This is a genomic window from Nocardioides segetis (assembly GCF_051390595.1).
Lineage (GTDB): Bacteria > Actinomycetota > Actinomycetes > Propionibacteriales > Nocardioidaceae > Nocardioides.
The window spans coordinates 1-56,948 of record NZ_JBNINR010000007.1; the positions used below are offsets into that span (position 1 = coordinate 1).

47 protein-coding genes and 1 pseudogene are annotated in these 56,948 nt (G+C 71.5%); 30 read left to right on the forward strand and 18 right to left on the reverse strand.

Features of this window, described 5'->3' with window-relative positions; all coding sequences use genetic code 11:
- A pseudogene (locus ACPZVR_RS14445) lies at positions 1 to 128 on the forward strand (IS3 family transposase); the annotation flags it as partial.
- Positions 129 to 384: 256 nt separating this feature from the next.
- Here the strand turns inward: ACPZVR_RS14445 and ACPZVR_RS14450 are convergent.
- From ACPZVR_RS14450 to ACPZVR_RS14460, 3 genes are all read right to left on the reverse strand, one after another.
- On the reverse strand, positions 385 to 2,514 hold the full coding sequence (locus tag ACPZVR_RS14450) for a DEAD/DEAH box helicase (RefSeq protein WP_436700297.1): 2,130 nt from the start codon (positions 2,512 to 2,514) through the stop codon (positions 385 to 387).
- A gap of 8 nt (positions 2,515 to 2,522) precedes the next feature.
- On the reverse strand, positions 2,523 to 3,476 hold the full coding sequence (locus ACPZVR_RS14455) for a HamA C-terminal domain-containing protein (protein ID WP_436700298.1): 954 nt from the start codon (positions 3,474 to 3,476) through the stop codon (positions 2,523 to 2,525).
- A gap of 625 nt (positions 3,477 to 4,101) precedes the next feature.
- Positions 4,102 to 5,334, reverse strand: a complete 1,233-nt coding sequence (locus ACPZVR_RS14460; RefSeq protein ID WP_436700299.1) for a Fic family protein — start codon at positions 5,332 to 5,334, stop codon at positions 4,102 to 4,104.
- A 102-nt stretch (positions 5,335 to 5,436) separates the two neighbouring features.
- Between ACPZVR_RS14460 and ACPZVR_RS14465 the strand changes: the two genes are divergently transcribed.
- Positions 5,437 to 5,628, forward strand: coding sequence for a hypothetical protein (locus tag ACPZVR_RS14465; protein ID WP_436700300.1), 192 nt, complete (start codon positions 5,437 to 5,439; stop codon positions 5,626 to 5,628).
- A 64-nt stretch (positions 5,629 to 5,692) separates the two neighbouring features.
- A complete protein-coding gene (locus ACPZVR_RS14470) occupies positions 5,693 to 7,345 on the forward strand; it encodes a DEAD/DEAH box helicase (protein ID WP_436700301.1) in 1,653 nt (550 codons plus the stop codon).
- A gap of 37 nt (positions 7,346 to 7,382) precedes the next feature.
- Here the strand turns inward: ACPZVR_RS14470 and ACPZVR_RS14475 are convergent, their stop codons facing one another.
- The 4 genes from ACPZVR_RS14475 to ACPZVR_RS14490 form a co-directional block, all read right to left on the reverse strand.
- Positions 7,383 to 7,736 carry a cupin domain-containing protein gene (locus tag ACPZVR_RS14475; RefSeq protein WP_436700302.1) on the reverse strand — a complete coding sequence of 118 codons (354 nt, stop codon included), beginning with the start codon at positions 7,734 to 7,736 and terminating at the stop codon, positions 7,383 to 7,385.
- A gap of 30 nt (positions 7,737 to 7,766) precedes the next feature.
- Positions 7,767 to 9,107, reverse strand: a complete 1,341-nt coding sequence (locus ACPZVR_RS14480; protein WP_436700303.1) for an FAD-binding oxidoreductase — start codon at positions 9,105 to 9,107, stop codon at positions 7,767 to 7,769.
- A 96-nt stretch (positions 9,108 to 9,203) separates the two neighbouring features.
- Positions 9,204 to 10,307 carry a lipase family protein gene (locus ACPZVR_RS14485; RefSeq protein WP_436700304.1) on the reverse strand — a complete coding sequence of 368 codons (1,104 nt, stop codon included), beginning with the start codon at positions 10,305 to 10,307 and terminating at the stop codon, positions 9,204 to 9,206.
- Complete coding sequence (locus ACPZVR_RS14490; protein WP_436700305.1) at positions 10,304 to 11,755, reverse strand: M28 family peptidase; 1,452 nt, start codon at positions 11,753 to 11,755, stop codon at positions 10,304 to 10,306. Before ACPZVR_RS14490 ends, ACPZVR_RS14485 begins: the two co-directional genes overlap by 4 nt.
- A gap of 87 nt (positions 11,756 to 11,842) precedes the next feature.
- Here ACPZVR_RS14490 and ACPZVR_RS14495 point away from each other — a divergent pair, with 87 nt between their 5' ends.
- The gene (locus ACPZVR_RS14495; protein WP_436700306.1) at positions 11,843 to 12,880 is read left to right on the forward strand and encodes an Lrp/AsnC family transcriptional regulator; all 1,038 of its coding nucleotides are present in this window, start codon (positions 11,843 to 11,845) and stop codon (positions 12,878 to 12,880) included.
- On the opposite strand, the gene ACPZVR_RS14500 is transcribed toward ACPZVR_RS14495, so the two are convergent.
- A complete protein-coding gene (locus ACPZVR_RS14500; RefSeq protein WP_436700307.1) occupies positions 12,795 to 14,117 on the reverse strand; it encodes an MFS transporter in 1,323 nt (440 codons plus the stop codon). The genes ACPZVR_RS14495 and ACPZVR_RS14500 overlap by 86 nt on opposite strands.
- A gap of 163 nt (positions 14,118 to 14,280) precedes the next feature.
- Here ACPZVR_RS14500 and ACPZVR_RS14505 point away from each other — a divergent pair, with 163 nt between their 5' ends.
- On the forward strand, positions 14,281 to 15,678 hold the full coding sequence (locus ACPZVR_RS14505; RefSeq protein WP_436700308.1) for a hypothetical protein: 1,398 nt from the start codon (positions 14,281 to 14,283) through the stop codon (positions 15,676 to 15,678).
- 7 nt (positions 15,679 to 15,685) lie between these two features.
- Here ACPZVR_RS14505 and ACPZVR_RS14510 read toward each other — a convergent pair whose 3' ends face one another.
- A complete protein-coding gene (locus tag ACPZVR_RS14510) occupies positions 15,686 to 16,156 on the reverse strand; it encodes a GNAT family N-acetyltransferase (RefSeq protein ID WP_436700309.1) in 471 nt (156 codons plus the stop codon).
- A gap of 49 nt (positions 16,157 to 16,205) precedes the next feature.
- Between ACPZVR_RS14510 and ACPZVR_RS14515 the strand changes: the two genes are divergently transcribed.
- Positions 16,206 to 16,874 (forward strand): lysophospholipid acyltransferase family protein, encoded by a 669-nt coding sequence (locus ACPZVR_RS14515; protein ID WP_436700310.1) that lies wholly within the window; start codon positions 16,206 to 16,208, stop codon positions 16,872 to 16,874.
- Between the two features lie 67 nt (positions 16,875 to 16,941).
- On the opposite strand, the gene ACPZVR_RS14520 is transcribed toward ACPZVR_RS14515, so the two are convergent.
- Positions 16,942 to 18,744: a DUF429 domain-containing protein gene (locus tag ACPZVR_RS14520; RefSeq protein WP_436700311.1), complete on the reverse strand. Its 1,803-nt coding sequence runs from the start codon at positions 18,742 to 18,744 to the stop codon at positions 16,942 to 16,944.
- 72 nt (positions 18,745 to 18,816) lie between these two features.
- Between ACPZVR_RS14520 and ACPZVR_RS14525 the strand changes: the two genes are divergently transcribed.
- Positions 18,817 to 19,368: a hypothetical protein gene (locus ACPZVR_RS14525; RefSeq protein ID WP_436700312.1), complete on the forward strand. Its 552-nt coding sequence runs from the start codon at positions 18,817 to 18,819 to the stop codon at positions 19,366 to 19,368.
- A gap of 13 nt (positions 19,369 to 19,381) precedes the next feature.
- Here the strand turns inward: ACPZVR_RS14525 and ACPZVR_RS14530 are convergent, their stop codons facing one another.
- Positions 19,382 to 20,347, reverse strand: a complete 966-nt coding sequence (locus tag ACPZVR_RS14530) for an AraC family transcriptional regulator (RefSeq protein ID WP_436700313.1) — start codon at positions 20,345 to 20,347, stop codon at positions 19,382 to 19,384.
- Positions 20,348 to 20,443: 96 nt separating this feature from the next.
- Positions 20,444 to 20,875, reverse strand: coding sequence for a RidA family protein (locus ACPZVR_RS14535; protein WP_436700314.1), 432 nt, complete (start codon positions 20,873 to 20,875; stop codon positions 20,444 to 20,446).
- A 141-nt stretch (positions 20,876 to 21,016) separates the two neighbouring features.
- Here ACPZVR_RS14535 and ACPZVR_RS14540 point away from each other — a divergent pair, with 141 nt between their 5' ends.
- From ACPZVR_RS14540 to ACPZVR_RS14600, 13 genes are all read left to right on the forward strand, one after another.
- Complete coding sequence (locus tag ACPZVR_RS14540; RefSeq protein WP_436700315.1) at positions 21,017 to 21,901, forward strand: fumarylacetoacetate hydrolase family protein; 885 nt, start codon at positions 21,017 to 21,019, stop codon at positions 21,899 to 21,901.
- Between the two features lie 8 nt (positions 21,902 to 21,909).
- Positions 21,910 to 22,395, forward strand: a complete 486-nt coding sequence (locus ACPZVR_RS14545; protein WP_436700316.1) for a cupin domain-containing protein — start codon at positions 21,910 to 21,912, stop codon at positions 22,393 to 22,395.
- The gene (locus tag ACPZVR_RS14550) at positions 22,392 to 23,303 is read left to right on the forward strand and encodes an acyl-CoA thioesterase (protein ID WP_436700317.1); all 912 of its coding nucleotides are present in this window, start codon (positions 22,392 to 22,394) and stop codon (positions 23,301 to 23,303) included. The genes ACPZVR_RS14545 and ACPZVR_RS14550 overlap by 4 nt, the downstream gene beginning before the upstream one ends.
- Positions 23,300 to 24,943, forward strand: a complete 1,644-nt coding sequence (locus ACPZVR_RS14555) for an AMP-binding protein (protein WP_436700318.1) — start codon at positions 23,300 to 23,302, stop codon at positions 24,941 to 24,943. The genes ACPZVR_RS14550 and ACPZVR_RS14555 overlap by 4 nt, the downstream gene beginning before the upstream one ends.
- A gap of 1 nt (position 24,944) precedes the next feature.
- Positions 24,945 to 27,320 (forward strand): bifunctional salicylyl-CoA 5-hydroxylase/oxidoreductase, encoded by a 2,376-nt coding sequence (locus ACPZVR_RS14560; RefSeq protein WP_436700319.1) that lies wholly within the window; start codon positions 24,945 to 24,947, stop codon positions 27,318 to 27,320.
- A complete protein-coding gene (locus tag ACPZVR_RS14565) occupies positions 27,317 to 27,724 on the forward strand; it encodes an acyl-CoA thioesterase (RefSeq protein ID WP_436700320.1) in 408 nt (135 codons plus the stop codon). The genes ACPZVR_RS14560 and ACPZVR_RS14565 overlap by 4 nt, the downstream gene beginning before the upstream one ends.
- A gap of 27 nt (positions 27,725 to 27,751) precedes the next feature.
- The gene (locus tag ACPZVR_RS14570) at positions 27,752 to 28,600 is read left to right on the forward strand and encodes a PaaX family transcriptional regulator (protein ID WP_436700321.1); all 849 of its coding nucleotides are present in this window, start codon (positions 27,752 to 27,754) and stop codon (positions 28,598 to 28,600) included.
- Positions 28,601 to 28,722: 122 nt separating this feature from the next.
- The gene (locus tag ACPZVR_RS14575; protein WP_436700322.1) at positions 28,723 to 29,508 is read left to right on the forward strand and encodes an SDR family oxidoreductase; all 786 of its coding nucleotides are present in this window, start codon (positions 28,723 to 28,725) and stop codon (positions 29,506 to 29,508) included.
- Positions 29,509 to 29,519: 11 nt separating this feature from the next.
- Complete coding sequence (locus tag ACPZVR_RS14580; protein ID WP_436700323.1) at positions 29,520 to 30,992, forward strand: flavin-containing monooxygenase; 1,473 nt, start codon at positions 29,520 to 29,522, stop codon at positions 30,990 to 30,992.
- A complete protein-coding gene (locus tag ACPZVR_RS14585) occupies positions 30,989 to 32,593 on the forward strand; it encodes a phytoene desaturase family protein (RefSeq protein ID WP_436700324.1) in 1,605 nt (534 codons plus the stop codon). The genes ACPZVR_RS14580 and ACPZVR_RS14585 overlap by 4 nt, the downstream gene beginning before the upstream one ends.
- Positions 32,590 to 33,381: a cyclase family protein gene (locus ACPZVR_RS14590; RefSeq protein ID WP_436700325.1), complete on the forward strand. Its 792-nt coding sequence runs from the start codon at positions 32,590 to 32,592 to the stop codon at positions 33,379 to 33,381. Before ACPZVR_RS14585 ends, ACPZVR_RS14590 begins: the two co-directional genes overlap by 4 nt.
- The gene (locus tag ACPZVR_RS14595) at positions 33,381 to 35,561 is read left to right on the forward strand and encodes a thiamine pyrophosphate-dependent enzyme (protein WP_436700326.1); all 2,181 of its coding nucleotides are present in this window, start codon (positions 33,381 to 33,383) and stop codon (positions 35,559 to 35,561) included. The genes ACPZVR_RS14590 and ACPZVR_RS14595 overlap by 1 nt, the downstream gene beginning before the upstream one ends.
- The gene (locus ACPZVR_RS14600; RefSeq protein ID WP_436700327.1) at positions 35,558 to 37,294 is read left to right on the forward strand and encodes an indolepyruvate oxidoreductase subunit beta family protein; all 1,737 of its coding nucleotides are present in this window, start codon (positions 35,558 to 35,560) and stop codon (positions 37,292 to 37,294) included. The genes ACPZVR_RS14595 and ACPZVR_RS14600 overlap by 4 nt, the downstream gene beginning before the upstream one ends.
- On the opposite strand, the gene ACPZVR_RS14605 is transcribed toward ACPZVR_RS14600, so the two are convergent.
- Positions 37,254 to 37,718, reverse strand: coding sequence for an Lrp/AsnC family transcriptional regulator (locus ACPZVR_RS14605; protein WP_436700328.1), 465 nt, complete (start codon positions 37,716 to 37,718; stop codon positions 37,254 to 37,256). The two genes, ACPZVR_RS14600 and ACPZVR_RS14605, sit on opposite strands and share 41 nt — an antisense overlap.
- Before the next feature lie 122 nt (positions 37,719 to 37,840).
- Between ACPZVR_RS14605 and ACPZVR_RS14610 the strand changes: the two genes are divergently transcribed.
- The 4 genes from ACPZVR_RS14610 to ACPZVR_RS14625 are packed head-to-tail and all read left to right on the forward strand — an operon-like array spanning position 37,841 to position 41,787.
- Positions 37,841 to 39,007 (forward strand): polyamine ABC transporter substrate-binding protein, encoded by a 1,167-nt coding sequence (locus ACPZVR_RS14610; RefSeq protein ID WP_436700329.1) that lies wholly within the window; start codon positions 37,841 to 37,843, stop codon positions 39,005 to 39,007.
- Positions 38,991 to 40,127, forward strand: coding sequence for an ABC transporter ATP-binding protein (locus tag ACPZVR_RS14615; RefSeq protein WP_436700330.1), 1,137 nt, complete (start codon positions 38,991 to 38,993; stop codon positions 40,125 to 40,127). Before ACPZVR_RS14610 ends, ACPZVR_RS14615 begins: the two co-directional genes overlap by 17 nt.
- Positions 40,127 to 40,975, forward strand: coding sequence for an ABC transporter permease (locus ACPZVR_RS14620; protein WP_436700331.1), 849 nt, complete (start codon positions 40,127 to 40,129; stop codon positions 40,973 to 40,975). Before ACPZVR_RS14615 ends, ACPZVR_RS14620 begins: the two co-directional genes overlap by 1 nt.
- The gene (locus ACPZVR_RS14625; protein ID WP_436700332.1) at positions 40,972 to 41,787 is read left to right on the forward strand and encodes an ABC transporter permease; all 816 of its coding nucleotides are present in this window, start codon (positions 40,972 to 40,974) and stop codon (positions 41,785 to 41,787) included. Before ACPZVR_RS14620 ends, ACPZVR_RS14625 begins: the two co-directional genes overlap by 4 nt.
- Before the next feature lie 91 nt (positions 41,788 to 41,878).
- Here ACPZVR_RS14625 and ACPZVR_RS14630 read toward each other — a convergent pair whose 3' ends face one another.
- Positions 41,879 to 43,273 (reverse strand): aspartate aminotransferase family protein, encoded by a 1,395-nt coding sequence (locus ACPZVR_RS14630; RefSeq protein WP_436700333.1) that lies wholly within the window; start codon positions 43,271 to 43,273, stop codon positions 41,879 to 41,881.
- A gap of 124 nt (positions 43,274 to 43,397) precedes the next feature.
- On the opposite strand from ACPZVR_RS14630, the gene ACPZVR_RS14635 reads away from it, so the two are divergent.
- The 3 genes from ACPZVR_RS14635 to ACPZVR_RS14645 are packed head-to-tail and all read left to right on the forward strand — an operon-like array spanning position 43,398 to position 46,757.
- Positions 43,398 to 44,837 carry a gamma-aminobutyraldehyde dehydrogenase gene (locus tag ACPZVR_RS14635; protein WP_436700334.1) on the forward strand — a complete coding sequence of 480 codons (1,440 nt, stop codon included), beginning with the start codon at positions 43,398 to 43,400 and terminating at the stop codon, positions 44,835 to 44,837.
- A gap of 16 nt (positions 44,838 to 44,853) precedes the next feature.
- Entirely contained in the window at positions 44,854 to 46,065 is a 1,212-nt protein-coding gene (locus tag ACPZVR_RS14640; protein WP_436700335.1) for a saccharopine dehydrogenase family protein, read from the forward strand.
- 47 nt (positions 46,066 to 46,112) lie between these two features.
- Positions 46,113 to 46,757, forward strand: coding sequence for a hypothetical protein (locus tag ACPZVR_RS14645; RefSeq protein WP_436700336.1), 645 nt, complete (start codon positions 46,113 to 46,115; stop codon positions 46,755 to 46,757).
- A gap of 24 nt (positions 46,758 to 46,781) precedes the next feature.
- Here ACPZVR_RS14645 and ACPZVR_RS14650 read toward each other — a convergent pair whose 3' ends face one another.
- The 3 genes from ACPZVR_RS14650 to ACPZVR_RS14660 are packed head-to-tail and all read right to left on the reverse strand — an operon-like array spanning position 46,782 to position 52,464.
- On the reverse strand, positions 46,782 to 50,261 hold the full coding sequence (locus ACPZVR_RS14650; protein WP_436700337.1) for an ATP-binding protein: 3,480 nt from the start codon (positions 50,259 to 50,261) through the stop codon (positions 46,782 to 46,784).
- Positions 50,258 to 50,977 (reverse strand): DUF4194 domain-containing protein, encoded by a 720-nt coding sequence (locus tag ACPZVR_RS14655; RefSeq protein WP_436700338.1) that lies wholly within the window; start codon positions 50,975 to 50,977, stop codon positions 50,258 to 50,260. The genes ACPZVR_RS14650 and ACPZVR_RS14655 overlap by 4 nt, the downstream gene beginning before the upstream one ends.
- The gene (locus ACPZVR_RS14660; RefSeq protein WP_436700339.1) at positions 50,974 to 52,464 is read right to left on the reverse strand and encodes a DUF3375 domain-containing protein; all 1,491 of its coding nucleotides are present in this window, start codon (positions 52,462 to 52,464) and stop codon (positions 50,974 to 50,976) included. Before ACPZVR_RS14660 ends, ACPZVR_RS14655 begins: the two co-directional genes overlap by 4 nt.
- Positions 52,465 to 52,633: 169 nt before the next feature.
- On the opposite strand from ACPZVR_RS14660, the gene ACPZVR_RS14665 reads away from it, so the two are divergent.
- The 3 genes from ACPZVR_RS14665 (at position 52,634) to ACPZVR_RS14675 (ending at position 56,444) form a co-directional block, all read left to right on the forward strand.
- Positions 52,634 to 54,121: a hypothetical protein gene (locus ACPZVR_RS14665; protein ID WP_436700340.1), complete on the forward strand. Its 1,488-nt coding sequence runs from the start codon at positions 52,634 to 52,636 to the stop codon at positions 54,119 to 54,121.
- A gap of 79 nt (positions 54,122 to 54,200) precedes the next feature.
- Positions 54,201 to 54,680: a DUF6924 domain-containing protein gene (locus ACPZVR_RS14670; RefSeq protein WP_436700341.1), complete on the forward strand. Its 480-nt coding sequence runs from the start codon at positions 54,201 to 54,203 to the stop codon at positions 54,678 to 54,680.
- A 579-nt stretch (positions 54,681 to 55,259) separates the two neighbouring features.
- Positions 55,260 to 56,444: a Cmx/CmrA family chloramphenicol efflux MFS transporter gene (locus ACPZVR_RS14675; protein WP_436700342.1), complete on the forward strand. Its 1,185-nt coding sequence runs from the start codon at positions 55,260 to 55,262 to the stop codon at positions 56,442 to 56,444.
- 120 nt (positions 56,445 to 56,564) lie between these two features.
- Here the strand turns inward: ACPZVR_RS14675 and ACPZVR_RS14680 are convergent, their stop codons facing one another.
- On the reverse strand, positions 56,565 to 56,903 hold the full coding sequence (locus tag ACPZVR_RS14680) for a hypothetical protein (protein WP_436700343.1): 339 nt from the start codon (positions 56,901 to 56,903) through the stop codon (positions 56,565 to 56,567).
- Positions 56,904 to 56,948: the final 45 nt, after the last annotated feature.

The window sequence follows — 56,948 nt, forward strand, 5'->3', positions numbered from 1 at the left end:
ACGAGTTGCGGATCGCGATCGTGACTTGGATCGAGAGGACCTACCACCGCCGCCGCAGGCAGGCCGGACTCGGACGACTGACCCCCATCGAGTTCGAGACCATCATGACTGCGCCAGCCACTCAGGCTGCGTGCCCCAACCTGTCACCCGTTCGTGCAGCAGTCCCCTCCAGCTCCTGCGCCACCCAGGCCCTCAGACCGTCTTCGCCTCCCCGCCCATTCTCGAGGAAGAAGCGTGGGGGTCGCTGCGGCAGCGGGCATGCACGACCCGCGGTTCGCTGTCGAGGAAGCGAGCGATCTCCTCGGGGTCATGGATGGCCACCCCAGAGGTCTATCTCAGGCATCCGACAGGACGTCGCGGTCCGTGAAGAGCCGCGACCGCGCCTTATGTCCGTGGTGCCACCGACACTCCGAGGCCAGCCAACACGTCGTCCACAATCCATAGCTCCACGGCGGAGAGGCGTGACCTTACGTCGGACCGCTGCGCCAGTGCGATGAAGGACTCAAGCACCTCGGCAGCCTCTGCCCCTTGTGCCAGGCCCATCTCTGAGAAGCGCAATGCGAGCGGCAACGGCAGGCCGTATTCATCGAGGTCAAGGAGGCTCGGCGCCAGAAAGAGGTTCTCGACCTGAGAGAGGTAGAACTCGTAGTTCCCACGAGCTTCATTCAAGGCTGTTGCGACCTCGTTGTAGATGCGCTGTGTCGCTCGCAGGAGCGACGGGATCGTGAAGCCCATCCAGTTGCGTTGGAAGGCAAGCACAGACGCCACCACGTCACTCAGGTCCTCGTTTGCAAAGCGGTAGGCGTTCTGTCGAGCTACCAGCTCAGGAAGGTCGCCGCCGGTGTCTCGTACCGCGGAAAGGACTCCCCAAAGGCGGTTGATGTTCATGCCGCGTCGCTGACGTGGTGCGAGAAGCTGGAGCAAGCCGAACTCAAGCACCGCTCGTGCCTGCGCATTGGTCGGGTAGCCGTTCCATGCGAAGTTGGATCGAAGGTTCCTACTCGTCCGGAGCAGGCGGGCTGCCTCGACCTGCAACTCTGGGTCGAAGCCTCGGTTCTCCTTGATCGTCTCCAGGGACAACACCGACTGAGTCAACACGTCATTGAGGCGGCCGCGGGACGTTCTCGTGAGCTCTGCTTCCGGAAGTTGGATGAGGGACGAGAGCGGCGCGTCCTCTGATTGGGAATCGATTGGGAAGTCGACCTCCATGGCCTCCTCGGCAGGCGGCGCCACATAGGTGACGACCCGCCCGACGAAGTGGCGTGACATCCGGCCAGCCCTTCCCCTGACGTTGCTGAAGGTGAAGTAGTCGATGGGCTTCCGGTCGATCTTCTTGTCATAGACGATCACGTTCTTAGCGGTGGTGTTCACGCCCTCGATGAGCGTGGTGGTGCAAACAAGCGAGCTGATCTCACCGTCACCGAAGAGGCGGATCATGATGCGCTGCAGGCTCCGGGGCATGGGACCGGTGTGCGTTCCAACGCCTTTTTTGAGCCCGTCAACGACCCGCCATGACGGATGGAAGTTCTCAGCAAGCCAGGTTGCAACCTCTCGTGCGAACGCGCCGGCTGGCGGCATCGCTTCGAACTCCGAGAGGCTCACCGCCATGCGCTCTGCGCGGGCAGGGGCCGACACGAACACGAGGGTTGAGCCCTCAAGGTCATGCCAGTAGCTCTGCATGTCATCGAGGCGGTCCTCATCGGGGACCTCTGAGCGATCCTCAACGTTGACCGCAACGGTCTTGTAGTCCGAGACGAACAAGCTGTCGCGCAGCTCGTCGTCCAGCGTTTCGGCGAGACTGTCTACGTTGGGACCGGTCAGGTAGTACTGAGCACCCGTGGAACGCAGACGGTTCCAAGCGATGTTGAGCATGCTCATGCGTTGGTCGTCAGGGTTGTGTGGCCCCAACTTGTAGAACTCGTCGATCATGAACAAGTCTACGTTGGGCATCTCGGGCAGCTCTAGGAATCGCTCCTGAGTGAGCACGTAGATGTTTCTCTCCGTCGGCTCCTGGCTCGGGTGGGTCACCAGGGTGTAGCGATCCGCGAAGCGAACCAGCCTCCGCCGAACCTCATCTATGAGGGCCACGGTCGGGACGATCACCACGATGTCGTGCCACTTTCCGGAGGCAACGAGAGCATCGAGAACAACCGACTTTCCGAAGGAGGTCGGAGCGGAGAGGATGATGCTCTCGCCATCCATCAGCCTGTAGTAGATGGTCGACTGCTCGGAGTGGAACAGGAAGTCCTCATCGCCCAGGTCTACTTCTGGGCGGTGGAACTCCACGGCCAAGGCCTCAGCAGTCGAAAGGCGGTCTCGGTTGCGACCCATGTAGGGGTAGAGCCCAAAGTGGATGCAGAGTGAGTCCACAACCGACTCCGCATGGGTGGCGGGATAGGCATCGAGAAAGCGGATAAGGCGCTCTCTGCCCTCCTCATGCAGGTCTGGTTCTCTCGTGTACCGGGCGAGCACCCGGAGCTCAGCGAGGTCAGGGCCAATCGTCTGCTCAGTCATGTCTCGTCCTACAGCGTCTGGTAGGTCATGAGGGCCTCGTGAGCGAGCTGCCGCACAGTCTTGGTGTCTTCAAGTGGCAGCACGATGAAGTAGATCGTCACTGGGAATCCCGCGGGAAGCTGTCCCTTGAAGGTGTCCCACGCCTCCCGAGCTTCAGTAATGAGCTCATCTATATACTCGTCGCAGACCTTGTCGTGCTTCTTCACCGTCTTCGACTGATAAGTCAGCAGGACGGGCATGACCAGGCGGTCGACGATCACGTCGAGTGAGGTGTTGTCGTCGAGCAAGTCCTTCAGCTTCTCGCTGTGCTGCCATCCGTCATCGAACTTGTTGGAGACGGCGAGGAACTCCTTGCGAAGGAAGTCGTTCCCGACGTGCTCGTTGAGGCTCTCCACCACCGCGGTGATGGCACTGCCCATGCTTTCGTAGAGCTTGGCCTCTCCGAGCCATAGGTCTAAGTCGTCGTCGTCATTGACGACCACGTGGACGGCGTCAAAGCCCTTGGCAGTGTCGTTCGGGGTGTCGAGGAAGTAGATCTTGCTTACTGCGGGCTCGGCGCCGTAGAAGTCACGCAGGATGCCGTGCAGGAAGAGCTCGCCGAACTCCCCACGACGCTTGTAGTTGTCTGTCGCGTAGACCATCTTCGCCGAGCGTGCGAGAGCAGCCGCTGCGCTATCCCCGTCAACCTTCTTCCACTCGGAGTAGCTGAGCGCGAAGGAGTTGAGGTGCCTCCGGAAGAAGTCGCGAACCAACTCCTTGGCACGCCAACGGCTCTGCTCGTACCCAACGCAGAACAAGCTGAATTTGGGCTCGCTTGAGTCGTCGTCATCGCGACATACGAGTAGCGGCTTACTCACGTGCTCCCTCTGCCTCTCCGGTCGCTCTAATCTAATGGAGGGAAACGCGCGAAGTGGGTTGATTGGGCCGGACCGGAGGGGTGGCACCGCCACCGTTGCCGTCATGAACAGGTGCCTCCTCCTGGTCGCATGTGACTTGCGGTCGACGGTAGGCCCCGGGTCCGACAGAAGGCGGCATCGCGCTTGCTCAGGGTGGTGCATGCCCTCAGGCCGTGATGGCTTGGAGTTCGACCATCTCCTCGACGGTGCTGGTGGCGACTGCTTGGGAGCGGGCCGGACGTCGAGCCCGAGAAGCCGGAGGCTCTCGACCCGTTCGTCGTGCTTCGCCGTGAACGAGATTTCTCCCTTCGGCGTCGATGGTTCAGCGACCGCGGTGCACTACCGGCGCACACCCGACGAATCTCGTCGGCGAGGCATCGGATGTCATGTCCGATCACGATGACAACAGAAGCGACAATCCGCCGCGTGGGGCCGGCCGCTGCCCGCAGACGGGATGAAGATCCGAGGGCCGAGTCCAGGCGTCAGCGTGGTCGTCGCGGGTCAGGGCTCGCGCTGGTCGGCGTGGTCCCGAGAGCGAGCGGACCAGCTTCTCGGCGGACACGGGCCGAGCCGGCGAACAGCGCTGCATATGAATGCCGACGACCACGCGAGGTGGAGCGTCGTTCTCGAGGTCGCCTTCACCGGCCTCTGTGAACGCGCCCCAGTTGGGTCACGCTTGTCTAGTCGCCTGTCAACCTCGACGCCCGACGCGCTCGGCGAAGGCGTCGAGCGCGTCGATGACCTCCTGGGCCAGCCAGACGCGGTTGCGCCTGCCGGTGCCGACCGGATCGATGATCCCGGCAGCGGCCAGCTGCTCGATCGCCCGCTGGGCGGCGGACAGGGCGACGCCGGTTGCGGCCTGGGCGTGGGCGACGTTGACGGCCGGCTGGTTGAGCAGGTGTGGGAGCAGCCGTCGCGCCGCGGAGCCGCGGCGCGACGCCAGGCGGTCGGTCCAGCCGTCGTACACCTGCTCCAGTTCGGAGACGAGCTGGCGACCGTTGCCCACCGCGCGGAAGGACGCGCTGACGAACTGCTGGACGATGGGCTCGACGTCACCGTCGCGGTAGGCGGTCAAGGCGTCGAAGTACGCCGCGGTGTCGGTCAGCAGTCCCGCGGACACGGGCACGGTCAGGCGACGGGTCACGTCGGAGCGGCGCAGCATCGCGTGCACCAGGGTCCGACCGACGCGACCGTTGCCGTCGTTGAAGGGGTGGATGGTCTCGAACTGGGCGTGCGCGATCGCGCAGTGGACCAGGACGGGCAGGTCGACGCGCGCCACGAAGGCGATCAGGTCCCGCATCGCGTCCTCCACCCGCGCATGGTGCGGCGGCACGAACGAGGCCGTGTGCGGACTGATCGCGTTGCTGCCGATCCACACCTGGGTCGTGCGGAGCCGGCCGGGGGCGGCGTACTCGTGCCCGGCCAGGAGCGCGTCGTGGGCGGCCTGGATCGACTCGACGCTGATCTGGTCGGCGAGCTCCACCGCGCGCCGCATCGCCACCACGTTGGCGGTGACGAGCTGGGCGTTGGGCCCGGCCTTCGCCTCGATCGCGGCGAGCGCCAGCGCTCGAGCTCCCGCGGTGACGCCCTCGATCTCCGAGGACGAGGCGGACTCGGTCCTCAGCAGCACGGCCGCCAGCGGCGCCAGCTCGGTGGCGGCGTCCTCACCCTCGACCTCGGCCCGACGCGCCGCCAGGGCGCCGACCTCGGCGTCGAAGCGGGTGATCTCCCGAACCGCGTCCTCCGCCTCGGCCTGGACCTCGGCGCTCACCCGGACCGGAAGGTCGGCGATGCGCGCGGGAACCGCGGCCTGGTAGGGCCCGCGCGCGGTCAGCCGCTGGCGGCGCGAGGCGGACTGGTCGGGGTCGCTGCGCCAGGGGCGGCTCTCGAAGCCGATGGCAAAGCCTCCCTGCGGCGCGGTCATACGCCGATGTTACACTACTTTAGGTCGTTAAAGTGGTGTAAGGACGGATGCTGTCCCTCGGACCGATGAGGAACGTCCGACCGTCCGGTCTGAGCAGGGTCGGTGGAGCGAGGAACAGGGGACACGATCAGGGGCCGGATGCACGTGCGGATGCTCGTCTCCACCGGCGAGGAGTCCGCGCCCGAGCCCGACATGGAGGAGCTCACCGCCCTGATCGAGCGAGCGGTCGGCGGTCCGGAGCTGCCCGACTACGACGGCGTGCCGGACACCGGGCGGGGCGACCGGTCCCGGTAGCGTCGCGCGGGTGGCCCGTCCTCGCCGATCCCGTCCCCGTCGACGGAGTGCGTCCCCGCGACCGTTGCCGGTCGCCGGGCCGGGCGAGCGGCTGTGGGTGCTCGACGTGCCGTACGGCACGCAGGTCGAGGGCGCGACCTGGCACCCCGCCGTCAAGACCCACCTGTACGTCGGCCGCCGGCTCCCGGCGCACCTGCAGCCCTACTCCCCCGGCCCGCACACGCTCGGTCGGTTCGTCGAGAACACCCTCAACCCCGAGGATCCGACGCCCGCGCCCGAGCCCACCGACGCGCTCGAGCCGCGGAGGATCCAGTTCGAGGCCGCCGACGCGATCGCGGCACGCGCCGCGGCGGGCGGACGCATGTTCCTGCTCGCCGACGAGCCGGGCGTGGGCAAGACGATCTCCGCCGTCCTCGGGGCGACGGCGGTCGGCGACCTGCGCGGCGCGCGGCGGGTGCTCGTCGTGGCCGACCGGCCCGCGGCGATCACGATCGGCCACTGGTGCCGCACGATCACGGCCCTGGGCGACGGTGGTCTCGAGTGGGTCGTGATCACGTGGGACCGGCTCGAGAAGGTCAAGGACCACGCCTGGGACGTGATCATCGCCGACGAGGCCCACGCGCTGCGCCGGACGACGACGAAGCGGTGGAAGCACTGGACCCGCATCTCCGGGCACGCCCTTCCCCACGACCGGGCGCCGTTCGTCATCGCCACCACCGCCACGCCCGGGCACACGCCGTTGGAGCTGCCCTACCTCGCTCCCGCCTACGCGCAGGTACTCGGGGAGCCGATGCGGGACTGGACGACGGCCACCCAGCCCGGCCCCACGTTCGCGGCGGCGCTCGAGCGGCACGGCATCGGCATGGAGCAGGGACGCCACGGCGCCGCCTGGACCACGGATCCGGCGCGGCGCGCCGCCGATCTCAAGCTGGTGCGCGGCTGGCTCGCCGACGACCGACCGCCGGCCATGCTGCACCGCGCCGCGCCCTGGGGTCCGGTGCCGATCTCCGGCATGCCGGTCGCGCTCTCCCCCGCCGAGCGGACGGCGTACGAGGCCGAGTGGGGTGAGTTCTGCCGTGAGATGGACATCGCCCGGCGCGGCCGCAACGTCGCGAAGGGGCGGGCGGCCCTGCTGCGCTTCCGGCAGAAGGCCGGGCTGATCCGGGTCGACTCCACGGTCGACTGGATCGCCCAGCAGGTCCAGGCCGAGCGGCAGGTGGCCTGCTCGGTCGAGTTCGTCGCGACTGCCGCCGACCCGATCGCCGACCGGCTGCGCGACGCGGGCATCGCGGTCGCCACGATCTACGGCCGCGACCGCTTCGACAGCGAGGCCGAGCGGTTCCGGTTCCAGACCGGCGCGGCCAAGGTCTGCGTCTTCACCACCGTCGCCTCGATCAGCCTGCACGCCGGCGAGACCCTCGCCGACGGACGACAGGCGAGCACCGATCCCCGGGTCGGCGTCTTCCACCAGGCCCGCTTCTCGGGCATCGCCGGGCGACAGGTCACCGGTCGCACCCACCGTGACCACCAGGTCTCGCCGTGGCACATCGCGTACGCCGAGGGCACCGTCGAGGAGCAGGTCGGCAAGGTGATGGTCGAGAGGATCGCCGCCGCCTCCGACACGGTGGGCAGCGACACCACCGGACTCGCCGACCTCGCCCAGCTCCTCGGCGCCGACTGGCTGCCGGCGACGACGTTGACCGAGGACGGCGCCTGACCCGCGCGCCTCGCGGCCCCTCGCGGCCCTCGCGGCCTCAGCTCGGCTTCGCGTACGCCGCCACGCCGGTGTCGAGGATGACGCAGGCCTCGTCCCCGACGGTCCACGCGTCGTGGCCGGGGTCGAGGTCGATGACGTCGCCGGGGCCGATGTCCATCTCGTCGCCGTCGTCGGGCTTGACGGTCATCCGGCCGGAGAGACAGATGCCGGTGTGGTGGACCTGGCAGGAGTCGGTGCCGGCGATCGGCTTCACGTCGTTCGACCAGCGCCAGCCCGGCTCGAAGGTGGCCCGGCCGAGAGTGAAGTCGCCGAGGGTGACGACGTCCATGTGGCCGTGGTCCTGGAACGACCGGCGCTCGTGGGGTGTGTCGATGCTCTGCTTGTCGGACATGAGGCTCTCTCCTCTGCTCAGCGGGTCGGCTCAGACGGTGGCCCGGGGACGGATGTTCTGGTTGCCGGAGAAGACGTTGCCGGGGTCGTACTCGGACTTGATGGCGACGAGGCGCTCGTACTTCTCGGCACCGAAGGCGGCCCTGATGCGGTCCTCCCCCTCGTCGCCGATGAAGTTGAGGTAGACCCCGCCGGTGGTGAACGCGGCGTTGGCGCGCCGGTACTCGCGGACCCAGGCGATGTTGGCGTCGTCGTCCGCCGCGTCCTCCCACGTCGCGAAGGGGTGGCTGACCCAGCGGGCGCCGCGCTGGCCGAGCGGGGTCGACTCGGCATCGATGCGGGCGACGGCGCCGCCCCACGGGAGGAGGAGGTGCTGGGTCAGCGGTGAGGGGCGGCGGGCGCCGGCGTCGAGGAAGACGTCGAGGGCCTCGTCGGGGAGGCCGTCGTGGTAGTCGGCGCTCCAGTACTGCCGGAGGCCGGGCGGGTCGTCGATCATCGACTGCAGGTGCGCGTACGGCATCGGACCGACCAGGTCGACCTCCGGCGCCAGGTCGCGCAGGACCTTCAGCAGATCCTCCCCCGCCGCGTGGTCGCCGTTCCAGCAGACCGCGATCGCGATCAGCGGCTGTCCCTGCAGGTGCGGCGGGATGAACTCCTCCGGCGGGCCGCTGATGACGACCAGCCCGCTGCCGAGCTCGTCGGGTGCGTCCTCGGCCCAGTCACGGTAGGCCCGGGCCACGTCGGTGGCGCGGGCGAACGGCCAGGCCATCAGCCCGCCGAGGATCGTCGGACCGACCGGGTGCAGCCGGAACTCCAGCGCGGTCACGACGCCGAAGTTGCCGCCCCCGCCCTTGCTGGCCCACAGCAGGTCCTGATGCTGGGTCTCGTCGGCGCGGATCTCCCGGCCGTCGGCGGTGACCAGCTCGACCGCCAGCAGGTTGTCGCAGCTCAGGCCGTGCTGACGCTCGAGCCAGCCCGAGCCGCCGCCGAGGGTCAGGCCCGCGACGCCGGTGGTCGACACCCGGCCACCGGTCGTGGCCAGGCCGTACTGCTGCGCGACGGCGTCGAACTCACCCCACGTGCACCCGCTGCCCACGCGGGCCCGGCGGCCGACCGCGTCGATCTCGACGCCCTTCATCGGGCGTACGTCGACCACCAGCCCGTCGTCGTTCGTCGACTGCCCCGCCACCGAGTGCCCGCCCGAGCGGACGGCCACGGCGAGCCCGTCGCGGGCGGCGCGATCGAGCGCCTCCACCACGTCTGCCGGGCCGCCGCACGCCGCGATGACCCGCGGCCGCTTGTCGATCATCGCGTTGAACAGCGCGCGCTGCTCGTCGTACCCGGCGTCATCGGGCCCGCACCACCGTGTCATGTCGACCTCCGAACTGGCCTCCCCGCCCCCTCACGCTCCTCCGGGTGCGGCCACGCGGCATCCCATGGAATGGGGAAAGGTGTCGACGGCTCCGGCTCAGCGGTCGCGGGCGCCCGCAGAGGCGAGCAGTCGCGCCACCCATTCCGCCGCGGGCCCGGGCGCCCGCCCCGGTCGGAGGACCCCGGAATGTCCGCTGCGCCACCAGTACGGCGACACGCGCAGCCCGCTCTCGCGGTAGCCGCGGATCAGGGCGCAGGTCAGCCAGAGCGGGGCGACCTCGTCGAGGGCGGCGGCGTCGACGCGCAGCGCCATCCCGGCAGGCAGGGCGAGATCCGCGACGTCGTGGGCGCGCAGGGACCCGAGCAGCCGCGACCGGACGGCGTCGCCGCCGGGGCCCAGGAGCGCCCGAGGTGCCGACCCGCCGAAGGACTCGCGGCGGGCGAGCTCGCTCAGCGTGCGCTCGCCCAGCTGCGGCCACAGGCGGCGGGCACGGTCGCTGAGTCCGTCGCCGTCGACGAGGCGGCGCAGCTCGGGATCCGTGGTGGCCGCCCCACTGATCATGAGCGCGACCAGCGCCGGGACGACGCCGAAGCCCGGCGGGGTGACCGGCCACCGGAGGGAGAGACCGATCGTGATGTCCATCCGGGTGACCGGCGCGAACACGGCACAGCCGACCAGCGCGACGCCCGCGGGTGGACCGACGGCGGCGGCGTGCAGGGCGGCGACGGCGCCCTCGGAGTGACCTGCCGACACCCAGCGGCCTCCGAGACGGAAGGACGCGGACCGCGCCGCGACGAGGAGATCGCGCACCGAGGTCGCGAGGGCGGCGCCGATCAGGTACGGATGCGGGCCGGGGCTCCCGAGACCCTCGTAGTCGGGCCGGAGGACCGCTACCCCGGCGCGCAGCAGGTGGGAGACGAAGGCGTCGCCCTGGGTCATCCGCCGCAGCTCCGGGCTGCCCTCCGCGGCGAGACTGGGCGCGGAGCGGTCGCCACCGCCCGTGGTCATGTGACCGTAGGTGACCACCGGCCAGCCCGACGCCGGCGGCGCCCCGGCCGGGACATGGACGAGTCCCGTGAGCACCGCGGGATCGCCGGTCACCGAGGTCGACGTGTACGACACCCGCCAGGACTCCCCCGCGGCGGCCAGCGCGGCCCGGCCCGTCGCCGGCGAACCGTCGACGATCTCGGACGCTCTCACCAGCGTCCCCGCGGCAGCAGTCTGCGGACCGGGCGCGGGATCAGCCCGAGCCTGCCGGGAGCCCGGACGTCGGCGGCCGCCATCAGCTCGGCGAAGGCGTTGGCGACAGGGACCAGCTGGTCGACGTCGATCTTGTCGAGGGTGTCCGCGTCGTCGTACAAGTAGAGCGGACCGGAGACCAGGCTGATGGTGGGCACGCCCGCGGTGAAGGTGAACGACGCGTCGGTGGGGATGCCGTCGAGCGTGAACTCCAGCAGTCCGGCGTTGAGCATCGATGTCGCGCCCAAGCCGTGCCGGCGGATGGCCCGCGCCAGAGCGAGCTTCATCGTCGGCGAAACGTTCTCGAAGAAGGCCCGCGGCTCGCTGTGGTCGAGGGTCTCCCACCCACCGTCGGCGGTACGCCGAGCACACCGCCCGACATGCTCGACGGTCAGGTTGAGCGCCAGCCGATAGGGACTGTCGGGGTCGATCGTGTAGCGGCGCGCGAAGGCACGATGCGCCTGGTAGCCGGTGAAGTGGCTGTCGAAGGTCACGAACATCAGCGTCTTGCGCCAGGGCCGACCGGCCCGGGCGCGAGCGACGGCGTGCTCCGCGAGGGCGATGACCTCCGCCGTGCCACTGGCGTCCTCCACCGCTCCGGGCCCGATGGAGTCGTGATGGGACTGCACCATGATCGTCTCGGCCGACGCGCCCCGAAGGACACCGACGACGGTGCGTGCGGTCACCCGGCGCCGCTCGGCCACGAGCCGCAGGCGGGCCCGGGACCCCGCGCGCAGCCGGTCGCGCAGCGCCGCGCCGGCGCTGCGCGTGATCCAGACGCCGGGCAGCGTGAGGAGGGTCCGGCGGTAGTACTCGTTGTGGTAGCTCAGCGACTCCGGATAGTCCTGCAGCACGCCGATCACGCCCACCGCCCCGGCCGCCGCGGCGTCGCGCATCGTGCGGGTGAGCGAGGTGAGATACGGGTTGCGTGAGCCGAGCGCCTCGCGGTTGAGCATCCGCCGGTCGGGGTCGTGGACGTACTCGCTGAGCGGCAGCAGTGCCCACTGGGGCAGGTCGAAGGTCAGGTCGAACAGCACGATCCGCCCGGCGACGTCGTGGCCCGCGACCTTGTCCGTGCCGATGTCGACGACCGCGGCGTCGGTGCCGCCGGGCCCGGTGCCGAGCGTTCCGGCGTACTCGTGACCGGGCAACGCGCAGTGCCGGATCGGCGCGCAGGGGACGTCGACCCCGTCGACGTCCACCGCCGTCAGGCGCGGCTCCCAGGCGAACGAGTCGGTCTCCTCGACCCAGATCTCATCGAGCCCGGCCCGGCGGAGTCGCTCCTCGACGTACGCCGCCGCCCGCGCCCCGCCCGGAGTGCCGGTGGCGCGCGGCGCCATGGCGACCAGGTCCGCGATGGTGCTCGTCAGCTCGTCGGTCGTGGCGACGTCGTCGGTGCGGAGGGCCATGGCAGCGACCCTAAGATCGCGTCACCCGTCCGGTGACTGACGCAGGGAATCGACAGCAGACGACACGGTGTGCGGAAGACTGCACACATGACGCCCTCCGATGACGAGATCCGTCAGCTCGACATCCTGCCCGAGATCGACCTGGCCCTGATCGACGCGCTCCAGGTGAACCCGCGCGCGCCGTGGACCACGATCGCGTCGGTGCTCGACATCGATGCCGTGACGGCCGCCCGACGCTGGCGACGGCTGCATGACGATCGGCTGGCGTGGTGGGTGGTCCGCCCGTCCGCGGCACGGCTCACGCCCTACCTCGATGCGACGCTCGTGCTGCTCCGGTGCGCGCCGGGCGCCGCCGCCGAGGCGGCCGATCGGGCCGCGGCCCCGGAGTGGACCCACACCGTGGACCTTCTCGCGGGCACGGCGGACCTGGGTGTCGTGGTCCTCGGCTCGGGACTCGCCGAGGCGGACCGGCGCGTCGACGAGCTGGCCGTGCGCTGCGAGGGCGAGGTCGTCGAGCGACGCGTCGTGGCCGACGTGCACGCGGAGGACGCCGGGTGGCGGCTCGGGATCTGTTCCGCGTCGCAGCGGCAGGCGCTCCTGCCGCGCAACGACCGCCCCGTGCCGGCCGCGCCCCGCGCTGACGTGGTCGACGAGCTGTTGGCTGCCCTGGGTGACGACGCCCGGCTCAGCGGGCAGGAGCTGGCGACCCGCGTGGGTGGCTCGGAGCCGACGGTACGCCGCGCGCTCGACCGCGCCCTGCGCTCGGGGGCGATCCAGCTCGGCTGCGACCTGGCGACGCCGGCAGCCGGCCTCGGGCGCGGCGTCCTGCTCGAGGTGGAGGTCGACGACCCCGTCCGCTCCGGCCGGGCGCTGGCGGCGGCCGGGCCGGTCCACCGCTGCGTGCAGACCGTCGGGGCCGGCAACCTGACGCTCGGCGTGCGGCTGAGCTCGCTCGGCCGCCTGCCCGCCGCGGAGGCGGATCTCGCTGCCGTGGCGCCGGGCTGGCAGGTGCGCGGCCGGGTGACCGTGCTGCGGCCCGTCAAGCGCCAGGGACAGCTGCTGGACGCTCAGGGGCGGCGCGCAGTGCCTCGTCGAGGCGGTACGCGCGGATCGCGAGCAGGCTGAGCAGGACGAGAGCGGCCGGGACGATCGAGGTGCCGGCGAGGACCGCGAGCCGAGCGGCGTCGTCGTAGCCGTCGAGACCGCCCTCGTAGCCGCCGAGGGCGAGCACCACGCCGAGCAGGCCCGGGCCGAGCGCGAAGCCGAGCAGCTCGCAACCGGCCCAGACCCCGGAGAAGAGGCCGATCCGGTTGCGGCCGGTGGAGCGGGCGTCGTGGGCGGCGACGTCGGGCAGCATCGCGAGCGGGAAGACCTGGATCCCGGCGTACCCGGCCCCGGTCACGGCGGCCCAGGCGAGGCACCAGGCCAGGCTTCCGCTCCCGGCACCGACCAGCGCGACCAGGCCCGACGCCAGGACCGCCGTCGCGGCGAGATAGCCACCCTTCTTGCCCAGGCGGTGGCCGAGCCACGCCCACAGCGGCGCCGAGAGCACGCCCGGGAGGACGAACGCGGCGAAGAGATGACTGCCGGCGGCAGCGTCCCCGAGCAGGACCCGGGCGGCGTAGGCCACGGCGGCGAGCAGCATGCTCGTTCCGGCCGCCTGCAGCACCAGCGCGACGACGAGCGGCCGCGCATGGACGTCGCCGAGGACGACCCGGAGCTGATCGCGCAGGCGTCCGCCGGCGGGCTCGGCACGGACCACGGGCGCGCCGCGCGTACACCACCACACCGCCAGCGAGCCGGCGACGACGACAAGCCCGGCGATCGCGCCCATCGCCCCGTAGCCGCCCGCGGTCGTCGCCAGCCACGGCGCGACCACCCCGGAGACCGCGATGGCGGAGGTCACCACGCCGACCCGCCACGCCATCATCCGGGTGCGCACCCCGTAGTCGGCGGTCACCTCCGCCGACATCGCGAGGTAGGGCACCTGGAAGAAGGCGTATGCCGTCGCGGCGGCCAGGTTCGCGACCAGCACCCAGAGCAGCGCGATCAGGAAGGGCGCGCTCGGCCCGGTGAAGACGAACGCCAGTCCCACGCCCATGAGCGGTCCCGCGACCAGCAGGAACGGGCGGCGCCGGTCGGGCCGGCGTATCCGGTCGCTGATCCGGCCGGCCAGCGGGTTGCAGACGAAGTCCCAGGCCTTCGGCGCGAAGACGACCAGCCCTGCGAGCAGCGCCCCGACGCCGAGCTCCTCGGTCAGGTACGGCATCAGCAGCAGGGACGGCACCGTGCCGTAGACCCCGGTGGCCACTCCGCCGAGCGCATAGCCCCGGCGGATCCGCGCGGGCAGCTCGTCTGACATGCGCCGAACGTAGAGGACGACCGGGTCGGCGCACGCAGATGCAGGAATCCGTCATCAGGCCCCCGCCCCGCCGAGCCATCCGGCGACCACCCGATGTGACCATTCCCGTCCAGATCAGCGGTCCCTACCGTGGTCCTGCGGCGCCCCGACCCAGGAGGACCTGATGAGCAGTGGCCAAGCACAGGAGGCACCCGGGGACGAGGCCGCCCGGGCGGCCGCCGCGGCGAGGAAGGCAGAGGCCGAGCTGCGGCTGGCGCAGGGGAACGCTGACAAGGCGGTGGCCGAGGCGGCGAAGGCCGCTGCCGAGGCCCGGGCGGCGGAGACGACCTCCGACGTCGCGCGGCGTACGGCGGACGCCTACGACACGGAGGCCGCCCGGCTGCAGCGCGCGGCGGAGTCGGCCAAGGCGATCGCGGAGGCGGACTCGGCCGCGGCCAAGGCCCGCCGGGAGTCGCTGGCCGCGCTGCTGCCGGATCTCTCGACGGTCGCGGCCAGCACCCTGGAGCGGGCGGAGGAGGGCGGGCCGATCGCGGGGACGGCGCTGATCTTCCGGGCGATCGCCAGAGCCGGCGACCGGGTCGGCACGGACGTCGCCGCGAGGACGGAGCCGGCGGAGGGGCGGCGGATCCTCGTGACCTCCCAGCTCGACCTGGTCACATCGGACGGCGTCCACCTCGACGTGGTCTCCGGCATCGACCAGCTGAATGCGCTGATCGCCGAGGTCACGGCCGCGGTCGGCCGGAAGTTCCGGGCGCTGGGCACGCCCCTCGACCTGGCCGGCGCGGTGGCGGGGGCGATCCCCGGCGTCCTGTCGCTGCTCTCAGCCCAGCGCAGCCTGTCCACGACCAAGGTCGACGGCAACGACACCGCTGCCGCCGCGGCCGTCATGAGCCGGCTGGTGGCGCTGGGCGTGCCGGTCACCCACGACGACTTCCGGACGGTGCCGACGGGAACGGTGCACACGAAGTACACCGCCCTCACGCAGAACCGGGCGGGCTTGATCGGCACCCAGCTGGCTCAGGCCGACGCGGTCCGCCGAGCCACCGCCGCCGAGGCGGATGCCACGACCGCGCTCGCCGCCGCCGATGCGGATCTTGCCGAGGCAGAGAAGACCGGCGGCGACGTACCGGCGGCGGAGGCGGCCGTGGCCGAGGCGGCGCGACAGGTGGAGGAGGCGAGCGCCGAACTCGCCCATGCGACCAAGAGCCTGGCCGTCGTCGAGACCGTCATCACGATGGCGGACGAGTTCATCGCGGCCGTCCGGACGGCGACGCCGGGCAGCCGCTCGCTGCTCACCACCGCGGCCGTCCGCGAGCAGCTGCACGAGGACGCCGCCCGGTTCAGCCACGTCCTCCTGGTCAAGGCCGAGAACGGGCAGACCGAGCACACCACCACGAACCTGCCGCTGTTCTTCAAGGACCGGTTCACCACCTCCGCCACGGCGGCGGTCACCTACCTGGCGATCACGACCGCCGACTCGAGCGTGGTCGCGTCCGGCACCGTCACGGCGGCGGCCTCAGCGCACGGGAAGATCGGCGAGCGCTACCAGCTCGACGAGTAGCCGCCACTCAGACGGCGCGGTGGAAGCGGTGCATCTCTCCGTCGACGCCCTGGTAGGCCCACCCGAGCGCGGTGAAGAAGGCGAAGGCGTGCTCGTTCTCGGGATCCACGAAGGCGATCCAGCCGGTGGTCGGTGGATGCCCTGCCCAGCCGAGGACCTCGGCGAGGGCCGTCCGCCCGACGCCGGTGCGCCGCAGGTCGGGAGCGACCGCGAGATCGGTGATCGCGTGCTCCGCGCCGTCGGGGTCCCAGACGACCCCGACCAGCGCCACGGGTGAGCCGGCCCCGTCCTCGACGACCAGCTCGACGCCGTCCTGCTCGGCCAGGACGTGCTCGAGCCACGCGGTGTCGAGCGGGCCCAGCTCGCGGTCGAGGGTCTCGTCCTCGAACCACCGCCGCACCCAGGGCCAGTCGGGGCGTGCGAACCGCCGGACCGTGCGGGCGGGATCGGCGCGGGCGACGTCGGTGAGGGCGGTCACCAGGACAGGCTAGGCGGTGGGCGAAGAGACGCGGCACTACGCTGATGCCGTGCTGTACGAGGTCCTCCACACGACGGTCCCTCCCCTGGCGCGCGCCCTGTGGCGGCCGACCATCGAGGGCATCGAGAACGTGCCGGCGACCGGGCCCGTGCTGCTCGCGAGCAACCACCTCAGCTTCGCCGACAGCGTGGTGATCCCGATCGTGGCCCCGCGCAAGGTCGTCTTCCTCGCGAAGGCGGAGTACTTCACGGGCTCCGGCCTGCGCGGACGGCTCAGCAAGGCCTGGTTCGAGGGCCTCGGCATGGTGCCGGTCGACCGCACCGACACCCGCGCCGCGCTCAACTCGCTCGACGTGGCCCTCGAGGTCCTGGGCCGCGGCGAGGCCTTCGGCATCTATCCCGAGGGCACCCGCTCGCGCGACGGACGGCTCTACCGCGGCCGGACCGGCGTCGCGCAGCTGGCCTTGACGGCCGGTGTGCCGGTCGTGCCGGTCGGGCTCCTCGGCACCGCGGACCTCCAGCCGCCGGACGCGACCTGGCCCCGGCGGGCGAAGGTGACCGTGCGGTTCGGCGCGCCGATCGACTTCACCGGGCGCTTCGAGGGCCTCGCCCCCGGTCGGGCGCGACGCGAGGCGACCGACGAGATCATGGCGGCGATCCACGCGCTCACCGGGCAGGAGCTCGCCGGCGTCTACAACGAGCTGCCCGCCGAGGTGTGAACCCCGTCCGGGCCGCCGCTCCCCCGGACCTGCTCGGCACCGACGCCCAGGGAACCGCTTCCCTGGCTCAGTCCTCGGCGCGCATCCGCGCCAGGCGCGCCCGCAGTGCCGGCACGCGGTGGGCGTTGCCGTGCAGCTCGACGTACCGCTCGCCGTGGACCCACAGCAGGGCGTCGTCGAGGCGGCGGACCGCGCCCGGCGGGTAGCGGTAGCCCATCCGCTCGCGCAGGGCGTCGTCGTCGACCGAGCGCAGGGACTCGCCGAGGGCGGCGAGAGAGGTGATGCCGAGCTCGAGGACCAGCGCGGAGATCCAGGCGTAGTGGTCGGTGCGCGACCAGCCGGCGTCGGAGTACTGGCCGGCGAGGAAGGCGGCCAGCTCGCGGGGGCTCATCCGCGGGTCGCCGTCCAGCTCGTCGTGCTCGTCGTCGTCGGCCTCCGTGGGCCCGTCGCGCAGCAGGTCGCGGATCGTGGAGAACTCCCGGTCGGCGAGCTCCAGGAGCCCCGCGGCCAGCGTGAAGCGGCGGTCGAGCTCGAGGACGTGCTCGGCCGGCACCGAGCCCTTGTAGCGCGTGTCGTGCTCGAACTCGGCCCAGGCGTGCTGCAGCACGGTGCGGATCTGGATCGCCGCCTGGTGGCCCTGGAGCGGGTCGGTGTCGCCGTCGCCGACGCGCGCGGGGTCGAGGCCGACGATGAGGTGGCGGCTGGAGTACCCGAACCGGCCCTCGCTGGCCGTCTCCTGGCCCAGGTCCCGGTCGTCGTGGACGACGACCTGGTCGCCGAGGAGGTCGACCACCGCCTGCACGTCGCTGTGGACGTAGGTGATCACGCGCACGCCGATCTGGTCGGTGATCTCGCGCAGCGGGTCGGTGTAGAGCGGACGGCCGCCGAGCGTGCGGGCAGCCTTGGCCGCGAAGGAGGACACGCTCTTGGCCCGCCCGGTGACGGTCAGGTAGTTGATGCCGGCCTCGTCGAGGATCGAGGTCACCAGCCGCACGAAGCCGTCGGTGACCTCGCGCAGCCCGGGCTGCAGCTCGGCGTACCGGCGCACGGCGGCGCCGATGTCGGGCGCGGCGGCGGGGTCGCGCGCGGGCCGGGGTGCCGGCAGCAGGCCCTCGGGCAGGGAGGGCGTGACGATATAGCCGGTCTCGAGGTCCCCGTAGGTGGTGGTGTCCTCGGGGCGTCGCTCGGCGAACATCGCGACATAGGCGCAGACCACGGCGTCGACCTGGTCCTCCACGACCCGCAGCTCGCTCTTGCGGGTCGCCGTCTCGGCCGCCGAGCGCAGCGCGATCCACGCGGGATGCCCCTCGACGTGCAGCGGCGGCTCCGCGGCGCCGAGTCCCTCGACCAGGCCGAGCAGGACGAGCAGCTCGGCCCGCAGCTGCTCCAGGTCGCGGCCGGGCTTGTTCTTGTACTTCAGGGTGCGGCCGAGCCGGAACAGCGCGACCGTCGCCGGATGCGGGTAGACCTCGATCGCCCGTCGGGGCCGGCGCGAGCGGGGGTTGATGTCGAGTCCGAGCCGCGCGGCGACCCGCGCGGCCCGGGGCTGCTCGCGGAACTCCGGCTTCCCGGTGTTGGAGGGGTGGGCGCCCGCGTCGAAGCGCGCGAAGTCCTTGTTGAGCGCCGCCTCGGCCGGCCGGTTCCCGGTCGCGTTGGCGACCACGATGGGCGCGTCGATCGCGACCACGCACGCCCCCTCGACGTACGGCGCGAGGGCGCTCACGATGTCGTCGTCGGTCTGCGCCGCGGCGACGGTCAGCAGCATCCCGTCGCCGTCGACGACGGCGATCCCGGTCGGTCGGCGCTCCCCCCAGGCGAGGTCGACCCCGATGAAGTGCGCGACGGTGGGGGCCTGCCCGTCAGCGCTCATGGACCGACCCTATCGACTCCGCCCGACCATGCCCGCTGGGTGAACGCGAGGTGAACGTGACACCATCGCCCGGTGAACTCGGCTCCCGTGGCGCTCTGGCGCCTCCTCATCGCGGCGTGCGCGGCCTCCGGGGTCGTCCTCGCCGCGCGGGAGTACGACGTGTGGTGGACCGCCCTGTCGCAGCTGGCCAACCTGGCGGTCGCGGTGTGCTTCCTCGGGCTCGCCGTCCGCGAGCCGCGCTCACCGTGGCTGCGCGGCGCCCTCACGACCCTCATGGTGCTCGTCGGCGTGGCCTACGTGCCGATGCAGAACGGCAACCTCGGCCAGGCCTGGTCGCTGCTCGAGCACGTCGTGACCCCGACCCTGGTCGTGCTGGACTTCGTGCTCGTGGGCCGCAACCACCACCAGGTCCGCTGGTGGCACCCGCTGTCGTGGCTGGTCCCGCCGACGGCGTACCTGCTCTGGTACGTCGGCGGCGATCTCGCCGTCTACGGGGCGCTGGACGCGGGCCGGCCGGCCGAGTTCGGCCAGCGGGTCACGGCCCTGCTCGGACTGCTGCTCGCGACCGGCTACGGGCTCTACCGCCTGGGACTGACCCGGCGGGTGTCCTCCGAACCTCTCTAGATCGGCGGCTCGACTAGCCGGCCAGCGTCTGCGACGGCAGCTCCTGGTACGCCGCCCGGTAGGCCTGGGAGAAGCGCCCGAGGTGGAAGAACCCCCAGCGGGCGGCGACCTCGGTGACCGAGGTCGTGCTCGGGTCGGCGTCGACGAGGTCGCGGCGCACCCGCTCCATCCGGGTGCGGCGCAGCTGCTCGAGGGGGCTGGTCCCCAGCTCGCGCTGGAAGGCCTCCTGCAGGGTCCGGGCGGAGACGCCGACGTGTCCGGCGAGCTCCGCGAGCCGCCAGGCCCGCTCGGGCTCGGACTCGATCAGCTGGACGACGGCGCGCACCACCCGGGATCCAGGCACCGGCGCGGGCGCGACAGCGCCGCTGCTGTTGGGCTGCGCCGCCAGCAGCCCGGAGATGAGCGTCTGCTCGAAGTGGGTGGCGGCCAGCGGTGAGCGGAAGAGCGCTCCCCCGGCCTCGATGTCGTCGAGGGCGAGGTGGACCAGACGGAGCCAGGCCCGCAGCGAGGGGGCCTCGAGGTCCATCATCGGGTCGAAGACCACCGGCGTCCCGCACCCGTGTCCCTCGCCGGCCAGCTCCTCCACCGCCTGGCGGCGGAGGTAGACGAGGAGCTGCTCGCAACCGTCGCTCCACAGCATGTCGACCGGCTCGGTCGGCGAGCCCAGCGACGCGTGGGTGCGGTCCGAGGCGACGACCCGGTCGCCGACCTTGACCCGGGCGGTGCCGGCGAGGGGCACCTGGACCAGGAAGAAGTCGTCGAACCGGCCCGGCGTGATCCGGACCTCGTCGCCGTAGCGCAGGTAGTTGAGCGTCACGTCGCCGCCGATGGCCGCCGCGTTGTGGACCATGTCGAGCCGGCCCGAGGCCCGGGTCAGCGTCAGCCGATGCGCGCAGAACCGCCGCGCGACCTCGTCCCGGGCCTGCTCCAGCTCGACGGTGGCGATCTGGCGGTGCCGGGAGAGAAGGGTCGTGGCCATCGGAACGCTCCTGTGGGTCGCTGCTGACCTATTGCCGCACCCGGACCGGTGATATGTCAACAGATCCACGGTCGTCGCACGGCACGAATGTCGTCGTCAGCTCTCGGGACGCACCAGCCGCTCGTCGGGGATGACCGCGACGCCCATGATCTCGATCAGCGCCTCCGGCTGCCACAGACCGGTGGTGCCGATGCCGGCCATGGCCGGGTAGACGGGGCCGGCGAGCTCGCGCCACACCCTGCCGATCTCGCGACCGTGGGCCTGGTAGTCGGGGATGTCGGTGAGGAAGATCGTGATGCTCACCAGGTCCTCGGGGATCCCGCCGGCCTCCCGCACGGTCGCGAGCACGTTGCCGAACGCCTGGCGGAACTGCTCGACGATGCCACCGGGGACGATCCGCATCTCCTTGTCGAGGGCCGTCTGGCCACCGAGGTAGAGCGTGTTGCCGCTCAGCGTGCCGTGCGAGAAGCCGCTCGGGACGGGCAGGGCGGCGGGGTTGACGGCCAGCGGCATGAGATCGGTCGGCATCGCGGTCTCCTCGGGGGTCACGGAACTTCGGGCTCACCGGAACTTCGGGTGGACGCCACCGTAGCAATCTATTGACATCACAGCAATGAACGTGTGCAGAATGAAATATCGGTTCGACCGCCTGAGCAGAAGGAGCACCGGATGCGGCTCGCCAGCGTCACGATCCCCGACGGGGGCACGACCGCCGCCGTCCAGCACCCGGACGACGCCGACGGCGCGTGGCACGCCCTGCCCGCCCCCGACCTGTCGGCACTGTTCGCCGCCGCGGACGCCGACGGCGGCTGGGACGCCGCTCGGCTCGCCGACGGCGCGGGCCCGGTCGTGGCCGGCGCGGTCCCGGTGCTCCCGGTGCCGCGACCCGGCAAGGTGATCTGCTGCGGCCTCAACTACGGCGAGCACATCCGGGAGACCGGGCGCGAGCTGCCGGCGTACCCGACGCTCTTCGCGAAGTTCGCCGACACGCTGACCGGTCCCACCGACGACCTGGTGCTCCCCGCCGGCGCGCAGTGGGACTGGGAGGCCGAGCTCGCCGTCGTCGTCGGCCGCACGCTGCGGCGGGCCGGTCGCGACGAGGCGCTGGCCGCGATCGCCGGCTACACCGTGGCCAACGACCTCTCCGCCCGCGACTGGCAGTACCGCACCCTGCAGTGGCTGCAGGGCAAGGCCTGGGACGCCTCGACGCCGGTCGGCCCGGTCCTGGTGACTCCCGACGCGCTCGATCCGACCGCGGGAGTCGACGTGGTCTGCCGGGTCAACGGCGAGGAGGTACAGCGCGAGAGCACCGCGACCCTGGTCTTCGACGCGGCCGCGCTGCTCGCCTACGTCTCGACCTTCGCCACCCTGCGCCCCGGCGACCTGGTGCTCACCGGCACCCCCGGCGGCGTCGGGGTCGCGCGCGACCCGCAGCGCTTCCTCGCCGACGGCGACATCCTGGAGACCGAGGTCTCCGGCATCGGCACCCTGCGCAACACCGTCCGCCTCACCCCCGCCCTCACCTCCCTCACCTCCCTCACCTCCCTCACCTAGGAGCCCTCATGGAGCCAGACCTCAGCAAGTACGAGCTGATCGGGGACAACTCGGTCTACGCCAACGAGAGCGGCATCGTGGTGCCGGTCGTGACCCGCGCCGGCTTCGAGCCCGACCTGACCGGCCAGAGCGAGGGCGCCACCCGGGTCTCCGGCGTGAGCATCCAGCACACGCCCGCCACGAGGATCTGGTTCGGCAAGGTGCACAACCTCGCCGGCTACCGCTCGGTCCCCCACCACCACGGGGAGGCCGAGACCGGGGGCTACGTGCTCTCCGGCCGGGCCCGGATCTACTTCGGAGAGAGGTTCGAGGACTACATCGACATGTCCGAGGGCGACTGGGTGTTCGTGCCGCCGTTCATGCCGCACGTCGAGTGCAATCTCGACCGCAACAACCCGCTCACCTGGATGACGACCCGCACCCCCGAGAACATCGTCGTCAACCTGCCGCAGGTCACCGACGGCGAGCTGCCCGACTGGACGGACCGGCCGTGAACCCCACCTCCCGGATCTTCACCGACGCCGTCACGCTCAAGGAGTGCCCGGCCGAGGTCTTCGACCACGCCTTCACCGCGACCACCCAGCCCTGCCCGTGGCCCAAGGCGTACGGCGGCGACATGGTCGCCCAGGCCCTCGTGGCCGCGTCGCGCACGGTCCCCGGGGGCCCCGGCGGCAAGAGCATGCACTCCATGCACTCCTACTTCATGCGCCCCGTCGACATCGGCGCCGAGGTCCGCTACGAGGTCGAGGTGCTCCGCGACGGGCGCGGCTACAGCACCCGCCAGGTGCGCGGCTTCCAGAACGGCAAGCCGGTCTACGTCTGCATGGCGAGCTTCGCGGCGGGCGAGCCGGGCGGGTCCTTCCAGGCGTCGATGCCCGACGACCTGCCCGGGCCGGAGACACTGCCGACCTCCGCGGCCTACCTCGCCGAGCGCAGCGGCGGCACGATGACCGAGGTGTCCAAGGACTACTGGCAGCACGGACGCAGCTTCGACATGCGGCACGTTCCGGGCCCGGTCTACCTCACCGTCGAGGGCGAGCGGAGCCCGCACCAGGCCATCTGGGTGCGGCCGTACGACGCTCTGCGCGACGTCGAGGGGCTCACCGCCGAGCAGCGCGACACCGCGGCGCTCGCCTACGTCTGCGACTACACGATCCTCGAGCCCGCGCTGCGGGTCCTCGGCCTGGCCTGGGCCGACGAGGGCCTGGTGACGGCGAGCCTCGACCACGCGATGTGGTTCCACCGGCCGGTCCGCATGGACGACTGGCTGCTCTACGCCCAGGAGGCGCTCTCGGTCGAGGACGGCCGGGGCATGGCGGTCGGCCGGTTCTTCACCACCGACGGCACCCTCGTCGCGAGCGTCGTCCAGGAGGGCATGATCCGCGCGGCGGTGTCGCCGTGAGCAGGCTGAGCCCGAGCGGGTACGCCGACACCTTCGCCCGCGACCACCTGCCGCCGGCGTCGCAGTGGCCCGTGCTGGAGTTCACCACGCCGCTGCTCCAGTACCCGCAGCGGCTCAACGCCGGCGCGGAGCTGATCGACGCGGTCGCGACGCGGGCACCCGACCGACCCGCGCTGCGGACCCCCGACGGCACCGTCTGGACGTACGGCGAGCTGCTCGCCCGAGCCAACCAGGTCGCCCACGTGCTCGTCGACGACCTCGGCCTGGTCAGCGGCAACCGGGTGCTGCTGCGCTCCCCCAACAACCCGTGGACCGTCGCGGCGTGGCTCGGCGTCCTCAAGGCCGGCGGCATCGTCGTGACCACGATGGCGGCGCTGCGGGCGACCGAGCTGACGCCCATCGTGGAGCGGACCCGGCCCACCGTCGCGCTGGTCGACCACCGCGTCGCCGAGGACGTGCGTGCCGTCCGGGACGCGGTCGCGCCCGCCCTCGCCGTGGTCACCTACGGCAGCGACGACCCCGCCGACCTCGACGACCTCGTGCGCAGGTGCGCCGGCAAGCCGACCGCGTTCGCCGCCGTCGACACCGCCGCCGACGACGTCGCGCTCTTCGCGCCCACCTCCGGCACCACCGGCGTCCCCAAGATCACCACGCACTTCCACCGCGACGTGCTGTCGATCGACAACACCTTCGGGCGTGCGGTCCTCGATCTCGGACCCGACGACCTCGTCGCCTGCTCGGCGCCGTTGGCCTTCACCTTCGGGCTCGGCATGCTCGTGGTCTTCCCGCTCCGGGCGGGCGCCTGCGCGCTGCTCACCGAGGCGGCGTCGCCGACCGACCTGGCCGACCTGGTCGCCGAGCACGGCGTGACGGTGCTCGCGACCGCGCCGACGGCGTACAAGAAGATCCTCCGCTCCGAGCGCGCCGGCCGGCTCGCCGGGCTCCGGGTCGCCGTCACCGCCGGCGAGCACATGCCCGCGGCGACCCGCGAGGAGCTGCGGGCCGCGACCGGGCTGGACGTGGTCGACGGCATCGGCGGCACCGAGATGCTGCACATCTTCATCTCCGCCGCGGGCGAGGACATCCGTCCCGGCACCGTCGGCCGGCCGGTGCCGGGCTTCCGCGCGGCGATCCTCGACCTCGACGGCAACGAGCTCGGCCCCGGCGTCGAGGGCCGGCTCGCCGTCATCGGCCCGGTCGGCTGTCGCTACCTCGACGACCCGCGCCAGGCCGACTACGTCGTCAACGGCTGGAACGTCACCGGCGACACCTTCGTCCGCGACGAGGACGGCTACTTCTCCTACCGCGCGCGCACCGACAACATGATCGTCTCCTCCGGCTACAACATCGGCGGCCCGGAGGTCGAGATCGCGCTCGAGTCGCATCCCGACGTCGTCGAGACGGCGGTCGTCGGGCGGCCCGACCCCGACCGCGGGGCGATCGTGTGCGCGTTCGTCGTCCTCCGCGACGGAGTGAGCGGCGACGCGGCGAAGGCCGTCGAGCTGCAGGACCACGTCAAGAGCCGGCTGGCTCCCTTCAAGTACCCGCGGGACGTGCGCTTCGTCGCGTCCCTCCCCCGCAACGCCAGCGGAAAGCTGCAGCACTTCAAGCTGCGCGAGATCGTCGGATCGGAGACCTGACATGAAGATCGCCATCGCCGGCGGCGGGCCCGGAGGGCTCTACTTCGCCGCACTGATGAAGCAGCTCGACCCCGCCCACGAGGTGACCGTGTGGGAGCGCAACGCCCCCGAGGACACGTTCGGCTTCGGCGTGGTCTTCTCCGACGAGACCCTCGGCAGCATCGAGGGCGCCGACCAGGTCGTGCACGACCGGATGGAGGCACGGTTCGCGCGCTGGACCGACATCGACGTGGACGTCGACGGGACGTCCTACACGATCGGCGGCCAGGGCTTCGCCGCGATGAGCCGCAAGGAGCTCCTCCAGATCATGCAGGAGCGGGTCGCCGAGCTCGGCGTCACCGTGCACTACCGCACCGAGGCGCCGGACGTGGACGTGCTGCGGGCGTCGTACGACCTCGTGCTGGCCGCCGACGGTCTCAACTCGACGATCCGGACCAAGCACGCCGACGTCTTCGGCCCCTCGCTCGACCGCCGGCACAACAAGTACATCTGGCTCGGCACCGACCTGGTCTTCGAGGCGTTCCAGTTCTTCGTGAAGAACACCGAGTGGGGCACCATGCAGATCCACGGCTACCCCTACTCCGCCACGGGGTCGACGTTCATCGTCGAGATGCACGAGGACGTGTGGCGCCGGGCCGGGTTCGACGCCACCGAGCACGAGGTGTTCGGTCCGGGCGTGTCCGACGAGCACGCCGTCGCCCGGATCAAGGAGATCTTCGCGCGCGAGCTCGCGGGGCACGAGATCCTCACCAACAACTCCAAGTGGCTCAACTTCCACACCGTGCGCAACGAGCGCTGGCACCACGAGAACGTCGTGCTGCTCGGCGATGCCGCGCACACCGCGCACTTCTCGATCGGCTCGGGCACCAAGCTCGCCATGGAGGACGCCCTCGCGCTGGCCGCCTGCCTGCACGAGCACCCGACGGTCGCGGACGCGCTGGAGGCCTACCAGAGCGAGCGCAAGCCGGTCGTCGAGTCGACCCAGCGCGCGGCCCAGGCCTCGCTGGAGTGGTTCGAGAACATCGGCAGGTACGCCGACCAGGACCCCACCACCTTCGTGTTCAACCTGCTCACCCGCTCGCGGCGGATCACGTTCGACAACCTCAAGGAACGCGACCCGGGCTTCGCCGGGGTCGTCGAGAGCGCCTTCTCCGAGCGGTACGGCGCCGGGGACGGCGCGCCCGCGATGTTCCAGCCCACCCGCATCGGCCGGCTCGAGCTGCCCAACCGCGTCGTGCTCTCGCCGATGGACATGTACTCCGCCGTGGACGGCGTGCCCGGCGACTTCCACCTCGTGCACCTCGGCAGCAAGGCGATGGGAGGCGCGGGGCTCGTCATGACCGAGATGACGTGCGTGTCGCCCGAGGGCCGGATCACCCCCGGCTGCCCGGGTCTGTGGACCGACGAGCAGCGCGACGCGTGGGCGCGGATCACCTCCTTCGTCCACGAGCGCTCGCCCGCCCGGATCGGCGTCCAGCTCGGGCACTCGGGTCGCAAGGGCTCGACGAAGCTGATGTGGGAGGGCATGGACGTGCCGCTCGACGAGGGCAACTGGGAGGTGATCAGCCCGTCGCCCCTCCCCTACGGTCCCGCCTGCCATGTGCCGCGGGAGGCAACGCGAGCCGATCTCGACCGCGTGGTCGCCGACTTCGTCGCCAGCGCCCGCCGTGCCGTCGAGGCGGGATTCGACCTGGTCGAGGTGCACGCCGCCCACGGCTACCTGCTCTCGGCGTTCCTGTCGCCGATCTCCAACCGGCGCACCGACGAGTACGGCGGCTCGCTGGAGAACCGGCTGCGCTTCCCGTTGGAGGTCTTCGACGCCGTGCGCGGCGCCGTCCCCGAGGAGATCCCGGTGACGGTCCGCATCTCCGCCCACGACTGGATCCCCGACGGCAACACCGACGAGGACGCCGTCGAGATCGCCCGCGCGTTCATCGAGCACGGCGCGGCCGCGATCGACGTCTCGTCGGGGCAGATCAGCAAGGACGAGAAGCCCGCGTTCGGCCGGTCCTACCAGACCCCGTTCGCCGACCGGATCCGGCACGAGGTCGCCGCGCCCGCCGGGGTCGCCGTCATCGCGGTCGGTGCCATCTCGTCGTACGACGACGTCAACTCGATCCTGCTCGCCGGGCGGGCCGACCTGTGCGCACTGGGTCGCACGCACCTCTACGACCCGCAGTGGACTCTCCATGCGGCGGTCGAGCAGGAGTACGAGGGACCGGCCGTCCGCTGGCCCGACCCGTGGCGGGCCGGGCGCCGCCGACCGCCGACGTCGCGCACCGACAAGATCCCGCCGCGGCTGCAGCTGCTGCGCGAGGGCGACGCCGACCTCGTGCACGTGCGCTGGACGCCGGGCCGGGCACCCGCGGCGGTGTGAGGGTGCCCGCGGGCACCCACCGCGGCCGGGTGGAGTGGATCGACACCGACGCCGCGGGCATCCACCACAACACGGCCATCGCGAGGTACGTCGAGTCCGCCGAGGCCGCGCTCATCCGCGGCCTCGGCCTCGACGGCTACTTCCCGGTGGCGCCGCGGGTGCGCTACGAGGTCGACTTCGAGGCGCCGCTGCGCTTCGGCGACGAGGTCGCCGCGACGGTCCGGGTGGAGCGCCTGGGCCGCTCGTCCCTCACCTTCGGCTTCGAGGTGTGGGGCGGTCCCGCCGGGACGCCCCCGGTGCGGGCGGCGCGCGGCCGCTACGTCACCGTCCACCTCGATCCGGCCGGCGGGACCGCGTCGCCCTGGCCGGATGCCTGGCGCGCCGTGCTGGACGTCGCGGAGTAGCGCCCGCGGTCGGGCACAATGCTCCCGATGAGCACCACGGAACCGGCCCCCACCGAGGCCCGCGGGCGCGGTTCGCGGACCGTGGTCGTGAGCTTCCTGGGCGCGGTCGTGCGCCGCATGGGCAACTGGATGCCGATCGGCGGCAGCATCGACCTGCTGGGCCCCCTCGGCCTGGACGGGCCGTCGGTGCGCACCGCCGTCTTCCGGCTCAAGAAGCGCGGCTGGCTCGACTCCGAGAGCCGCGGCGGCATCCGCGGCTACGCCCTCACCCCCGAGGCGCTGCGCTCGCTCGCCGCGGGCGACGAGGTGATCTGGCACAGCCGCCAGTCCGCCGCCCTCGAGGACGGCTGGTGCATCGTCAACTTCTCCGTCCCCGAGGCCGAGCGCAGCAAGCGCCAGCAGCTGCGCGCGCACCTGAGCTCGCTCGGCTTCGGCAACGTCGGGACGGCCATGTGGATCGCCCCGGCGCGGATGCAGGCGGCGGCGGAGCGGGCCATCTCCGAGCTCGGCCTGACCCGCTACAGCGCGGTCTTCGTCGGCGACCACGTCGCCGGTCAGGACCTCGCCTCCCTGCTCTACGAGAGCTGGGACCTGACCGGCATCGACGGGCGCTACCGCGCGTTCATCGACGAGTTCGGGCCCGTCGCCGACGAGATCGACGCCAGCGGCGTGGTCGACCCGCAGCGCGCCTTCACGACCTACCTCACCGTCGTGGACGGCTGGCGGCGACTGCCCTACCGCGACCCCGGCCTGCCCCGCGAGCTGCTCAGTCCCGACTGGAGCGGGCCCGACGCCGTCGCGCTGTTCGAGCGCCTCGTGGCCACCCTGGAGGGCCGCGCGCTGGCGCACGCCGCGCGCCACTGGCCCGTCTCCTGAGAACCTCCCGCGGTTCGCGGATGACGCCCGCGCATTCCGGATAGTGGTGGCCGCCGTCGCTGCCTAGTGTCCCGGTCCACGCGATGTGACGTGCGTCGCAGCGAGGAGCGGAGGAATCCAGCATGAGCGATCTGACCGGTCGGACCGCGATCGTCACCGGCGGCGCGACGCTGCTGGCCCACGGCGTGATCGGCGCCCTGGCCGCGGCCGGCGCCCGCGTGGTGGTCGCCGACATCGACGAGACCGGCGGCACCGCGGCCGAGAAGCTCGGCGACGAGGTCTGGTTCGTCCGGACCGACATCACCGACGACGCCGCGGTCGCGGATCTCGTGGCCGCCACCGTCGAGCGCTTCGGCGGCATCGACATCGTCGTCAACCTCGCCGCGACCTACCTCGACGACGGCTTTGCCACGAGTCGCGGCGACTGGCTCACCGCGCTCGACGTCAACCTGGTCAGCATCGTCGAGGTGGTCCGCGCGGCGCACCCCCACCTGCGGGCCAGCGAGCACGCCGCGGTCGTCAACTTCACCTCGATCTCCAGCAAGGTGGCCCAGACCGGCCGCTGGGTCTATCCCGCGTCCAAGGCGGCGATCGTCCAGCTCACCCGCTCCATGGCCACCGACCTCGCCGGCGACGGCATCCGGGTCAACTCGGTCAGCCCCGGCTGGACCTGGTCGAAGATCATGGACGACCTCTCCGGCGGCGACCGCGCCAAGACCGACCGCGTGGCGGCGCCCTTCCACCTGACCGGCCGGGTCGGGGACGGCGTCGAGATCGGCCGGGTCGTGGCCTTCCTCGTCTCCGACGCCGCGTCGGTCGTCACCGGCGCCGACTGGGCCGCCGACGGCGGCTACTCGGCCCTCGGGCCCGAGCAGGCCGTCCCCACCATCCCGCAGCTCGCCGAGTGAGGAACCCTCCCATGAAGATCGCCATCGTCGGCGCCGGCTTCGCCGGCCTCTCCTCCGCCAAGGTGCTGCGCCAGCTCGGGCACGACGTCACCGTCTACGAGAAGACCCCGGACGTCGGGGGCGTGTGGAGCTCGACCCGCCGCTATCCCGGGCTGAAGACCCAGAACAACAAGGGCACCTACGCGCTCTCCGACGTGCCCATGCCGAAGGACTACCCCGAGTGGCCCTCCGGCGAGCAGGTCCAGAGCTACCTGACGGCGTACGCCGAGCGCTTCGGCCTGCTGCCGCACCTCCGGCTGAACACCGAGGTCGAGCTGGCCGCGCCCACCGAGGGCGGCGGCTGGGACGTCACCACGGCGTCCGGCACCGAGCACTACGACCACCTGGTGCTGGCCAGCGGCATCTTCTCCCGCCCGTTCATCCCGCCGTTCGAGAACCTCGACCTGTTCGAGAAGCTCGGCGGCGAGGTGCTGGCGGCCAGCGACTGGCACGAGCTCGACCAGGTGCGCGGCAAGCACACCGTCGTGGTCGGCTACGGCAAGTCCGCCTGCGACATCACCGTGGAGATCTCGAAGGTCGCCGCGTCGACCACCGTGGTGGCGCGCGAGCTGCTCTGGAAGATGCCGCGCAAGGTCAAGGGCGTCCTCAACTACAAGTACCTGATGCTCACCCGGCTGGGTGAGGGCCTCTTCCGCTATCGATCGGTGGCCGGCCCGGAGCGGCTGCTGCACGCCCGCGACTCCGCCATGGCCAACGGCATGCTCGGCAGCGTCGAGAAGGTCACCACCAAGCAGCTCGGGCTCGAGGAGCTCGACCTGGTGCCCGAGGGGCAGTTCTCCGACATCGCGCGCTCGACGGTCTCGCTGGCCTCCGAGGGCTTCTTCGAGGGCGTCGCCGAGGGCCGGATCGACGTCCAGCGCGACACGATCATCGAGCGCTTCGTCGAGCAGGACGGCAAGCCGTTCGCCGAGCTCAGCAACGGCTCGATGATCCCCGTCGACGTGGTCGTCGCGGCGACCGGCTGGTCGCAGGACCTGCCGTTCCTGCCGCCGGAGGTCATGGACAAGCTGACCGACGAGAACGGCGACTACCTGCTCTACCGCCAGATCCACCCGATCTACCTTCCGGACCTGAGCTTCGCCGGCTACAACTCGTCGTTCTTCTCGCCGCTCTCGGCCGAGGTGTCGGCGATCTGGATCGGCTCGATGCTCGGCGGCAACCACACCCTGCCCAGCACCACCGAGATGCACGTCGCGGTGCGCGACCGGCTGGCCTGGATGCGGGAGCGGACGCGCGGCCAGCACGCCCGCGGCACCAACATCATCCCGTTCTCGGTGCACAACATCGACGAGGTGCTCTCCGACGTCGGTCTCAACGTCGGACCGCTCACCCGCGCCCGCCAGTGGCTGCTGCCGATCAACCCCAGCAACTACCGCAAGATCACGCCGCGACTGGCCCGCCGGCTGGGCGTGTCGGCCTCATGAGCCGGCACTACGACGCCGTCGTCGTCGGCGCCGGGATCAACGGGCTCGTCGCCGCGGCCGACCTGGCCGGGGCGGGCTGGCGGGTCGCGGTCGTCGAGGAGCGCGACCGGCTCGGCGGGTTCATCGCCTCCGACGAGCTGACCGCGCCCGGCTTCGTGCACGACACCTTCAGCTCGTGGCACCCGCTCTTCGTCGCCGGCGGCGGCTACGCCACGCTCGGCGAGGACCTGCACCGGCACGGGCTCGTCTACCGCAACGCCGAGGGGCCCGTCACCGCGTCGGTCTCCGAGCGCGGCACCGTGGTCGCCGACCGCGATCCCGAGAAGACGGCGGTCGACTTCGCGCACGCCGACGACGCCCGCGCCTACGCCGAGCTGCTGGGCCAGCTCGACCAGTGGGCACCCCACGTGTTCGGCGCCCTCGGCTCCGAGCTGCGCACCGGCGACCTCGCCCGCCTCGGGCACGGCGCGCTGCGCGGCCTCGGCCGGGACGGCCTGGGCGAGCTGATGCGGGTCTCGACCCAGTCCGGTCGCGGCCTGGTCCGCGAGCGCTTCGCGGGCTTCGAGGTCGACCAGCTCTGGTCGCCCTGGCTGCTGCATGCCGGCCTCGCCCCCGACCAGGCGACCGGCGGGCTGATGCTGCCGGTGATGGCGTTCACCATGCACGCGGTCGGGCTGCCGGTCGTCGAGGGCGGCGCCGGCCACTTCGTCGCCGCCTTCGCCGGCCTGCTCGCCGAGCGCGGGGTCGACGTCCTGCCGGGGACGTCGGTCGACCGGATCGTGGTGCGCGACGGCCGGGCCGTCGCCGTCGAGGCGGGCGGCGAGCGCCTCGTCGCCGGCCGCGCCGTGCTCGCGTCGACGTCGACCCGCCGGCTCTACGAGCAACTGCTCTCCCCCGGCGACGTGGGGGACGCCGGCCGACGGGCCGTCGCCCGGCACCGACCGGGACGCGCTGCCACGCAGATCCACCTCGCGCTCGAGCGTCCCGTCCGCTGGAGCGACAGCCGTCTCGACGCCGTACCCCTGATCCACGTCAGCAACGGCGCCGACAGCACCGCGATCGCCTGTGCCCAGGCCGAGGCCGGGCTGCTGCCCTCGGCCCCCACGGTCGTGGTCGGCCAGCAGTGCGTGCTCGACCCGACCCGCGCGCCGTCAGGCCGGGCGACGCTCTGGCTGCAGCTCCAGGAGGTGCCGTGGGCGCCGGCCGGCGACGCCGCCGGCGAGATCGACGTCCGCGACGGGTGGAGCGCCGAGGTCGCCGACGCGTACGCCGACCGCGTGCTCGCCAGGGTCGCCGAGCACGCCCCCGGCCTGGCCGACACGGTCATCGCCCGCCACGTCATCTCGCCCACCGCCCTCAGCGCCGCCAACGCCAACGCGGTCCACGGCGACCCGTACGGCGGCGCCGCCGAGCTCGACCAGTCGCTCCTGTGGCGCCCCGGCACGGGCACCGGTCACCGCACCGGAGTGGCCGGGCTCTTCCACATCGGGGCGTTCACCCACCCCGGCCCCGGCCTCGGCGGCGGCTCCGGTCACCTCGTCGCCCAGCAGCTCCTCACCGTCCGCGGCCTGCGCCGCCTCCCCGAAAGGTTCCGCCGATGACCACGATCCCCAGCACGACCACCGCCCTCGACGGCCTGCTCGCCGCTCTCGCGACCGGCGCCGCGACGGTCGTCGACCTGACCGCACCGCTCTCGTCGGAGACACCGATCCTCCAGCTGCCCGAGCCCTTCGCGAACACCATCCCCCTCTCCCTGGAGAAGGTCAGCGACTTCGACGCGGACGGTCCGTTCTGGGGCTGGCACAACATCCACACCGGCGAGCACACCGGCACGCACCTCGATGCCCCGACCCACTGGGCGACGGGTCGCGACGGTCACTCGGTCGACCGGATCCCGCCGTCCCGCCTGGTCGGTCCCGCCGTCGTCATCGACTTCACCGTCGAGGCCGAGGCGGACCCCGACCTGCTGCTGGGACCCGAGCACTTCGAGGCGTACGTCGCGCAGCACGGCCCGCTGCCCGAGGGCGCCTGGCTGCTGTTCCGCACCGGCTGGAGCAGGTACAGCCGCGATGCCGAGGCGTTCGCCAACGCCGACCAGAACGGTCCGCACACGCCCGGCGTCTCGGCCGACGGCGCCCAGTGGCTCGCGGCGTCGTCGATCAGCGGCTTCGGAGTGGAGACGGTCGGCATCGACGCGGGACAGGCAGGCCGCCTAGAGCCGCCCTTCCCGGTCCACCACTACCTGCTCGGGGCCGACAAGTACGGCCTGACCCAGCTGCAGAACCTCGACCGGCTGCCGCGGACCGGCGCGGTGCTGATCGTCGCGCCGCTCCCGATCGTCGGCGGCACGGGCTCGCCGGCCCGCGCGCTCGCGATCGTCCCCGCCTGATGGCTGAGCGGTCCTTCGCCCACGAGGTGCTGAAGCTGCGCGCCGGGGCGGGCACCACCTTCTCCGGCGAGGGCATCCTCGCCGTCACCAAGGCGCTGCTGCAGTCCGGCGTCGCCTACGTCGGCGGCTACCAAGGTGCGCCGATCTCCCACCTGATGGACGTGCTGGGCGACGCGCACGAGATCCTCGAGGAGCTCGGGGTCTACTTCGAGAACAGCGCCTCGGAGGCCACCGCGGCCGCGATGCTGGCCGCGTCGGTGAACTACCCGCTGCGGGGTGCGATCACCTTCAAGTCGACGGTCGGCACCAATGTCGCCTCCGACGCGCTCGCCAACCTCGCCAGCGGCGGCGTCACCGGCGGCGCGCTGGTCATCGTCGGCGAGGACTACGGCGAGGGCTCGAGCATCATGCAGGAGCGCTCGCACGCCTTCGCCATGAAGTCGCAGATGTGGCTGCTCGACCCGCGGCCCAACATCAGCGCCATCGTGGATGCCGTCGAGGCGGGCTTCGAGCTCTCCGAGGCGAGCAGCACGCCGGTGATGCTCCAGCTGCGACTGCGCTCGTGCCACCTCTACGGCAGCTTCACCGCCAAGGACAACCAGCGCCCGCCGATGACGGTGACCGACGCGATCGAGAACCCCGCGCGCCGGCTCGACCGGATCGTGCTGCCGCCGGCGAGCTTCCTGCACGAGAAGGAGAAGATCGAGGACCGCTGGCCGGCCGCGGTCGAGTTCATCAGGAGCCGCGGCCTCAACGAGGTCCTCGGCCCCGACGGGTCAGACACCGCCGACGTCGGCGTCATCGTCCAGGGCGGCGTCTACAACACGCTCAACCGGGCGATGGAGCTGCTCGGCTGCTCCGACGCGTTCGGTAACACCGAGGTGCCGGTCTACGTCATGAACGTGACCTACCCGGTGGTCGACGAGGAGATCCTCGACTTCTGCGCCGACAAGCGCGCCGTGCTGCTGGTCGAGGAGGGGCAGCCCGACTACATCGAGCAGAACCTCAACGCCATCCTGCGCCGGGCCGGCTCGCCGGTCGCGCTGCACGGCAAGGACCTGCTCCCCGTCGCCGGCGAGTACACCGCGGCCGCCGTGACCCGCGGGCTCGACGCCTTCCTGCAGAAGTACCTGCCCGACGTCGTCCGGAGCAGCCCCTCGCTGCTCATGCCCGAGGACGACCCGCGCAGCCCGTTCGCGCCCCGCGTCGACGCCGCCGTCGTCCGGCCGCGGCCGCCGGGGCTGTGCACCGGCTGCCCCGAGCGCCCGATCTTCAGCGCGCTCAAGCTGGCCGAGAAGGAGACCGGCAAGCAGCACCACGTGAGCGCGGACATCGGCTGCCACCTGTTCGCGATCAACGAGCCGTTCAACCTCGGCGCCACGACGATGGGCTACGGCCTGGGCTCGGCCGGCGCCGCGGCGCTCAACTCCAAGGACGCCGACCGCCGCACGATCGCGGTGATGGGCGACGGCGGGTTCTGGCACAACGGCCTGACCAGCGGCGTCGGCAACGCGGTCTTCAACCAGAACGACCAGCTGCTGCTCGTCGTCGACAACGCCTACAGCGCGGCCACCGGCGGCCAGGACGTCCTCTCGTCCCAGGCCGACAGCGTGCTGCGCTCGACCAAGCACCCCATCGAGAAGGCCGTGCGCGGCGTCGGCGTCTCCTGGGTCAGGACGGTCAGCAACACCTACAAGATCGGCGCCCTGCGCGACGTCTTCGTCAAGGCACTGACCACCAAGGAGGCCGGACCCAAGGTCGTCGTCGCGCAGAGCGAGTGCCAGCTCAACCGGCAGCGCCGGGTCAAGCCCCAGCGCGCCAAGGCGATCAAGGAGGGCAAGCGGGTCGTCAAGGAGCGCTTCGGCGTCGACGCCGACACCTGCACCGGCGACCACGCCTGCATCCGGGTCTCCGGCTGCCCGTCGCTGACCATCAAGGCCAACCCCGACCCGATGCGCACCGACCCGGTCGCGACCGTGCTCGACTCGTGTGTCGGCTGCGGCGTGTGCGGCGCCAACGCCCACGCGGCCTCGCTGTGCCCGTCGTTCTACCGGACCGACCTGGTCTACAACCCCCACCGGCGCGACCGCCTGCTGGCCCGGCTGCGCGGCGGCTGGATCGGCCTGCTCACCCGCGGTGTCGAGCGCCGCGCCGCCCGCTACGAGGTGACCTCCCGATGACCACGCCCACCATCCCTGCCGACCTCCCCGCCGACCTCCCCGCCGACGCCGCGAGCTGGGCGGCGGGTCGCCGGCCGATCACGATCGCGATCCTCGCCATGGGCGGCGAAGGCGGTGGCGTCCTCGCCGACTGGATCGTCGCGGTCGGCGAGACCGCCGGCTACCACGCCCAGAACACCTCGGTCGCCGGCGTCGCCCAGCGCACGGGCGCGACCGTCTACTACGTCGAGCTCTACCCGCGGGCCGGCGACCAGACCACCGGCGACCGGGCCACCGGCGACCGGCCCACCGGCGTCCGGACCGAGCCGGTGCTCAGCCTCTTCCCGACCCCGGGGGAGGTCGACGTGGTCATCGCCTCCGAGCTGATGGAGGCCGGCCGCGCCGTCCAGCGCGGCTTCGCCACCCCGGACCGGACGACGCTCATCGCCTCGACCAACCGGGTCTACTCGATGGACGAGCGGCTCGCCCTCGGCGACGGCCGGGTCGACAGCTCCGGCCTGCTCGAGGCGGCGCACGCCGGCTCGCGCAGGCTGATCGCGGCCGACTTCATGAAGCTCGCCGAGGAGGCCCGCAGCGTGATCAGCGCCGCCCTGTTCGGCGCTCTCGCCGGCTCCGGCGAGCTGCCCTTCGAGCGCGTGGCCTTCGAGGACGCGATCCGCGCCTCGGGCAAGGGCGTCGACGCCTCGCTGGCCGCGTTCGCGGCCGGCTTCGACGCCGCCGGCCGCCCCGCTCCCGTGCCGCGCCCGGCTCCCGCAGCCGCCGCGCCCGCCGGCAACGGTCCGGTCCCGATCACCATCGGCCGGCGGCCGGTCGACCCGGCCGAGGAGGCCGCGGCAGAGGAGGAGCGCCGTCGCGACGAGGTGGCGCGCAGCCACCCCGGCCACCTGGTCGGCCCGCACCTGCAGCCGCAGGCCGCGCGGGTCGCCAGCGCGTTCCCGGTCGCCGCGCGCTCGATGCTGCTGCACGGCTGCGTGCGCACGGCCGTCTACCAGGACCCTGCGTATGCCGACCGGTACCTCGACCGCGTCGGTCGACTCGCCGCGCTCGACCCCGACGCCGAGGGGGCCGCCGCCCTCACCACCGAGGCGGCCCGCCACGTCGCCCTCTGGATGACCTACCAGGACACCATCCACGTCGCCCAGCAGAAGATCCGGCGGCACCGGATCGAGGGCGTGCGGGCGGAGGCGAAGGCCGCGCCCGGCCAGCTCGTGAACGTCCGCGAGTACCTCCACCCCCAGGCCGAGGAGATCACCGACACCCTGCCCACCCGCCTCGGGCGCCGACTCGCCCGCTCGGCGTACTTCACCCGTGTCGTCGACAAGATCACCCGCAACGGCATCGTCGTCAACACGACCGGGATCATCGGGTTCACGCTGCTGTGGCTGATGGCCCGCTTCCGCCCGCTGCGCCCGCGCTCGCTGCGCTTCGGGCGCGAGCAGGCCGCGATCGACGCCTGGCTGAACCGCGCGGCCGCCGCCGGCGCGACCGACCCCGAGCTCGCCCGCGAGATCGTCGAGTGCCAGCGCGTCCTCAAGGGCTACGGGGCGACCCACCACCACGGGCAGGAGAGCTTCGGCCTGCTCATGGACGCCGTCGCCTCGATCGCCGGGCGCCCGGACGCCGCGGCCACGCTGGCCGGGCTGCGCACCGCCGCTCTCGCCGACGAGGACGGCACGGCGCTGCGGACCACGCTCAGCGCACTCCCCAGGAGTACGTCTGCTTGCGAAGCTTGAGGTAGACCAGGGTCTCGGTGGACAGCACGCCCGCGATGGTGCGGATCCTGCTGGAGATGATCTCCAGCAGGTGGGCGTCGCTCTCGCAGACCACCTCGGCGAGCAGGTCGAAGGAGCCGGCCGTGATGACCACGTAGTCGACCTCCTTCACCTCCGCGAGGGCGTCGGCGATCGGCTCGAGCTCCCCGGTGGCGCGGATGCCGATCATGGCCTGGCGCGCGAAGCCGATCTCGGTGGGATCGGTGACGGCGACGATCTGCATCACGCCGCTGTCGACCAGCCGCTGGACCCGCTGCCGCACGGCCGCCTCGGAGAGGCCGACGGCCTTGCCGATGGCGGCGTAGGAGCGGCGTCCGTCCTCCTGCAGCTCGGCGATGATGGCCTTCGAGACGTCGTCGAGCGGCGTCGGCTTGGGCTTGGACACGGCCTCGATCCTAGGCAGGTACGGATTTCGTTGCAATCACCTAACTTCCCTTCGGAATCGCTTGTCATGTGACCTAGGTCATGTCACGATCGCCTGGTTCCGTTCCTGGGAGGAGGCGATCGGTGGTTTCTGCCCGTCTGAGTCGCAGAGCGGCGCTCCGCGGGGGTGCCGGGCTCCTGGTCGGCGGCGCCAGTCTCGGCGTCCTCCCTCTGTTCGGTACGCCGGACCGCAAGCAGGATCCCGCCTCCTGCCGGACCCGCGACCTGTCCGCCTCGGATCGGGAGCTCGTCGTCTCCAACTGGCCGGGCTACATCGACGAGGACGACGGCGACTACGTCTCCACCCTCACCGAGTTCCAGGAGCGCACCGGCATCCAGGTCAGCTACACCGCCGACGTCAACGACAACCTGGAGTTCTTCGCGAAGGTCGTCAACCAGCTCGGCTCCTGCCAGTCGTCGAAGCGCGACCTCTTCATGCTCACCGACTGGATGGCGGCGCGGATGATCCAGGTCGGCTGGATCCAGCCGCTGGACGCCGGGAAGGTCCCGAACCTGCACGCCAACCTCATCGACTCGCTCCAGGGGGTCGGCTGGGACCCCGAGCGCACCTACTCCGCTCCCTGGCAGAGCGGCCTCACCGGCATCGCCTACAACCGGTCGAAGGTCAAGGAGGTGCGCTCCTTCGAGGAGCTGCTCTCCCGCGACGACCTGCGCGGTCGGATCTCGCTGCTGACCGAGATGCGCGACACGATGGGCCTGATCATGCTGGCCCAGGGCGCGGACCCGGCCGACTTCGACCAAGACGACTGGGACAACGCGATCGAGCGGCTGCGCAAGGCCCGGGGCGACGGCCAGATCCGCGCCTTCACCGGCAACGACTACATCCAGGACCTGTCCGCCGGGAACATCCTGGCCTGCGAGGCCTGGTCGGGCGACGTCGCCGCCGCGGAGAACGAGGACCTGGTCTTCGTCGCGCCGGAGGAGGGCCAGATGATCTGGTCCGACAACATGCTCGTCCCCAACCTCGCGACCCACCAGGGCAACGCCGAGGAGTGGATCAACTACTACTACGAGCCCGAGGTGGCCGCGAAGCTCGCGGCGTACGTCTGGTACATCTGCCCGGTCAAGGGCGCCCAGGAGGCGATGGAGAAGGTCGACCCGAGCCTCGTCGACAACCAGCTGATCTTCCCGTCCGCCGAGTCCCTGAAGACGATGCACTCGTTCATGGCACTCGAGGAGTTCCAGATCCGCGCCTACGAAGGAGATTTCGCCGATGTCATTGGCGGCTGACAGCGGGGCCCGGAGTCTTCGGCTCACCGCGCTCACCAAGGAGTTCGCCACCTTCACGGCCGTGCGCTCCCTCGACCTGGAGATCCCCGCGGGCACCTTCTTCGCGCTGCTCGGCCCGTCCGGCTGCGGGAAGACGACCACGCTGCGGATGGTGGCCGGCCTCGAGACGCCGACCTCCGGCGCGATTCACCTCGGGGACAGCGAGATCACCTACGAGAAGCCGTACCGGCGGCCGGTCAACACCGTCTTCCAGAACTACGCGCTCTTCCCGCATCTCGACATCCACGAGAACGTCGCCTTCGGCCTGCGCCGCCGCAAGGTCAAGGACGTCGACCAGCAGGTGCGGGAGATGCTGGCGCTGGTCGAGCTCGACGCCCAGGCCCGGAAGAAGCCGCCGCAGATGTCGGGCGGACAGCAGCAGCGGGTGGCCCTGGCCCGGGCGCTGATCAACCGGCCCGAGGTGCTGCTGCTCGACGAGCCGCTCGGCGCGCTCGACCTCAAGCTGCGCCGCTCCATGCAGATCGAGCTCAAGCGGATCCAGACCGAGGTCGGCCTCACCTTCGTGCACGTCACGCACGACCAGGAGGAGGCGATGACGATGGCCGACACGATCGCGGTGATGAACGGCGGCGTGATCGAGCAGCTGGGCTCCCCCGCCGAGCTCTACGAGAACCCGCACACCACCTTCGTCGCCAACTTCCTCGGCCAGTCCAACCTGATCGCCGGCACGGTCAGCAGCGCCGACGCCGACCTCGTGCGGGTCGACATGCACGGCACCCAGGTCTCCATCCCCGCCGACCGCGCCCACGTCCACAGCGGCGCGGGCTGGGTCGGCATCCGGCCGGAGAAGGTGCTCGTCGCTCCCGTCGGCGAGCCGATCGACGCGCCGGGCAACCACATGACCGGCGGCGTCATCACCGACGTCAGCTTCGTCGGCGTCAGCACCCAGTACCTCGTGATGATGCCCTGGGGCCAGGAGCTGATGTCCTTCGAGCAGAACACCGGCCGGCGTCCCGTCCTCGCCACCGGCACCAAGGTCGACGTGTCGTGGCGCCCGGAGTTCGCGTTCCTGCTGCCCGCGAGCCAGGACGTCAACGCCGGCGTCGTCGAGGAGTCCTGATGAGGCGCGGGCGGTTCACCGGCTACTGGCTGATGCTGCCGGCCGGCCTGTGGCTCGCGCTCTTCTTCGTCATCCCGTTCTACTCGCTGCTCGCGACCAGCCTCTTCAATCCCGAGGGCTCGGTCCTGACGGGCTACGACGTCGACTACCGGTTCGCGAACTTCGTCGACGCGCTCCAGCAGTTCTGGGGGCCGCTGGTGCGGTCGCTGTGGTACGCCGCCGTCGCGACCGCGATCTGCCTGGTGCTCGGCTACGTCCTGGCCTACGCGATCGCGTTCAAGGCCGGGCGGTGGCGCACCCTGCTGCTGGTGCTGGTGATCGCTCCGTTCTTTACCAGCTTCCTGGTCCGCACCCTGTCGTGGAAGCTGATCCTGGCCGACGACGGCTTCGTGGTCGACACCCTGCAGTTCCTGCAGATCCTCGGCGACGACGGCCGGTTGCTCGCGACGCCCGTGGCGGTGATCGCAGGGCTGGTCTACAACTTCCTGCCCTTCATGGTGCTCCCGCTCTACGCCAGCCTGGAGAAGATCGACGGGCGGCTGATCGAGGCCGCCGGCGACCTGTACGCCTCCCCGACCCGCGGCTTCCTCAAGGTGACCCTGCCGCTGTCCAAGCCGGGCGTCGTCGCGGGCACGCTGCTGACCTTCATCCCGGCCGCCGGCGACTACATCAACGCCGCGCTGCTGGGCAGCCCCAACCAGCGCATGGTCGGCAACGTCATCCAGAACCTGTTCACCAGCACCGGCGACTACGCGACCGCCGGCGCGCTGTCGGTGGTCCTCATGGCGATCATCGTCGCGATGGTGATGCTCTACATCCGCACGGCCGGGACGGAGGAGCTCGTATGACCCCACTGCAGAGGGCCGGGCGCTGGATCGGCGAGCACCTCGTGCTGGCCGCCGGCCTGCTCGTGCTCGTCTACATGTTCGTGCCGATCGCCGTCGTGATGCTCATGAGCTTCAACGACAACAGCGAGTCCCGCAATGTGTACGCGTTCCGTGACTTCACCTGGAGCAACTGGGCCAACCCCTGCCGCCCGGACGGCATGTGCGAGGCCGTCGTACGCAGCATCGAGATCGGGCTGCTGGCGACCCTCGTGGCGACGATCCTCGGCAGCCTCGCGGCGTTCGCGCTGGTCCGCCACGACTTCGCCGGCCGCTCGGTGGCCAACACCGTGATCTTCCTGCCGATGGCCTCGCCCGAGATCGTGATGGGCTCCTCGCTGCTCGCCCTCTTCGTGGCCGGCGGCTTCGGCGGCCGGCTCGGCTTCGTCACCATCTTCATCGCGCACGTGATGTTCTGCCTGTCGTTCGTCATCGTGACGGTGAAGGCACGACTGGCCGGGCTGGACCAGAACCTCGAACAGGCCGCCATGGACCTCTACGCCAGCGAGTGGACGACCTTCTGGCGGGTGACCTTCCCCCTAGTCTTCCCCGGTGTGGCCGCCGCGGCCCTCCTCAGCTTCTCGCTGTCCTTCGACGACTTCATCATCACCAACCTCAACGCCGGCCAGACCGTCACCTTCCCGATGTTCGTGTGGGGCGTCGCCCAGCGCGGGATCCCGATGCAGGTCAACGTCGTCGGCACGGTCATGTTCTTGATCTCGCTGTTCCTCGTCGTCGGCAACATGCTGGTCACCCGCAAGCGGGTCGCGGCCTGAGCTCCGGGTACGACGAAGCGGCGGCCCGGGCTCCCCACGTCCCGGACCGCCGCTGGGTGCGACGGTGGTTGCTGCCGAGCGTCCCCGGTGGCTACAGCAGCCCTGCCGCCTCGGTGAGGACCGAGCGGAGTCTCTGCTCGATCTCGTCGAAGTGCTCCTGGCCGCAGATCAGCGGCGGGGAGAGCTGGATGACCGGGTCGCCCCGGTCGTCGGCGCGGCAGTAGAGGCCCGCGTCGAAGAGTGCCTTGGAGAGGAAGCCGCGCAGCAGTCGCTCGGACTCCTCCTCGTCGAAGGTCTCCTTGGTGGCCTTGTCCTTGACCAGCTCGATGCCGTAGAAGTACCCGTCGCCGCGCACGTCGCCGACGATCGGCAGGTCGAGCAGCTTCGCGAGGGTGCCGCGGAAGGCGTCCTCGTTCTCGCGCACGCCCTCGAGGACCTTCTCCTCCTCGAAGATCTCGAGGTTCTTCAGCGCCACGGCGGTGGAGACCGGGTGACCGCCGAAGGTGTAGCCGTGGAGGAAGGTCTCCGTGCCGTGGGCGAACGGCTCGTAGACCCGGTCGCTGGCGATCATCGCGCCCAGCGGCGCGTAGCCGGAGGTGATGCCCTTCGCCGAGGTGATGATGTCGGGCTGGTAGCCGTAGCGCTCGGCGCCGAACATGTGGCCGAGGCGGCCGTAGGCGCAGATGACCTCGTCCGAGACCAGCAGGACGTCGTACTGGTCGCAGATCTCGCGCACCCGCTGGAAGTAGCCCGGCGGCGGCGGGAAGCAGCCGCCGGCGTTCTGCACCGGCTCGAGGAAGACGGCGGCGACCGTCTCCGGGCCCTCGTTCTCGATCGCGACGGCGATCTGGTCGGCGGCCCAGCGGCCGAAGACCTCGGGGTCGACGGTGCCGTCGGCGCCCTCCAGGAACGACGGCGCGCGGTAGAGGTTGGTGTTGGGCACCCGGAAGGTCGAGGGCACCAGCGGTTCGAAGGGCGCCTTCAGGCCCGGGAGACCGGTGATCGAGAGGGCGCCCTGGGTGGTGCCGTGGTAGGCGATCGCGCGGCTGATCACCTTGTGCTTCAGCGGCTTGCCCACGAGCTTGAAGTAGTTCTTGGCCAGCTTCCACGCCGACTCGACCGCCTCGCCGCCGCCGGAGGTGAAGAAGACCCGGTTGAGGTCGCCCGGCGCGTGGTCGGCGAGCTTCGCGGCCAGCTCGATCGCGGTGGGGTGGGCGTAGGACCAGAGCGGGAAGAAGGCGAGCTCGGCCGCCTGCTTCGCGGCGGCCTCCGCGAGGTCCGCGCGCCCGTGGCCCAGCTGGCTGACGAACAGCCCGCCGAGCGCGTCGAGGTACTTGCGCCCGTGCGCGTCCCACACGTAGGCGCCGTCGCCGCGGACGATCACCGGCACCTCGGCGGTGTCGTAGGACGACATGCGGGTGAAGTGCATCCACAGGTGGTCCCGGGCGGACTGCTGGAGGGCGTCGTGCGTCGTTGTGTCTACCACCCGACCATCGTGACGCCTCCACGCCGAATCGGCAAGTGAATCCGTTGTCGTTCAGCCGGATGGCGACGGATTTCGTGGCGCCAGGGGTTTCGCGATGTCGACCTGGTGGCTACGCTCCCCAGCCATGACCCCCCTGCGCAACTTCATCGACGGCGCGTCCGTCGACGCCGCCACCGGAGCCGTCTACGACGTCGTCAACCCCGCGACCGGTCGCGCGTACACGACGGCGCCCGCCAGCGGGCCGGAGGACGTCGACCGGGCGATGCGGGCCGCCGAGCGGGCCTTCGAGACGTGGGGGGACACCACGCCGAAGGAGCGCCAGGAGGCACTGCTGCGCATCGCGCAGGCCCTGGAGGACCGGGCCGACGAGTTCGTCCGGGTCGAGTCGGAGAACACCGGCAAGCCCCTCGGCCTCACGGCCGACGAGGAGCTGCCGCCGAGTGTCGACGAGCTCCGGTTCTTCGCCGGCGCGGCCCGGGTCCTCGAGGGTCGCAGCGCGGGCGAGTACCTCAAGGACCACACCTCCTGGGTACGCCGCGAGCCGATCGGCGTGGTCGCGCAGGTCACCCCGTGGAACTACCCGCTCATGATGGCGATCTGGAAGGTCGCCCCGGCGCTCGCGGCCGGGAACACGGTCGTGCTCAAGCCGAGCGACACCACCCCCGCGAGCACGGTGCTGCTCGCCGAGCTGGCCGCGGAGTTCCTGCCGCCCGGCGTGCTCAACGTCGTGTGCGGCGACCGCGACACCGGCCGTGCCCTGATCGAGCACCCCACTCCGCAGCTGGTCGCGATCACCGGTTCCGTCCGGGCGGGCATGGAGGTCGCCGGGTCGGCCGCGGCCGGCCTCAAGCGGGTGCACCTGGAGCTGGGCGGCAAGGCGCCGGTCGTGGTCTTCGACGACGCCGACGTCGCGGCCGCGGCCGAGGCGATCGCGACCGCCGGCTACTTCAACGCCGGCCAGGACTGCACGGCCGCGACCCGGGTGCTCGCCGCCGCGGGCGTCCACGACGACCTGGTCGCCGCGCTCGCCGAGCAGGCCCGCGGCGCCCGCACCGGCCTGCCCGACGACCCCGACGTCCTCTACGGCGCGCTCAACAACCCCGACCAGCTCGCCCGCGTCGCCGGCCTGGTCGACCGGCTGCCCGACCACGCCCGGATCGAGGCCGGCGGCACCCGGCCGACCGTCACCGGCGGCGAGGGCGGCTACTTCTACGACCCCACGGTGGTCTCCGGGCTCCGCCAGGACGACGAGGCGGTCCAGGACGAGATCTTCGGACCGGTCATCACCGTGCAGCGCTTCGCCGACGAGGAGGAGGCCGTGCGCAACGCCAACGACGTCCGCTACGGCCTGTCGTCGAGCGTGTGGACCAGCGACCACGGCCGGGCGATGCGCATGTCGCGCCGGCTCGACTTCGGCGTCGTGTGGATCAACACCCACATCCCCTTCGTCTCCGAGATGCCCCACGGCGGCTTCAAGCACTCCGGCTACGGCAAGGACCTGTCCATGTACGGCCTCGAGGACTACACGCGCGTCAAGCACGTGATGTCCTACACGGGCGCGTGAGCCGACGATGACCGGGATGCGCATCCTGCTCGTCGGCGCCGGCGGCGTGGGCGGCGCCTTCGCCGCGATCGCCGCTCGCCGCGACTTCTACGAGACGATCGTGGTCGCCGACTACGACCCGGCCCGCGCCGAGCGGGCGGCCGCCGTCGACCCCCGCTTCCGGCCGGCCCAGGTCGACGCGTCGTCGGCCGCCTCGGTGACCGCGCTGTGCCGCGAGCACCGGATCACGCACGTGATGAACGCGGTCGACCCCGTGTTCGACATGCCCGTCTTCGAGGGTGCGTTCGCCGCCGGCGCCGACTACCTCGACATGGCGATGTCGCTCTCGCGACCGCACCCCGAGTCGCCGTACGAGCGGACGGGGGTCAAGCTCGGCGACGAGCAGTTCGCCCGCGCCGACGCGTGGGAGGCCGCCGGCCGGCTCGCGCTGGTCGGGATGGGTGTCGAGCCCGGTCTCTCCGACGTGTTCGCGCGCTACGCCGCCGACCACCTCTTCGCCGAGATCGACGAGCTCGGCACCCGCGACGGCGCCAACCTGGTCGTCACCGACGACGACGGCAACGAGATCTTCGCGCCGTCGTTCTCGATGTGGACCACGATCGAGGAGTGCCTCAACCCTCCGGTGATCTGGGAGCGGGAGCGCGGCTGGTTCACCACTCCCCCGTTCAGCGAGCCCGAGGTCTTCGACTTCCCCGAGGGCATCGGCCCGGTCGAGTGCGTGAACGTCGAGCACGAGGAGGTGCTGCTGATGCCCCGGTGGGTCGACTGCCGGCGGGCGACGTTCAAGTACGGCCTGGGCGAGGAGTTCATCACCATCTTGAAGGTGCTGCACACCCTCGGCCTCGACCGCACCGAGAAGGTGCGGGTCAAGGGGGTCGAGGTCTCGCCGCGCGACGTGGTGGCCGCCGTGCTGCCCGACCCTGCGTCCGTCGGGCCGCGGATGACCGGCAAGACCTGCGCGGGGCTGTGGGTGACCGGCACCGGCAAGGACGGGCGACCGCGCTCGACCTACCTCTACCACGTGGTCGACAACGCCTGGTCGATGGCGGAGTACGGCCACCAGTGCGTGGTCTGGCAGACCGCGGTCAACCCGGTCGTCGCACTGGAGCTGCTGGCGACCGGCGCCTGGGAGGGCTCGGGCGTGCTCGGCCCGGAAGCGTTCGACGCGGTCCCGTTCCTCGACCTGCTGGCGGCGTACGGCGCCCCCTGGAGTCAGCGCGAGCAGTGACCCTCCTCGTCGGACGACAGCCTCGGCTGGCTTGCGATACTGCCTGCATGAGCCCGGCCGACGGCCCGCCCGAGGAGTGGCGCCGCTACGACGCGCCCTACCCGAGCGCGGGCTATCGGCCCTACGACCCGGGCGCCGAGCGCTCCCGGGTGCGTCGCCGGGTCGGGCTGCTCGTCGTCGGCGGCCTGGTCGTGGTCGGTGGCGCCGGCGCCGGCATCGCGGCGCTGGTCGTGAACGCCCTCGACGGCGACAGCGGGCCGTCCACCTCGACCACCACCACGACCACGACCCGCACCGAGATCCGGGGTGGCGACGGTCAGGGGCAGCTGTTCAGTGCCGAGGGCGTGGCGCGCATGCTCGAGGCGCTGGTGAAGGAGACCGGATCGCCCCTCGTGCACGAGGTCGCGATCGTCCCGGACAACGCCGTGCTGACCGTGCCAGGCACCGACGGGCCGCGCACCCTCGTGTGGGATGGCCGGTCGATGACCGCGGTCCCCGGTGGCGCCTCGCCGCGCGAGCCGTTCGACCTGACCCGGCTCGACGGCGCGGTGCTGGCCCGCCTGTGCGGCAGCCGGCCGGAGAGCTGCGCCGTCGTCGCCGGCCGGCCCCTGCCCGGCACCGGCAACGCCTGGCTCACCGTCGCCGGGCTCGACGGCGTGCATCTCACCGACCTCGCCGGCGAGGCGGCCTGAGCCGGCCGCCCGGCGGCGGCCGGGCTACGACGCGTGCGGCTCCGCCGCGTCCGTGATCGGCGTGATCCAGGACTGATGGGTGGCGGTGTTCTTGGTGATCGCGAGCAGCTCGTCCATGTGCGGCTCGAGACCGGTCACCTTGTCGAGCGGCACGCCGACGATCAGCTGGAACCCCAGGCCCTTCCACGCCTCGACGGCGCGACCGGCGAACTCGGAGTCGGCCTTCACGAAGCCCTCGTCGAGGAACACCGGCGCGAACCGCGGCCGCGAGCGCATCTCGTCGCCGAGCCGGAAGCGCAGCGCCGAGCCGACGATGAAGGCCACCAGCTCCTGGCTCTCGCCGCCGGACTTCTCCCCCAGCGTCCGGTACGTCGCGCGCAGCTCGCCGGTGAGATGGTCGTAGCGCTCGGCGCTGATCTCCACGTGCCGTCGTACGTCGAGGAGCCGGTCGCGGTCGCCGGAGCCGGCCGCCTCCCCGGCACCCTGGTCGGCCTTGCGGAGCTGGCGCATGAACCGGCTGAGCTCGGTGAACCTCTTCTCGAGGTCCTCCTCCTTCAGCTCGGTGGTGGCGCCGGCGGACAGCGCGCGCAGCTCCTTCATGAACACCTGGACGTGGGCCGGGGCGAGGCGGCGCAGTCGGATCCGGAGCCGGTCGCCGGAGGCGCCGAACTCGAGGCGGCGCAAGATCGCGTTGATCGGCTCCAGCCGGTCCTCGATCTCCTCCACCGACGCCGACATCGCGCCCAGGAGCGGGACGAGGTCCTGGCCGCTCCACTCGGTGAGCCGCCGGCGCCACTCGGCGCGGCGGTCGGCCAGGCCCTTGCCGCGGATCTCGTCGAGGATGCGGGCGTAGTCGGGGTAGGAGTCGGCGGTCGCGCCGAGGTTGGGCGAGTCCCAGGTGAACTTGTAGCTGCGGAAGATGGTGCCGAGATCGTCGTCGCAGCGCCGGATCTCCGCCTCCGCGTCGGCGAGTGCGGTGCGCAGCCGCTCGCCGAGGCGCTGAGAGTTGTTGTTGAAGCGGTCCAGGTCCTCCGGGTCGTCCGGCGCCGCCGCCGCGGCGAAGTCGGCGGCCAGCGCGGCCTCCTGCTCCTCGTCGAGGACCACCGCACCGGCCTCCTCGATCGCGAAGACCCGGTCCTTGATGGCGTCCTCGGCGTCGTAGAGCTCACGCTGGTCGTCGTGGAGCCGGTCCTTGCGCTGATCGAGTGAGAAGCGCTCCTTCCGCGCCTGGCCGAGCCGCTCCTCCAGGTCGTCGATCTGCTCCTGAAGCACCTGGAGCCGGTCGTCGGAGGCGAGGATGGCCGCCCGGCGCTCCTCCAGATCGGCGATCCGCCGGTCGCTGCCCGCGACGTCGACGTCGTCGAAGCGGACCATGACGATGGCGTCGTACGCCTTGCGCTGGAGGTCGATCAGGCCGGAGCGGCGACCCAGCTCGGCCAGCCGGCCGTCGATCTCGCCGAGCCGGCGCTCGACGTCGGCCAGCTGCGCGTCGATCTCGGCGATCGCATCCTCGCTGGAGAAGCCGATGATGTTGCGGACGTCGTTGCGGCCGTGCGCGCCCCGACGGCCGTTGCGGGTCTGGCCGGCCAGTGTCACCCGGAAGCCGGGACCGTCGAGCTCGGCGGCGCTGGCGACGCAGAGCGCGTTGCGGGCGGGCTCCTCGACGTGCTGCTGGACCCAACCCGCGAAAGGCGAGTCCTTGAAGAGCAGCTTGCCGGCGATCCGCTCGGGATCGGAGGGGCCGGTGCCGGGCAGGTCCAGCTCGACGCCCTGGAAGGTCAGTCGTGCCGGCAGACGCAGCTCGTCGATCGCGGCGGAGAAGTCGGACAGCCGGTCGAGCGGCACCAGCATCATCCGGGCACTGCCGCCGAGAACGGTCTCGACGGCGGTGCGCCACCGGACCTCGTCGGGCGCGACGTCGATCAGCTCCGCGACGAACGGCAGCTCGTCGACGGACAGCCCGCTGGCGCGGGCGACGGCGGTGCGCAGGTCGTGGAGATAGGACGGCACGCGGCCGGCGCGGCTCTCCAGCGAGGCCCGCTCCTGCCTGAGCACCGCCTGCTCCTGGGTGAGCGGGAACTGCTGCTCGCGCAGCACGGTCTCCCGCTCGGCCTGGAGCCGCTTCTGCTCCTTCTCCCCCGCGGCCACCCGCTCACGGGCCTGCTCCTGCAGGACGGTGAACGCGCCGGCGTCCTCCAGCGCGGACTCCAGGTCCGGCGGGTCGATGTCGGGGAGACCGATCAAGGGATAGACCCGCTCCTCGAGCTCGGCGAGCCGGTTGCCGCGCTCCACCCTCAGATTGCGCTCCGCGTCGGCGAGCGCGGCCAGCCGCTGCAGGTCGCCACCGCCGGCGTCCCGGTGGGCCTCCTTCGCGGCGTCGAGGTCGCCGGTCAGCTGGAACTCGGTGGCCTGGGCCGCGGCGAGGGCCTGCACGGTCGAGGACCGGGCCTCACGGTTGACCGCGACCGCGGTCTCGATCAGGCGCAGGTGCGTGCGCAGCAGCCAGTAGCGCAGCGGGGTCTCGTCGCCGGTGAGCGTGATGCCGTAGGAGTCGAGCTCGGCGAGACGCGCCGCGGCCGCCGTACGGCGCTCGTGCATCTCGGTGATCGGCTCCAGCAGCTCAAGCTTCTGCTGCTCCGTGCGCATCGCGGCATGCGCGGCGTCGAGGTCGTCGAAGTGCTCGATCGCGCGGTCGGCGGCGGCGTAGGTCGCGGGGCGCTCGAGGACCATGTCCTTGTAGAGCTCGTCGACGCTGCGGACCTGGTTGCCGGCCTGGATGCGGGCGAGCAGGCGCAGCGCCTTGGAGCCGTCGCCGTTGGCACCGATGCCGAGGCGGGCGTGCAGCACCGCCGAGAAGTCGGCGTAGGTGCGGTGGACCCGGATGCCGGGGAAGAGCTTCTTGATCGTGTGGGCGTGGAACTTCTCGGGGACGGCCGCCTCGAGCTTGTCGAGCGGCAGCGCGCCCTCGTGGGTCCACATCTGCATGAGCACGTCGCCGGAGCGCGCCGCGCGGCGGGGGACGTAGTAGGTGCGCAGGGCGGTGAATCGGCCGCCCTGGTCGGAGACGAAGGTCATCGCGACCGCGCCCCAGGTGTCGGCGCCCTTGCCGCGCAGCAGCTTCTCGACCGGGCGCCCGGTCTTGGGGTCGTCGACGACGTCGACGGCACCGCGGAGGTAGGACAGCAGGTTGCGCTGCCCGGCGCTGCGCGCCCGCCCGGCGACGGCGTCGTTGGAGGCGCCGTTGAACTTGGTGTCCGACGGCATCATCAGCGCGGTGTAGGCGTCGAGGATGGTGCTCTTGCCGACGCCCGAGGCGCCGGAGATCATCGTGGCGTCGCCGGCGAGCGGCACGGTGGTCAGGCCACCGAAGCCGCCCCAGTTGACCAGCTGCAGCAGGGAGGCGCGCCACTGCACGGTGTCGTCGACGGGTGCGGCGACGGTCTGCTCGGCGAACAGCCCGTCGGCGGTCGTGCCCTCGACCTGCTCGGCCTCGTCGATGCTCATGCGCCGTCCTCCTCGAACAGATCGGCGTCCGCCTCGGCGGTCTCCGGCGCCACGGTCGTGCCGTTGGCCTCCCGCAGCGCGTCCAGCAGCTCCTGGAGGAGCTCGATCGGCAGCAACGGCTCGACGGCCTCGCTGATCTCGAAGCGCTCCTCGGACGCGGTCGGGATCAGCAACCCGGCCTTGACGATCGCGGTGACGGCGTTGCGGGCGCGCTTCTCGTCACCCGACTCGTCGGTCGCGTGGGCGGGGCGATAGCTCGCGATGTAGTCGACGATGTCCTCGCGGTCGACGTACACCCGGGCGTCGCCGCCGGCCAGACCGGCGCGCAGCCGGTCGCGGAGGTGGACCAGGACCAGCGTCTCCTCGCGCGACCAGGCCGTGTCGTGCAGGAGGGTCGGGAACCGACCGCCCCCCTCGGCCGTGGCCTGGCGCTTCCACGCGACCTCACGGTCGCGGTCGACCTGCAGGTCGAGGAAGAGGTCGTTGAGCCGCGAGCGGAAGACCCGCTCGTGCTCCACCAGCACCTGCCAGTCGCGCGGATGCGTGCGGGCGCTGATGAACCGCTGCTTGAGCAGCGCGACCAGCGCCTGGCGCTGGGCGTACTCCAGGCCGCCCTCGTCTCCCTCGAAGAGGGACACGGAGCGGTCGTCGACGACCTCGAAGTCCTCGACCTCGTCGTAGCCGGACGCGAGGTCGGGCTCGGTGTCGATGCTCATGCGGTGGACTCCTGACGGTCGAGGTCGGGGTCGGGCAGGGGCGTGCGGGGCACCGCGAAGGTCCGCCGCGACCCGTCGGGGCGGACCGCGGCGAACGACTCGACCGCGTCCTCGGTGGCCAGATCGCGGTTGGCGGCGAGGTGCAACAGGCCGAAGATCTCCACCGGCCGCCGCAGCGACGGCTCGAGGGTGTCGAACAGCTCGCCCAGCGACGCTGCGGGCAGCAGGTCGCGCAGCGCGTCGTCGAGCCGCTGCCGCAGGGACCCGAGCTGGGGACCGCCCTGGGCCATCAGCTCGGCGAGGGACAGGGCGGGCGCGTCGGCCGGGTCGGCGTCGGCGATCCGGTCGGGCAGGACGTCGTCGGCGGGGTCGTAGAACCGCTCGCGCAGGTGGTCGACGCCGACCCGGCCCGGGAGGAGCGAGACGTCGTGCGTCGCCCGGGGTCCGGTCGTGGACATCCAGGTCATCAGCTCGGACTCGACCTGGCGCAGGGTCTGCTCCAGCTCGCGGTCGCGTGCAGCGTCGTGGGAGACGATGTACTCCTTCAGCGTCGCCGTCACCCGACTGCGCTGGGCCAGCACTCGGTCGAGGCCGTCGCGCACCAGCCGGACCGTGCCGCGCAGCTCGGCCCGGTCGGCGTCGCCGAGGATCCCGTCGGACAGCGGGTGCTCCAGCAGTGCGGTGAGGTCCTCGCGGAGCTGGGTCACCAGCGCGTCGTCACGCAGCAGCGCGAACGCCCCCTCGAACGCCCGCCCCTCGTGGGTGGCCGTGATCAGGGCGTCGGCGCGGGCGAGGTACTCGTCGATCACCTCGCCGGCCGGGCGGTCCTCGGCCCGGAAGGCGGCCAGGATCTCGCCGCGGATCGTGGCGAACCGCTCCTCGACCCGCGCGAAGTCACTGGGCAGCGCGCTGATCAGCGACAGCAGCTCGGTGAACCCCTCGACCATGTAGTCCTCGGTGGCGCTCACCAGCTCGGCGCCGTCGACGAGGCGGTCGCGCTCGGCCTTGAGCCGGGCGATCTCCTCGTTGAGCAGGCTCATCCGGGCGCCACGGTCGGGGTTCGCCTCGGAGTTGAAGCGGCGTACGGTGCCCAGGATCGTGGCGATCCGGTGCTCGCTGAGGGTGGCGCGATCACGGGCGAGGTTCTTGACCAGCTCGAGCGCCTGCTGGGCGTGGGAGGTGAGCGCGTAGACCTCGTTGCCCTGCTCGTCGAGCGAGCGCACCAGCCACTGACCGCGCATCCACCGCTGGCAGATGTCGCGGCCGCTGCCGGCAGGCACCTCGCCCTCGCCGGCGAGGGCGATCTCGGCGAGGTGCTCCTCCACCTGGGTGTGCAGCCGGGCGGTCGGGATCGGCTTGTTGTTGCGCCCGAACGCCGCGCGGAAGATCGTGATGACGACCGGCGCCTGACGCTGGTGGAGCAGCGTGAGGGTCGGCTGCGCGAAGGCGCCCTTGACCCGCGCCAGCTCACCGGCGATGTCACTCACGTCGTCCCCACCTTCCTCCTGGTTCTCGGGGGAGGGAACAGCATTCCAGAGGGGTACGACGAATCCCGGGACCACCCCCGGCCACGGGCGGACACGCCAGGTCGCGCACCCTTCTCCACAGGCATGTCCTGCGACTTGACTCGAACATGTGTTCGAATAGAATGAAGGGATGGTGGTGGACTTCTCGGACCTCGACGCGGCAGCGCTGCTCGCCGCCGAGGAGTCCGGCCTGCGCGAGCGGCGACAGGCCGACGTCGAGGAGCTGCTCCGGCTCCTGGCCTGGTGCGACCTGCACTCCGTCGATCCCCAGACCCAGCCCGGAGCGGTGCCCGTGCGCCTGGGCGGCGACCGGCTCTGCCGGCTCGGCGGCGACGGCACACCCGAGGTCGCCGAGCTCTGCTTCGCCGAGTTCGCGATCGCCGGCCGAGCCGGGACGATCCCGACCACCCACCGCGCGGCCGCCGCGCTCGACCTGCGCCACCGACTCCCCCTGCTGTGGCAGCGGGTGCAGAGCCTCGACGTCGAGGTCTGGGTGGCCCGCCGGATCGCCGAGCTGTCCCGGCCCCTCGCCCAGGACGCCGCCGCCCTCGTCGACGCGTCCGTCGCCGCAGCCCACGACCTGCCCGCCGGCAAGCTGATCGAGCTCGCCGAGGCCCGGATCATCGAAGCCGACCCCGACGCCCACCGCGCCCGGATCGCCGCCGAAGAAGCCCGCACCGGCGTCTTCACCCGCCGACGCCGCCCGGGCCAAGCCGTCGCGGCCATCGACGGCCAGGCCGACGTCCAGCCGATCACCCTGCGCCTCCCCACCGCGGGCGCCGTCGAGTTCACCACCACCGTCGAGGAGATCGCCGCCACCCTCGCCGAGCAGCACGTCCCCGCGCACGAGGACGACGTGCCGACCATGGACCAGTTCCGCGCCCGCGCCGCCGAGCTGCTCGCCGACCCCTACGCCGCCGTCCGCTTCCTCGACGGCACCCGCACCCCCGCGCCCGAGCCTGAGCCCACGCCCGAGCCGGACGCCAAGGCCCATCCCGAGACCGAGACCGAGCCGGATACGGCCGAGGCGCCCCGACCGCCACGCGCCCGGCGCAAGGCGGTCATCCACGTCCACCTCGACGCCGCCGTCCTCGCCGGTCTCGCGCAGGGCGTCGCCCGCGTCGAGGACCTCGGCCCGATGCTCCTCGATCAGCTCGCCGCACTCCTGCGCCACCGCCACATCGAACTGAAGCCGGTCATCGACCTCAACCTCACCACCGCCGTCGACGCCTACGAGCACCCCGCCGCCTGCAAGGAACGCACCCTGCTCCGCACCGGCGGCGACGTCTTCCCTCACTCCACCTCCCGCACCCGCCGCCTCGACCACGACCACGTCACCCCCTACGACACCCACGGCCCACCCGGCCAGACCGGCGACCACAACGACGCACCCCTCACCCGCCGACACCACCGCACCAAGACCCACCTCCCCTACCGCACCCGGCAGCTCGGCCTCGGCGCCTACCGCTGGGAGACCCCCCACGGCCTCGTCCGCGTCGTCACCGGCTACGGCACCACCGTCGTCGAAGGACTACGCGACCCCGACGGCACCCTGATCGGCGAGATCTACCCCGCACGGTACGAATTGACCCTGGATGAGGCCCTCGGGCGAGGGTGACTTTCGGGGTCTCGGACGGTCGGCCACCGGATCTCAAGGAAGTGGTGCGCACTGAGGCGAGCTCGGCAAGGATCCCGCCATGAACCTCGACCGCATTGCTCAACTCGTCGCCGACGGCCTGATGCCGCTCATCCGCACCGATTTCTCAGCGGACGATGCCTGGCATCGCGTGGTCGAAGCAGTGTCTCAGGAGTCCGACGGCGTCGCTGACGGGGACGAATACGCTGCACAGCAAGCGGCGATCTCAGATCTGAGCTTCGATTCCGTCACTCCGGAGACCCTCGCGAGCGCTTGGCCCAGGGAGCACCCCGGCTATGTCATCCTCGCGGACCACCGCTCGATGCGAGAGGCGACGTCTGGCGAAGATCCGACGGTGGTGTTCGTGGACCTGAGCGCTGACGATGAGGACGAGGAGGAGTTCGGATGGGTCTTCGGTCAAGCGTTCCGGTGCGTTGCTACCGCGGCCGCCTCGATCGACGACAACCTGTCGATCGCGAACATGGACTTCGCTGAGTTCGCTGATGCCGTGGACGATGACGGGGTCTTCCGAGGCTTCTAGTCCCGCGACCCGACGCGGCAGATCGACCTGAAGCCGGCCATCGACCTCAACCTCACCACCGCCGTAGTGGCTCCGTAGCCCAGATTCCGTCCATCCGCCCCTCGGGGAAGTCCACGGTCAGCGCGTAGACGAAGGCTCTGATCGCTGGGCCAGGCGGGCTGTCGTCCTTCTCAGAACGGTCGCGCCGTGCCTCGAGCTCCTCCGCTGCCGCCGCGTCGTTCGCGGGGCGATCGCCTGACCACGCCGCGATCCCTCGTCGCGGTGGTGCTCGCGCCGCTGAGGCCTCGAAGCATGTTCACGCTGATTGACGGCGTCGGCGACCTGTCATGCCCACCCCACCAGCCAGCACAGAGAATGCCCGGCGGATGCCGGGCGGGCATCAGTAGAGTGAAGTCCATGTCGAGCCCCGAAGCGGACACTATGGGGCTTTCGGTCACGCCGTCAGCCCCCTGAACCACTGAGCTTGTCCGTGTCCCGCCCGCAGCTGTCTGCGTGGCGGCTGTTCGGGTGTCCCATCGGGCTGGCCGTGGTGACGAGACGCCTTCTCTTCGATTCGTTTCCAGCCTTCGGAGTAACTCGATGCCTCTCGCTCTCTACCTACTTGCCCTCGCGGTCTTCGCCATGGGCACCTCGGAATTCATGCTCGCCGGCCTCGTGCCGGATATTGCCTCCGACCTTGACGTCTCGGTCGGGACCGCCGGACTGCTCACGTCGGCCTTCGCGGTCGGGATGATCGCTGGCGCGCCCGTCATGGCTGCGTTCGCTCGCCAGTGGCCTGCGCGGGCGACTCTTCTTGGTTGTGTTGTGGTCTTCGCCCTCTGTCACATCGTCGCTGCGATCACTCCGGACTTCTCCGTGCTGTTCGCTACCCGTGTCGTAGCGGCGGTCGCTCATGCCGGCTTCTTGGCGGTCGCGCTCAGCACCGCGACCCGTCTTGTTGCCACGGACCAGAAGGGTCGTGCCCTGGCGGTACTGCTGTCCGGTACGACGATCGCCACCGTCGCGGGCGTCCCCGCGGGCGCACTGCTCGGCACCGCCCTGGGCTGGAGAGCGACATTCTGGGCAGTCGCTCTCCTGTGCATCCCCGCAGCACTCGGAATACTCACCGGAGTCCGCCCCCGCACGAAGGCAGCTACGGAAAGGACCGAAGGTGGTGCGTCTCTGAGCTTCGAGCTCGCCCAGCTGCGAACCGCCCCTCTGATCATCGCGATGGTGCTCGGAGCGTTGGTCAACGGCGGCACGTTCGCCGCGTTCACGTTCCTCGCGCCCGTCGTGACCGGGACCGCTGGATTGGATGAGGCGTGGGTGCCGCTGTCGTTGGTTCTGTTCGGCATCGGCTCCTTTGTCGGCGTCACCGCCGCCGGGCGTCTCTCCGACCGGCACGCTCGCGTGACTCTCGGCGCGGCCACTCCTGTGCTGCTCCTGGGATGGCTGGCCCTTGCACTGCTCGCGGCACACCCCGTGCTGTTGATGATCTTGGTCCTTGTCCAGGGGGTGTCGGCCTTCGCCGTGGGTAGCACCCTGATCACACGGGTCCTTTACGCGGCGTCCGAAGCGCCGACCATGGGTGGCTCTTATGCAACCGCCGCGCTCAACGTCGGAGCCGCAGCCGGTCCGGCGATCGGGGCGGTGGCGCTATCGGGCTCCAGTGACTCAGGGCCGGTGTGGGTGGCGGCGACCTTGACTGGGATTGCCTTGATCATGTTGCTTCCATCGCTGCGGTTGATCGCATCGCAGAGCCGAACAGTCGAAGTCGTCGGGTGACTCACGCGATTGCTTCCCAGAGTCTCGAGGGCCGTCGTCGGCTCATCGACCCTGGCGGCAACAGCAACCGCAAGCCGGCGAGATCACCGCGCAAGAGCCGCGGGCCGCGCTCGCACGCCGTCAGCGGCGAACGGAGCTCGCGACCTTCTTCAGCGCACCCGCACCGGCGCCGGCACCGCGCGCGACCAGGCGGTGGGGCTTGCGGTTCGCCAGGTCGAGGAGGGAGTCGGCGATCCCCCAGGTGAGCTTGCCCTCGGACAGCTCCACCAGGGTCTCCAGCGGAAGACCGACGGTCATGTCCTCCAGCTCCTGACGCTCCTTCTCGGTGGCGGTCGGAGGGAGCTGGCGCACGATCATCGCCTTGAACGCGCGCCCGGGCAGCGTCGAGGCCAGCTCGAGCACGGTGGACTGGCGGGTGAAGGGCCGGGCGGGCTTCGACTGGCTCGGGTCCTGGGGCATGGGGGTCTCCTGTCAGGGCGTCGGGCCGTGGCGTGGTTCCGCGCG

Bases quoted from the DNA above. Each gene is read 5' to 3' on its own strand.
- ACPZVR_RS14500 (WP_436700307.1), bottom strand. From the start codon at position 14,117: ATGTCAGACGAGCTGCCCGCGCGGATCCGCCGGGGCTATGCGCTCGGC.
- ACPZVR_RS14480 (WP_436700303.1), bottom strand. From the start codon at position 9,107: ATGACACGGTGGTGCGGGCCCGATGACGCCGGGTACGACGAGCAGCGC.
- ACPZVR_RS14490 (WP_436700305.1), bottom strand. From the start codon at position 11,755: ATGGCCCTCCGCACCGACGACGTCGCCACGACCGACGAGCTGACGAGC.
- ACPZVR_RS14535 (WP_436700314.1), bottom strand. From the start codon at position 20,875: ATGCCGACCGATCTCATGCCGCTGGCCGTCAACCCCGCCGCCCTGCCC.
- ACPZVR_RS14670 (WP_436700341.1), top strand. From the start codon at position 54,201: ATGAACCTCGACCGCATTGCTCAACTCGTCGCCGACGGCCTGATGCCG.
- ACPZVR_RS14495 (WP_436700306.1), top strand. From the start codon at position 11,843: ATGACGCCCTCCGATGACGAGATCCGTCAGCTCGACATCCTGCCCGAG.
- ACPZVR_RS14625 (WP_436700332.1), top strand. From the start codon at position 40,972: ATGACCCCACTGCAGAGGGCCGGGCGCTGGATCGGCGAGCACCTCGTG.
- ACPZVR_RS14505 (WP_436700308.1), top strand. From the start codon at position 14,281: ATGAGCAGTGGCCAAGCACAGGAGGCACCCGGGGACGAGGCCGCCCGG.
- ACPZVR_RS14570 (WP_436700321.1), top strand. From the start codon at position 27,752: ATGAGCACCACGGAACCGGCCCCCACCGAGGCCCGCGGGCGCGGTTCG.
- ACPZVR_RS14460 (WP_436700299.1), bottom strand. From the start codon at position 5,334: ATGACCGCGCCGCAGGGAGGCTTTGCCATCGGCTTCGAGAGCCGCCCC.
- ACPZVR_RS14590 (WP_436700325.1), top strand. From the start codon at position 32,590: ATGACCACGATCCCCAGCACGACCACCGCCCTCGACGGCCTGCTCGCC.
- ACPZVR_RS14475 (WP_436700302.1), bottom strand. From the start codon at position 7,736: ATGTCCGACAAGCAGAGCATCGACACACCCCACGAGCGCCGGTCGTTC.
- ACPZVR_RS14650 (WP_436700337.1), bottom strand. From the start codon at position 50,261: ATGAGCATCGACGAGGCCGAGCAGGTCGAGGGCACGACCGCCGACGGG.
- ACPZVR_RS14665 (WP_436700340.1), top strand. From the start codon at position 52,634: ATGGTGGTGGACTTCTCGGACCTCGACGCGGCAGCGCTGCTCGCCGCC.
- ACPZVR_RS14540 (WP_436700315.1), top strand. From the start codon at position 21,017: ATGCGGCTCGCCAGCGTCACGATCCCCGACGGGGGCACGACCGCCGCC.
- ACPZVR_RS14545 (WP_436700316.1), top strand. From the start codon at position 21,910: ATGGAGCCAGACCTCAGCAAGTACGAGCTGATCGGGGACAACTCGGTC.
- ACPZVR_RS14655 (WP_436700338.1), bottom strand. From the start codon at position 50,977: ATGAGCATCGACACCGAGCCCGACCTCGCGTCCGGCTACGACGAGGTC.
- ACPZVR_RS14560 (WP_436700319.1), top strand. From the start codon at position 24,945: ATGAAGATCGCCATCGCCGGCGGCGGGCCCGGAGGGCTCTACTTCGCC.
- ACPZVR_RS14580 (WP_436700323.1), top strand. From the start codon at position 29,520: ATGAAGATCGCCATCGTCGGCGCCGGCTTCGCCGGCCTCTCCTCCGCC.
- ACPZVR_RS14620 (WP_436700331.1), top strand. From the start codon at position 40,127: ATGAGGCGCGGGCGGTTCACCGGCTACTGGCTGATGCTGCCGGCCGGC.
- ACPZVR_RS14600 (WP_436700327.1), top strand. From the start codon at position 35,558: ATGACCACGCCCACCATCCCTGCCGACCTCCCCGCCGACCTCCCCGCC.
- ACPZVR_RS14520 (WP_436700311.1), bottom strand. From the start codon at position 18,744: ATGAGCGCTGACGGGCAGGCCCCCACCGTCGCGCACTTCATCGGGGTC.
- ACPZVR_RS14450 (WP_436700297.1), bottom strand. From the start codon at position 2,514: ATGACTGAGCAGACGATTGGCCCTGACCTCGCTGAGCTCCGGGTGCTC.
- ACPZVR_RS14595 (WP_436700326.1), top strand. From the start codon at position 33,381: ATGGCTGAGCGGTCCTTCGCCCACGAGGTGCTGAAGCTGCGCGCCGGG.
- ACPZVR_RS14530 (WP_436700313.1), bottom strand. From the start codon at position 20,347: ATGGCCACGACCCTTCTCTCCCGGCACCGCCAGATCGCCACCGTCGAG.
- ACPZVR_RS14635 (WP_436700334.1), top strand. From the start codon at position 43,398: ATGACCCCCCTGCGCAACTTCATCGACGGCGCGTCCGTCGACGCCGCC.
- ACPZVR_RS14680 (WP_436700343.1), bottom strand. From the start codon at position 56,903: ATGCCCCAGGACCCGAGCCAGTCGAAGCCCGCCCGGCCCTTCACCCGC.
- ACPZVR_RS14585 (WP_436700324.1), top strand. From the start codon at position 30,989: ATGAGCCGGCACTACGACGCCGTCGTCGTCGGCGCCGGGATCAACGGG.
- ACPZVR_RS14675 (WP_436700342.1), top strand. From the start codon at position 55,260: ATGCCTCTCGCTCTCTACCTACTTGCCCTCGCGGTCTTCGCCATGGGC.
- ACPZVR_RS14645 (WP_436700336.1), top strand. From the start codon at position 46,113: ATGAGCCCGGCCGACGGCCCGCCCGAGGAGTGGCGCCGCTACGACGCG.
- ACPZVR_RS14615 (WP_436700330.1), top strand. From the start codon at position 38,991: ATGTCATTGGCGGCTGACAGCGGGGCCCGGAGTCTTCGGCTCACCGCG.
- ACPZVR_RS14640 (WP_436700335.1), top strand. From the start codon at position 44,854: ATGCGCATCCTGCTCGTCGGCGCCGGCGGCGTGGGCGGCGCCTTCGCC.
- ACPZVR_RS14575 (WP_436700322.1), top strand. From the start codon at position 28,723: ATGAGCGATCTGACCGGTCGGACCGCGATCGTCACCGGCGGCGCGACG.
- ACPZVR_RS14455 (WP_436700298.1), bottom strand. From the start codon at position 3,476: ATGACGGCAACGGTGGCGGTGCCACCCCTCCGGTCCGGCCCAATCAAC.